We start from the raw sequence: 57,671 nt of genomic DNA on the forward strand, positions 1-57,671 counted from the left end.
ATACATTTGGAACTGGAAAAGTAAGTGAAGAATTACTTGTTGATTTAGTTAACAAGAACTTTGATTTAAGACCAGGAGCAATAATAAGAGATTTAGACTTAAGAAAGCCTATGTACAAAAATGTTGCAGCTTATGGACACTTTGGTAGAACTGACTTAGATTTACCATGGGAAAGAACTAATAAAGCTGAAGCTTTAAGAGAGCAAGCAAATATATAGTTAGATAGTATAGCTTAGGAATATATATAACATTTCGTCATGTTATATATATTCCCTTAGCTATTTCTTAAATCAAGTGACAGTTAGAGGATATAAATAGAAATAAGGCATTGCACTATGTGCAATGCTTTATTTTTGTTAAAGTTTTCCAGTTTTTAACCGTATATAAGTAGATGGTATCAAATTAGCTATATTTTAGAAGTTATTATACTTCTTTTTAAGAAAAGCTATCATAATCAACAGAGGACAGGGAGGAAAATATATGAAATTAAAAAACTTAAAAATAGGACAAAAGTTAGGGGTAGCATTTGTTATTTTATTAGTGTTTACTGCATTATCAAATTTATTTTTAATAAGCAACTTAAAAAAATCTACAGATAGAAGCAATCAATTATTTGATGGTCCTTTTCAAGTAACCAATGAATCTATGAGTATTAGAAGGGATTTAGCATCTATAGATCAAATTACTATGAACTCTATTGCAGGAAATAAGTCTGAAGAACTTGAAGCTTTGGTACAAAAAGATTTTGAAAATATTGATAAAAGCATGGATGTACTTAGAAAAAAAACTTTAGGTGACAAAAAATTAGTTGATAATCTTGGAACATCTTTAGAAACATTAAAAAGAGAAAATGGCAATCTATATTCACTTATACATCAAGGAAAAGCAAAAGAAGCAGAACACATTGCAGTAACATCTGGAAGTGTATATTATAATGCTTATGATACATGTATAAATACGGCAAAAGCTATATATGAAGATGAAAAAGCTCGTAGTGTAGAATTTAATAAAGAGATAGAAGAAAGATCATCAAAAGCTATTAAATCTTCTGTAGTAATAAGTGCAGTTGTTATATTATCAGGTCTTGGTATATGTATATTTATAACAAAAAAATTACAAACTCCAATCAAACAATTAGAATCTGCTGCAAATAAAATGGCAGATGGAGATTTTGATATAGATATTGAGTATGAATCAAAAGATGAATTAGGGTCATTATCAGATAGTATGCGTCAAATGAGTAGTAAAACAAAAGAAATTATAATGGATACTACACACGTATTAGAAGAAGTTGCATCTGGAAACTTTGATGTTGAAACTAGTACTGAGTACGTAGGAGTATTTAAAGTAATAGAAAGTTCTGTTTTAAAAATAACTAAAGATCTAAGTGAAATAATGTTACAAATAAACTTAGCATCAGAAGAAGTTGAAGGAGCATCAAATCAAGTATCAAGTGGATCACAACTTTTAGCACAAGGTGCTACAGAACAAGCAAGTGCAGTGGAAGAATTATCTGCAACTATAGCAGAAATATCAGATAAAATTAAAGAAAATGCTGATAATGCAAAAAAAGCAAATTCATTAATGTTAAATTCAAGTAAGCAAGTTAAAGAAGGAAATGACCAAATGACTCATATGATAAAAGCCATGGAAGAAATATCATTTACTTCTAATGAGATAGCTAGAATAATAAAAACAATTGATGACATAGCATTCCAAACTAATATATTAGCTTTAAATGCAGCTGTAGAAGCAGCTCGTGCAGGAGAAGCTGGTAAAGGATTTGCAGTTGTTGCAGATGAAGTTAGAAACCTAGCATCTAAATCAGCTGAGGCCGCTAAAAATACAGCTACACTTATTGAGAATTCAATAGAAGCTGTTGATAAAGGTAATGAAATAGTAGAAAATACAGCTGATTCATTCAAGAGAATAATAAACACAACAAATAGAACAACTGCAGTAGTTAATGATATAGCAAAAACATCTGAAGATGAAGCTAATGCAATAAACCAAGTTACACTAGGTGTAGACCAAATATCTGAAGTAGTTCAAACAAATTCAGCAACTTCAGAAGAAAGTGCAGCTGCTAGTGAAGAATTAAGTGGACAAGCACAAATGTTAAAATCACTTATAGAAAGATTTAAGTTAAAAAGTGTAAATAGTTCAAGTAAAAATATAAATTTTGAAGAAGAATTAGATGATTATTTTGGAGCTAAAAATGTTTAAATTTAGTTAGCTTTATATGCTAGTTATGATATATAGTCTTCCGGCACTAAAGCCTAAAAGCGTGGCTTTAACGTTTTGTCAGCCTATATATCATAACTTAGCTTGAAAAAAGTTAAACTAAATTTTATTGAAGGTGTCGTGGATGCGACACCTTTTATTTTTTTGTTTTTGAAATTACACTTGCATTACGAGGTATTTTGATTTACTATATTTATGTAACTACATCGTATAGTGAGGTACTTAATGAACGGAGGTGATTTTATGGAATTAAATAAAGAAGTTTTAAAAGGTCATATAGACACATTAATTTTAGCTATTTTAGATGAAAAAGATTCTTATGGATATGAAATAGCTAAAATTGTTAGGGATAAAACTACATTTGAGTTAAAAGATGGAACAATGTATGTTTCTCTTAAAAGATTAGAAACAAAAGGGTTGATAAAATCTTACTGGGGAAATGAACAAGGGGCAGGCAGTAGAAGAAAGTATTATAACATAACTGATGAAGGAAGAACCGCTTTAGATATAAAAATACAAGAGTGGGACTTTGTCCAAAACATAATGAATCAATTTTTAAAGGGGAGAAAATAAGTTATGAAAATTATTGATGAATATTTAAAGTCATTATATAAAAATGATAAAAGTAAGGAAGTAAAAGAGTTAAAAGAAGAATTAAGGGAGCATTTAATAACATCAACTAATGAATTTATTGATAATGGATATTCAGAAGAAGATGCACAAAGAGAAGCTATAAATCAATTTGATGGTGGAACTGAAATGCTAAAAGACTTACATAAATCGCTTAAGGAAAGTAAAAAGGATAATGAAAAATTAAATAAAAGAATGATAAATATATTCAAAAATACAGCTGTATTATCTTTAATTGTATGTTTAACAATGATGGTATTTATAGGAAATATTCGAGAAAAAATTAATTATATACATGATATGATGGGCGTTGAGGTAGATATCATAACAACGGAAAAAGACATACACAACCCAAAAACTTATGAAAAGGAATTAAAAGAATTACTTAATACTAAAGAATTTAAGCTTGTAAGAAATTTAAATATATAGATAAATCCAGGTGAAAAAGTTGTATATAGATACAGTGATAAAGTAAATCAAAAGGATAAGCTTGTTACATTAGGTGGGAATGGAAAAATTCTTAACTCAAAAGGAGAAAGAGGTGGATTTGAGGTTTATATAGATTATACTCCAGTATTGACAGCTAATATGATTTTTGGATGTTCATTATGTATAGGAATAGCTTCAGCTATTATTTATATAGCGTTACTTATAAGGTTTAAGTTTGCATTTAGGAAAAAATTAATCTATAGAGAAGTTTAATCTATAAAACTAATTGTAGGTGTCGAATGGTTGCGACACCTTTTTTGTTGAATTGTTAGAATATTAAGTTAAAAGGTAATTAAGAAAATATGGTGAATAATTAATAATATTGGTAAAAAATGACAAATAAGGGGTGCATTATGAATAAAAAAATATTTGGAGGATTATTAATAACAAGTATGTTATTAATATCAGGGTGTACATCTACTAAAACTACAGATGTAAATATATTAGCGACTACAGATTTACATGGAGTACTTCCAAATGAATTAAGTGAATATGTAGCAAATGAAAAAAAGAAAGATAAAAATATAACATTAGTCGATGCTGGTGATTTTTGTGATAGTGAATTTGGGGTATCTGGGGATATGGAAAAATTCTTTGAACAGACAGGTCAGGATAGATTAGCGAATAACTTACAATATAGGGATATGCCTTTAGCAAAAGAAATGAAGGATATCGGATATGAAACTGTAACCCTTGGAAATCATGAGTTTTTAGGAAGTAAAAAAGAACTAGATAATATGATAACTAGTTTTGAAAAACAAGGTGTAAGTGTCTTATCAGCAAACACGTATAAATCAAATGGAGAAAGTTATACAAAACCTTATGTAATAAAAGAAGTAGAAACTCCAGAGGGAACTGTAAAATTAGGAATATTGGGACTTACTATAAAAGAAGTTGGAGAAAGTAAATATTGGGATGGAGAAAAGTTAGTAGAAAATAAATCTTTGGAGCTTAAAGATCAAGATGGATTTAAGGGAGAATTATATATGACAGATTTAGTAGAAGATGCTAAAAAATGGGTCAAAGTCATGAAAGAAAAGGACAAAGCTGATATTGTAGTAGCTGTTGCTCATACTGGAGAAAAGCCTAAAAAACCAAGACACCCAGGAAATAGAATACAAGATTTAGCTACACAAGTTGATGGGATAGATGCAATTGTAGCAGGTCATAACCATGTTCAAATTAAACAAAATGATTATAAAAATAAATCAGGAGAGAATGTTATAGTAACAGAGCCTGGGAAACATGGAGAATGTATTTCTAAAATAAATTTAAAGCTAGAAAAAGATGGGGATAAATGGGAAGTTATTGATAAATCAAGTGATATAGTTCAATTTGAAAAAAGTAAAACAGCTCTAAATGAGATGTGTAATAACATAGGTATATTTGGGGCTTCAGTATTTGAGAAAAAAGATAAATTAGGTGAAGAAATAAGCTTTGGTAAAACTATGAAGTTTAAGTGGAATAAACTATATGTGTTTAGTCCAAAAACACAAAGAGAAAAAATTTACAATACAGTGGGATATAAGTTTTTAAATATTGCTGAAAGTAATGAACCCCAGCTAGTATTTATGAACGGAAATGAAGTTGTCTTATACATGAGTGGCGAGGAAAGGTGTGCACCATATAGCTTTGATTTTAAAAAATCAGATTTTAATGATGGAGTTTTAACTATTAGATCTGATAAAAATGACTGCTTTAGAATGGAAGAAGGAGAAGAAAATACATATACCAATAGTCCTACGATTAAGTTTGTTTATACATCTAAGTAGAGTTAAGATAAAGAAAGGGTTTTGAGATTTTATGAATAAAAAATTATTATATATAACTATAGGAATATTTACAATTTTTATAGGGGGATGTACATCTACGAAAACGACAAATATAAGTGTATTAGCTACTACAGATTTGCATGGAACCTTACCATATGAGTTAAGTGATTATGTTGCAAATGAAAAAAATAAGGATAAGAATATTACTTTGGTTGATGCAGGAGATTTCTTTGACTTAGGATTTGGGGCATCTGACGATATGAATAGATATTTTGATAAACGTAGAGAGAATAGAAATACTGAAAAGTACATAGAAGCACCTATAGCAAAGGAAATGAAAGATATAGGGTATGATGCCGTAGTTCTTGGAAATCATGAATTTGTATCTAATAATAAGTTTTATCTAGACAATTTAATATCTGATTTTGAAAAACAAAAAATAGATGTATTGTCAGCAAATGCATACAAAAAGAACGGGGATAATTATACAAAACCATATGTTATAAAAGAAATAAATACTCCACAAGGCACTGTAAAATTAGGAATTTTAGGACTTACAATAAAAGAAGTTGGAGAAGGAGATGTAGAATTGAAAGATTTACCAAATTACAATCAAGAACTGTATATGACAGACTTGGTGGAAGATGCTAAAAAATGGGTTAAAGTTATGAAAGAAAAAGATAAGGCTGATGTTATAGTAGCTGTTGCTCACACTGGAGAAAAGCCTAAAAAACCAAGACACCCAGGAAATAGAATACAAGAGTTAGCTACTCAAGTTGAGGGTATAGATGCAATTGTAGCAGGACATAACCACGTTCAAATTAAACAGCATGATTATAAAAATAAATCTGGTGAGAATGTTATAGTAACAGAACCTGGGAAACATGGGGAATGTATATCTAAGATAAATTTCAATATAGAAAAAACTAAAGATGGATGGGATATAGTTGATAAATCTAGCGAAATAATTCAGCTTGAAAAAAGTAAAAAAGAATTAGAAGATATATTTAACAATATAAGTAATTTATTTAGTAAAACTGGAGATCTAAATGAAAGTACTAAAGAAGTTAATTTAGGAAAATTAGCACCTTTTGAGTGGGATAAGGCATATGCATTTAAGATAGGTACTCCAAGGGAGGAAATCTATAAAACTATTGGGTATAAGTTTTTAAATATTGGAGAATCAGAAGTTGGAGAGTTTAATCAAGTTGCATTTATCAAAGACAACAAAGTAGTATGCTTCTTATATGGTAAAAAAGATATGACTGGATTTGGTATGAACTTTAATGATGATGATTTTAAAGAAAATACTTTAGAAATTATCCCTGGAAAAAATGATAAGTTTTTAATTGATATAAGTGAAAAAGAACCATTAAATGGGCTTCCTATAGTTAACTTAAATTATGTAGGACAAGTAGGATAGTTATAAAAAAGATATCACATATTACTTAGTGTGATATCTTTTTCTACGTTTAAGGAAATTAACCTTAATAAAAGACAGTTGATAGAATATGAAGCTTAGTTATATAAACATAATGTGAATATAATATTTAGCATATATTGCAATTTTAAAATAACTAGAATATAATGAATATATAGATATTTAACTAATTAGCTAAATATATAAAGGAAGGAATTTATTTATGGGAAAAGTGTTTAAAGCTTTAAGTGATGAAACTAGAAGAGAAATTTTAAAACTTTTGAATAAACAGGATTTAAGTGCAGGCGAGATATCTAATCACTTTGATATGTCAAAACCATCTATATCTAAACATTTGGATATTTTAAGAGATGCAGAACTTATAAGTTCTGAAAAGAAGGGGCAGTTTGTAATTTATTCTATAAACACTTCTGTAATTCAAGAAGTTTTAGGGAATTTTTTAGATATATTTCAAAAATAATAAAGGGGGAATGTATATATGAAAAAGATTGATATTACAGGGATAGTGCTTTCTATAGCATCGTTATTAATTATAATTTGGGGAACAATAGCACCAGAAAATAACTTAAGTTTTACTGTTGTTGTAGCACTCGCTATTATTTCAATGATAATTTTAGATATCAAAGCATCAAAGGTATCAAATTTATCAGAAGGAAATCCTAAAATTAAGACTATGAGATTTTTGAATAGACTTAGCATGTTAGTTTTTGTAGGATTTTACTTATTGACTATTATGCCATCAACTAAGAATTTATTAAATTTAGAAAATAATGATATAGTTATAGTTACTTTGGTATCTATTCTAATTATAGTATTTGGAAATTCTGCACCTAAAATACCATTCAATAGATATGTAGGCTTAAGACTTCCTTGGACTATAAGAGATGAAGATACTTGGAAATTAGCTCATAAAATTTTAGGATATATTTCTTTTCCAGTAGCAATTATTATGTTTATATCAGCATTTTTCTTTAAAATAGAAACATCTTCAACTATATGCATATTATTGTGGATCATAATTCCAGGGGCGTATTCATTTATATTCTATTATAAAAAAATGAGGAGATTAAAAGTATAAAAAATACCTATCAAATTTGATAGGTATTTTTTATACTTTTCATTTAAATAAACTATTAATTTAGGTTAATATATTAAGATGAGTACAAAATTTTGCATAAAAAATGTGCGTATATTTTGTCTTTTGTGCAAAAATAAAAAGTTATATAATGAACTTAAGAAAGGAAGAACATATGAAACTTAATAAAAGACTAGAAGATATATTAGATATACTTATGAATCATGAATATGTAAAAATTGAAAAAATAGTTAAGTTATTAAATATTTCTAGAAGAACAGTTTATTACGATATTTCAAAAATTAATGATTATATAAAAAAATATAATTTAGAAATATCGAATGTAAGAAACTTAGGTTATCATATAAGCTCAGAAGATAAAGATAAGATAAGAAAGGTGCTTAAGTACTCTAAAGATGACTATATATTATCTTCAGAAGAAAGATGCATAAGTATAATAATCGATTTATTTTTATCTTTAGAAAAATTAACGATAGAAAGATATTGTAACAAGCTTTTAGTAAGTAGAAATACTGTTTTAAACGATATCAAAAATATTAGAGAATATATAAGTAAATATAAATTAGAATTAGAAGCTAAAAATGGATATAAGTTAGTTGGAAGCAATAATTCTAAAAGATATCTATTTATAAATTTATACAATGAATACAATTATTTTTTCGATGAATACGGGTATATGCAAGTATTTGAAGATATAAAGACTTTAATGAAAGAAGAAAATCTAAATATTTTAAAAAATACCAACGCAAATTATATACTTATGTATTTAGCAATTTTTTATAAAAACTATTATGTAAAAAATAAAGATATTATAACTTTTAAAAATGAAGATAAGAATTTCCTAGATAGTTTAGACTCTCATCAAGAGGTTAAAAGATTATTAAATATAATTAGAAACGTCTTAAATAATGACATTGATGAAGACGAAGTGTATTATATACAAACGTTTTTTACAAAAGATGAAGATATAAGAACATATTTTTATCAAAATGAACTTAATAGTAAATATATTCTTCCTGTTAATATGATGGTAAAAGAGTTTGAAAAGATTTCTTGTATATCAATAGAAGATTATGATGTGTTATCTAAAAATATACTAAATCATCTTATACCTTCTATATTTAAAATAAGGTATGGAATTTACTACTTAAACTTAATAAAAAGCGAAGTAAAGCAAAAGTATAAATCAATTTATCAGTTTACAAAACAAGTTGTAAAAACTATTGAGAACAACTTGGATATATATTTAAATGATGATGAGATAGCATATATAGCTATGTACTTTGGAGGATATAGTTCCAAAATGGGAGTTGAAATTAAAATTCCTAAAATTGTTATAGTATGTAATTCAGGTATGGCAACTTCACAGCTTCTTAAAAATCAGATAGAGCAGTTATTTGATTTGATAGAAATTCAAGATATATTGCCTTTGAAAAATTTTGAAAATTATGAAAAGTACTATGATTTTGCTATAACTACTGTAGACTTAAACCAAAAACAAGCTATAAAGGTAAATCCTATACTTACAGATTTAGATAAGCAAAATTTACTATCTCAAATATCAAATACGCAATCTGTATTTAATTTTGAACAAGAATTTATAAATAAAATTATCAATGGAGTAGAAAAATACGCAACTATTTCAAATAAGGAAAAGCTAAGAGAAGAGATTAAAAATATTGTAATTTCTTCTAGAGAAAAAGGAAAAAGTTATAAAGCAACATTAAGAGAACTTCTAAATGAGGATACTATTTATCTAAATCAAGAAGCAGCAAATTGGGAAGACGCAATAAGAGTTAGTGCGAGACCACTAAAGAATTTAGGATATGTTAAAGATTCTTATATAGAGGCTATGATAGAAAATGTAAGAAAATTAGGCCCATATATAGTTATAGCTCCAAAGGTTGCGATGCCACATGCAAGACCAGAAGATGGAGTAAATAAAGTTAGCATGACCCTTACAACATTTAAAGAAGAAATTTATTTTTCTGGGAAAGAGCAACATAAAGTTAAGATTCTTATAAGCTTAGCTCCAAAAGATAATCAAACACATATAAAAGCACTTGCTTGTCTGACTAAAATGCTTAGTAAAAAAGAAAATATAGATAAAATTTTAAATAGTAAAGATAAAGATGAAGTTTTAGAAGTTATAAATAAATACTCAAGATAAGCAAGGGGGGGTAAGAGATGATAGTTAAAGTTTTAGACAATGTAAATGACTATAAAGAAGCTATCAAAATTACTTGTGATATTTTACAAAAAAGGGATTCGATAAATGATTCTTATTATGAAGCAATACTAAATAAAATTGATGAATTTGGATCATACTTTTGCATAGCACCTAAAATTGCAATGCCGCATGCAAGACCAGAAGATGGAGCATTAAAAACAGATTTATGTTTGTTGAAGTTAAATAAGCCAGTAGATTTCTTAGGCAAAGAAGTTAGTTTATTTTTCACTTTAAGTGCAGTTGATAGTAGCTCACATCTAGAAATTATGCAAAAGGTTGCTAAAGTATGTATGGATCAAAATAAATTAAATACAATATTAAATTTAAATAATGAAAAAGAGATAATGGAGGTAATGTAATATGAATAGAATAATGGCAGTTTGTGGATCAGGATTAGGATCAAGTTTTATGGTAGAGATGAATGTTAATGAAGTATTAAGTGAATTAGGATTAAGTGGATATGAAGTTTCTCACAGTTCTTTAGCAGATGCAACAGCTGATCAAGCAGATATATTTATAACAGCAAGAGACTTAGAAGATAGTGCATCTCACTTACCAAACTTAATAGTTTTAGATGCGTTATTTGACAAAGATGAATTAAAAGCTAAATTACAAGAAAAATTAGGTTGCTAAAACCTAAATAAAGAGGGGGCATCATAGATGAGTGGTTTTTTAAAAGTAACTATCGACTTTTTATCTGAGCCATCAGTGCTTGTAGGATTTATAGTTTTAGTAGGACTTTTATTACAAAAGAAGCCTATTGAAGATATAATAAAAGGAACTTTAAAGGCTATGGTTGGATTTGTTGTAATAGCAGCTTCAGCAGGTATAATAGCAGGTTCACTAGAACCGTTTGGTAAAATGTTTGAGTATGGATTTAATGTAAGTGGAGTTATACCTAACAATGAGGCAGTAGTTGCACTTGCTATGGATCAATTCGGTACAGCTACAGCGCTTATAATGACATTTGGTATGATAGTAAATATTCTTATAGCTAGATTTACGAAATTTAAATATATATTTTTAACAGGACATCATACATTATTTATGGCTTGTATGATAGCTGTTATATTAATATCAGGTGGAATGAGTGGAGCTCACTTAATATTTACGGGTTCACTTGCACTAGGACTTTTAATGGTAATTTCTCCTGCTATATGTCAACCTTTCATGAAAAAGATAACTAAGAATGACTCAGTAGCACTTGGTCACTTTTCATCAGTTGGATATGCGATATCTGCATCAATAGGAAAGGCTGTTGGAAAAAATTCAAAATCAACAGAGGAAATGAAAGTTCCTAAGTCTTTAAGTTTCTTAAGAGATTCAGCAGTTTCTATATCAATAACTATGTTAATTTTATATATAGTAGTTGCACTTGTTGCAGGACCTAAGTTTATTGAATCAGAGTTATCAGGTGGTAAAAACTTTATAGTATTTTCAATGATACAAGCATTAACTTTCGCAGCAGGATTTATATTAATCCAAAATGGAGTTAGATTAGTTTTAAATGAAATAGTTCCTGCATTTAAAGGAATAGCTAGCAAGTTAGTGCCTAATTCAAAGCCAGCACTTGATTGCCCTATAGTTTTCCCTTATGCACCAAATGCAGTATTAATAGGATTTTTAAGTTCATTCATCGGAGGTATAGTTTCGATGTTAGCTCTTGCAGCAACAGGACTTGTAATAATAATACCGGGGGTTGTGCCTCACTTCTTCACAGGAGCTACCGCAGGAGTATTTGGAAACTCCACAGGTGGTAGAAAAGGAGCTGTAATTGGAGCTTTTGTAAATGGAGTAATAATATCACTATTACCAGTAGCATTACTTCCTGTACTTGGTAGTTTAGGTGTTGCAAACTCTACTTTCTCAGATGGAGATTTTGGAGTAGCTGGAATATTCTTAGGTAAGGTACAAGCTTTAGTTGGAGGATATGGACTTACAGCAGTTCTTTTAGGAATACTTGCAATACTAATTATTTTAACAGTTAGTTCTAATAAAAATAAATCATCAAAAATAGAAAATTAATTAAAAAGCCTACTAAAAGAAAGTTTCTTTTAGTAGGCTTTTTTAAAAATGAAAATTATATTTAAATTTGTACTTGTTTTCTTTCATTAAAAAAGCTTTTATATGCAATATATGTAGCCATTATACTAGAAATTGATGTTGAAGCTAAAATCATAAATGTAACCATTATTTGAAACTTTATAGCTATAAGTGGAGATGCACCACCTAAAATTAGCCCGGTCATCATTCCAGGAAGCGAAACGATTCCTAATGTTTTAGCAGAATCTATAGATGGAAGCATTGAAGTTTTAACACTATCTCTTATTATTTCTTTGGAAGCTGAATAGATATCACTTCCTAGGGAAAGTTTTACTTCTACCTCATTAAGCCTAGTTTTAAAACTATTGCTAAGATTTCTATAACTAAGCCCTATAGCAACCATAGAGTTACTAATAACCATTCCTGCAACTGGAATTATTTGATTTGGCACGAACTTAATGGCTCCTGATAAAACTAGTATTGTTAATGTTATAGAGCTTCCAACAATTAAAGATATGAACGATACAAAGACTACATTCTTTATTTTTTTACCTCTTTTTTTAGTATTTAAAGCAGCTATAAACGTCATTATAAGTAATATAATAATTGTAAATGCAGAATTTTTTAAATTAAAAACATATTCTAATATGTAACCTACTAATATAAGTTGAATTATAGCTCTTACCATACTTATAATAATTTCTTTTTCAAGTTTTAAATCTTCTTTATATGAAATAAATATAGGAATTGCAATAAGTGCAGATGCTATAATAAGTGATATTGTATTCATTATTTTAAGTCCTCCTCAGCACAAATTTGGCCTTGATCCATTTGAATTCTTTTATTAAATATAGACTCACTTTGCTCTAAACTGTGAGTAACCCAAATAACAGTAATTCCATTATCGTTCATTTCCTTTATTAAAGACTCAACTATTTTAGCGTTCTCTTTATCTAATGCAGATGTAACTTCATCTAACAATAATATATCCGGAGTAAACATTAGGTTTCTTATAAGTGCAACTCTTTGTTTTTCTCCACCAGACAAAGCATTTATATCTTTATATAGATACTCTGAATCTAAATTTAATTTCTTCATAAATTGAAGAATTCTTTTTTTATCAATTTCTTTTTTTCTTATAATAAATGGATATGAAAGATTATCAAATACTGATTTACCAAATAGATAAGGAATTTGAACACAGTAGCTAATTTTTTTTCTAAGTTCTATTGGATCATAATCTATATAATTTTTTTCTTCAAAAAATATTTCGCCATTTGTAGGGCTTATTAAGTCTGAACAGATTTTAAGAAGTGTACTTTTACCACTTCCTGAAGAGCCTATTATAGATACACAATCGCCTTTTTCTATATTTAAATTTACACAATCTAGTATCTGTGTGTTATCTGAAATATATCTTATGTCTTTTAGTCTGAGTATACTCAACTCAACACCTCCTTAATTAGTTGCATTTTATATAATTAAAATGATAATATATATTATAATGTCTAAAATCGATATCGAAATACGATATTGACCAGGTATGATTATATAACATATGGAGGAAATAATGCAAGAACAAATACTGAGAAAAATATTTTTAGGATTTATACATATTCACATGCTTCATCATGCAAAAAAGGAACCTTTTTATGGATCGTGGATGATAGAAGAACTAAAATCACATGGATATGATATAAGTCCGGGAACTCTATACCCTATACTTAAGGCAATGGAACAATCAGATTTGATAAATAAAGAAGAGATAGTAGTAGGTGGCAAAGTAAGAAAATATTATAAAATTACACCTGATGGAGAGCTTGTACTAAAAGAATCTAAGATAAAAGCTAAAGAACTTTTTAAAGAACTTGAGTAATTAGATATAAATTTTATTGTAAATAGAGATTAGATTATATAGTATTTAAAATATATATTAAGTTAAGGGGGATGTTGGGGAATGAATAATGAAAATAAATATAGCATAGATAATATATCAAAAAACTTAATTGAAAATTATAGAGCAGTAGAAATTACGCTAGAGGATTTTTTAAATATGGATGAAAACAATGAAGAAAACAGTTTTGAAGACGTTTCAAAAATTTATAAAATAGATAATTTGGGTGTTATTGAAAAACTATTAAGTGAAGAAGAAAAAACACAAATAGAATTGACTATAGAACATCTAAATAATATAGATAATGATGATTCTTCATATTTAGATAAAATAAGTACTGGTCAGTTAATTATCATAGTTCTTGAGAGTAAAGATAAAGTTAATTTATCAGGATTTATAATGGAAGGAAATGGTCAAGTTTTATTTGATTATTTAACTAGTTTAATTGGAAATGATGTAAAAAAAGAATTTAATAAATTAGATGAAATTATTGAGGAATTAAAAGAATTTAAGCCGTATGGAAAATATTTTAAATAGTGTTGAAAATAAAAAGAGAGTTGTAGTTATTGAAGAAATACTTAAAGACTGAACTTAAAGTCTTTGTATGAATGAAATAACTACAACTCTCTTTTAAGTCCACACTCTAGTCTATGTACAACCCCATAGCTATAGTATTGTAATAAATACCATTTACACATATATCTTTCTTCAATAGTCCTTCTTTTTCAAATCCAAACTTTTCATAAAGTTTTACGCCTCTAATATTATCTTCTCTTACTAGAAGGTTAATTTTCTTTGTTATTTTATTAGATTTAGCCCAGTCGATAAGATAAGCCATAATCTCGCTTCCAAGACCTATACCCCAATATTTTTTTCGAAGGCTTATTCCTAATGTTCCGTTGTGCTTCATTCTTTCTTTTTGAACTGAAGTAATAGAAGCTATTCCAACAATTTCATTCTCTATAATAATCAGTACATTCTTAGAATTATTCATACTATTTACTCTTTCGATATAATCTTGCTCTGCTTCTACACTCATTGAAAATTCATTTTTTCCAAAGGTTATAAAATCACTTTCACCGCCTATTATATTTAGGTAGTCTATCATTGCTTGGGCATCTTCTTTGTTAGGTGATCTTAAAATTGCAGTTTTACCATTTTTCAACTTAATTTCTTTCATATAAAATCTCCTTTTAATTTCAAGATTAATAAATCTTATTTAAATAGATATGATTCTTTGTAAAACTTATGAATCCTTTAAAAAAAATTAAAAAGCATATAATAGTTTTGTAACATTAGTGTAAAAAATGGATGATAATATATAATATATTTATAAACTTTAAATACGAATGGATGTGAAAAGATGAATATATTAGTTGCTGATGATGAATTAAGTATGCTAAAAATCATAGAAGCTTATTTAAGAAAAGAAGGATTTAATGTTTTTACTGCTAGCAATGGAGAAGAAGCATTAGATGTATTCTATAAAAATAAAATTGATTTAGCTATACTAGATTGGATGATGCCTAAAATAGATGGGATAGAAGTTTGCAAGGAAATAAAAGAGAGTAGTAATATAAAGGTAATGATGTTAACAGCAAAGAGTCAGAGTGATGATGAGGTAGATGCTCTCAATTTTGGAGCTGATGACTATGTCAGAAAGCCATTTGATCCTAGAATTTTAATAATAAGGGCTAAAAAGCTTATGGGATACAGTGATATAGTTACAATTAAAAATTTAAAAATAGATTTTAAATTTACAAAAGCATTTAAGGATAACGAAGATATAGGCCTTACTAAAACAGAATTTGAGTTATTAAAATGCTTTATCAATAATAAAGGTGTAATACTTTCAAGAGAAAAATTACTTGATTTAGTTTGGGGGATGGATTATTTTGGTGATTTTAGAACAGTAGACACACATATAAGAAGGTTAAGAACAAAAATAGGTGAAAATTTTATAGTTACACATAGAGGATTAGGTTATAGTTTGGAGGAAAAGAATGACTAAACTTAATAAAAAGCTAGCTATTAGCATATCTTTAGTTGTAGTAATTGTATCTATATTATCACTAACTATAAATAATATTTTTATACATAAGTATTATTTACATGAAAAAAAGAAAATTATAAATACTGTTGGAGATGAAATTGAAAAATTAGACTCAGATACTATTATTAAAGGCATAGATAATATAGAGGATAAATATGGAATAAATATGATTTATACTCATTTAGATATGGCAAATGGTATAAATGAAGATGCTATAACTGAAGGATTGATAAAAGAGTTTGAAAAGAAAGATATAAAACTTAAGAAATTTTGGATTTCTCATTATTTAGTTGAGGACATGAAGGAAAAAAGTGTTAATAAAATATATAATCAGGGAAATCTAAAGTACAGCTTATTAGTCAAGTTTATATTGAAAGATAATTATATATTTGCAATATCAATGCCTATAGAACATTCTCAAGAAACTATTTCTATAATAAATAAATTTAATTTAATACTTAATAGTTTTTCAGTGTTAATAATAATATTATTGACGTTTATTTTATCTAAAAAGATAATTGATCCACTCGAAAAAATAAAACTATTATCTAAAGATATAGCAAAGTTAAATTTTAGGACAGAAAAAATAAAAACTAATGATGAAATAGAAGAATTAGCAGATAGTGTTAATCAAATGAGTATAAGTTTACAAAAAGCACAAAATGAATTAAATAAAAGAAATGAAAATTTAAAAATATTTATAGGAGGAGCATCTCATGAGCTAAAAACACCTATAGCACTTATAAAAGCTTATGCTATGGGAATTCAAGATGGAATAGATGATGGAACTTATTTAGACACAATAATAGAAGAAAGTGAAAAGATGAATGATATAATAAACAACTTAATTTATCTTTCAAAATATGAAAAAAGAGAAGTTAAAATAAATTCATTTGATTTGAAAGAAATATTATTGTTAATTATAGATGAATATAAATTGATTATAAATGAAAATGACGTAGAGGTTAATTTAAATATAGATGAAAATGAATTCATGATTGATGGAGATATAGAAGGAATAAAAATTGTATTAAGAAATTTAATAAGTAATTCCATAAAATATACTATTGATAACAAAATATGTATATCTTTAAATAAAAATGAAAAAGTATATGTGTCTGTATCCAATAGAGCTAGCGGAGTAATAGAATCTGAACTAGATAATATATGGAAGCCATTTTACGTATTAGAAAAATCAAGAAATAGACAATTATCTGGAACGGGATTAGGGCTTAGTTTAGTAAAGGAAATATTAGATGCACAAAACTTAACATATGGAACAAAATTAAAAAATGAATATATAGAATTTTTTATAGAGTTCTAAATAAGAAAGAAGGCTAAAACTTATATAGCCTTCTTTTTTTATGTTTAGGCAAATTTTTATTTTGTAACATTCATGAAACAAACTTTTTTTATAATAACCACATAACAAATAAACAAGGAGTGTGACATTATGAAAAACAAAGGTTTTTTGGCCATGATAGTTGTTTTAATAGGATTAATTTATATAATGATAAGTTTTTATTCTTTAAAAGATATAAATAAAGAAGATATAGATGTTTCTAAATTTATAAATGAAGTAGATGAAGTTAGTGATAATAAAGCTCAGATCAATTGGAAGTATGTTGCAGCTATAATTGGAGTTATGGAAAAGAATGATTTAAATAATGTTAAAGAAGAAGAAATGAAAAAAGTATCTAAATTATTTTTAAATGAAAATAATGAAGCAAAAACTTTAAATAGTGTTGATGAAGTTATAAGTAAACTTAAATTTAATAAATTTGAAAAAAATCTTACGCATAGGTATATAAATCAACTTAGTGATTTTGGGGTAATGCCACAAAGATTAAGTAAAAATAGTGATTACACAAAATTTATAAATTCAATAAAAGATGATGCAATACAAAATTATGAAAAATATAAAGTTTTACCATCCATAACTATAGCTCAAGCAATATTAGAATCCGGATGGGGCCAATCAAGATTAGCTAAGGATTATAATAACTTATTTGGAATAAAAGCAGATGCAAATTGGAAAGGAGAGTATGTAACCTTAGAAACTAGAGAATTTAAAAGCAATACTGTAAATGGAAAGTTTAGAAAATATAAAGATGCAGGACAATCAATTGATGACCATGCAAAGTTTTTATATGAAAATAAGAGATACCAAAACAACGGGGTATTTAGTGCTAAGACATATATATATCAGGCAAAAGCTTTGCAAAATGCAGGTTATAGCACAGATACAAATGAAAAAGGCCAAAAGGTTTATGCAAACAGATTAATTGAAATAATAAAGCAATATAATTTACAGCTTATAGATAGTGAAGTTCAGAGTAAATAAAACTGTAACATACGTGTAACAAAACTAAACTAAAATGACTTTGAGGTGATAAAGATGAATAAAAAAATATCGTTATTGTTAAGCTTTGTACTTATAGGAACAAGCTTAGCGGGGTGTAGTAATGGAATTATTAAAAGTGATGAAGATATATCAGCTAAGGTAGAAAAAGTTAATAACTTAGATTTTAAATATGACGTTAATCCTAAAAACTTTCAAGTATCTGTAGATGTTGATGGAAAAAAGGAAATTATATCAGAACCTATGAAGGATAGATCTGTTACTAATTTAAAAAAGAAAGATAATGAAATTTCGTGGACATACCCAGATGAACATATTAATGTAGACATAAAAAAGAAAGATAATTACTTAGATGTAGATATCAAATCAACATCTAAAGAAGCTAACACTTTTACTTGGCCTAGTGTCAGTGGTGAAAGTTATGTACTTCCTATAAATGAAGGGAAGTTTATACCAAGCAATGATAAATACTGGAAAGAGTATTTAAATGAGCAAATATTTAATACTATAGAGAGTTTTTCTATGCAATTTTTCTCAGTAAATAAAAGTAACTTTGCAGCTACTTATATAATGAAAAATAAATATAATGATGAAATAAAATTTGATACAAAAAATAATATAAAGTTTGATTTTACTCATGAATATCCAAGTATAAACAAAAATAAAGATTATGGATTTAGGGTATATATAACAGATAAAAATGTAAATGATGTAGCTAAAAATTATAAGAATTTTGTAATTGAAAACGGAGAATTTAAAACATTAGCACAAAAAGCAAAGGAAAATAAAAACATAGAAAAGTTATATGGGGCACCACAGATTTACTTCTGGGATAAATCTATAATTACTGTTGATGATATTAAGTGGAATTTATTAAGACAAAACATGGATGAAGAATTTATAAACTGGATGAAAGAGCTTCTAAACACAAAAGTAGAAGATGGCAAAGAGGTTTCAAATGTTTTAGATGCTATAAAAAGTCAAGATTATGTAGATAAATACCAAAAACAAACTATAGTAAGCGGATTTAATTCAGTTATGATGCTAAAGGAATTTTATAATCCTAATGTGTTTAAAGATTTAAATAAACAAACTCAAGACATTGTGAAAAAAGGTATAAATAATTTAAATAGAAATGAATTAATTTCATTAAATAAAGAGTTATTAAAATCAAAACTTAAAGATTCAACAACTCCAACAACTTATTGGTCAAGAAATAATACAATAGATGTATTAGATGATATGAAAAAATCAGGAATAGATAATGCTTGGATAGGATTTGATGACTTAGAGGCAGGATATGTTTCACCAGAGTTTGTAAAAAAAGCTAATGATTATGGATATTTAGTTGGACCTTATGATTCGTATCATTCAATTCATAAGCCAGGTGAGGAAAAATGGAGCACAGCTAAATTTGACGATAAGTCATTATATGATAATGCAACAATAGAAGATAAAGATGGAAAAAAATTAGAAGGATTCCAAGGAACCGGTAGAAAACTAAATCCTACATTATCTATGCCTAGTGTAAAATCAAGAGTAAACAAGATTCTTAATGAAGGATATAAATTTAACTCATGGTTTATAGACTGTGATGCAACTGGAGAAATTTACGATGATTATTCTAAAAATCATATTACAACTCAAGAACAAGATTTAAATGCGAGATTAAAAAGAATGAGTTATATAAGCGATGATAAAAATATGGTTGTAGGATCAGAAGGTGGAAATGATTTTGCGAGTACGACTATAGCATTTGCACATGGACTTGAAACACCTGCTTTTTCATGGATAGATCCAGATATGAATAAAAATAAAGATAGTGAGTATTATGTAGGTAGATATTATTCACCTACAGGAGGAGTTCCAGAAATTTTTGAAAAACAAGTTCCTGTTAAAGATTTATATAAAAAGATATTTATAGATCCAACATATTCACTTCCTTTATTTAGATTAGTTTATAATGATTCTGTTGTAACTTCAGATCAGTGGCTATGGGGTACATTTAAAATACAAGGTGAAGTGGAAAATAGAATGATGAAAGAAGTTTTATATAATACAGCTCCTATGTATCATATAGATAAAAGTGAATGGGAGAAACATAAAAAAGAAATTTTAAACCATGATAAAGTTTGGTCAGAGTTTGATAAAAAAGCTATAAATAAACCTATGACTGACTTCAAGTTTTTAAGTGGTGATAGATTAGTACAAACTACTTGTTATGGAGATGATTTGAGAGTTGTAGCAAACTTCTCTAATAAATACTTTAAATACAAAAATGACACTGTAAAGGCAAATTCTCTTATTATATATGATAAGGGTGAAAAAACTGCTTATAGTCCTCAATAAATTTTTAAATAGTTAAAGTAGAGTATCTAAATAAGATGCTCTATTTTAATGTGCTATAATTGTATAGTATAGCTATTAACTGATTATATTAAAAAAAGTGGGGTAAAAATAAATTACAAATTAAATACTTTTAAGTATACCAAAATGTTAAATAATAAATTATACTATATTAATGACAAAATAAATAGTAACGACTAATCGGAGATATACTAGGAGGTAAATTTAGTGAAGCTACAGAAAATGGGCATGAGAACCATAAAAACAGGAATAGCTGTAATGCTATGTATCTTATTGGGGCAATTTCTTGTTCAAAAAATTTTTTACTGCGCAATAGCATGTGTAATTTCTGTTCAAGATACAGTTAAAGGATCTATGAAAGCGGGTCTAAACAGAGTAAAAGGAACAATTGTAGGAGGTATAATAGGATTTTTATTTGCACTTATACAGCCAGGAGAACCTATTTTATGTGGAATAGGTATAATGCTAACTATATATGCGTGTAATTTATTAAAGGTGAACTCTGTAGTAGTATCATGTGTAACATTTTTAGCAATACACTTAGGAGTTGGAACATATAATCCAGCATACTACTCTATACATAGAGTTATAGATACATCTGTTGGGGTAGTAATAGGAGTAGTTACAAACTACTTAATAGCAAGACCTAATTACTTAGACAAGACTATAAATGAATTTAAAAATATAGAAAAATCAGCTATACAACTTATAGAGTCAAAAATTGTAAACGAACAAAGCCTAGACATAAACATATTTAAAAAGAACATACAACAATTAGATAAAATATACTCTAAATTGTCTGATGAATTAGATTATGGTGGTAAATACGAAGCTGATATAGAAAATTTAGAAAGATCTATAAGTATATGCAGAGAAATTTATTTCCACATGCAGTCTATAGAGCTATTAGAAAATAAGCTATATCTAAATAAAGAAAATTTTAATGCAATAAAAGAATTGTACAACACAGAGGAAATTTGTTTTGATGTTGAAGAAAATAAGAGTCCTGTGTTCAATTACCATTTAAGTAAGATAATAGACGAAATAAAAACTTTAAAAGATTTTAATGAATCTATTCAATAAATGTCCTGGGTCAAAATACCTAGGATATTTTTTACGCTTAAGAAATTTTGTATTATTTATAAAATTTAGTTAATCATTAATAATTAAAACATAGATAAATAAGGATGTGAATTTGTGAAACGCAATAAAAAAATGATCTTAATTTTATTAATAGTTATTATTTTGCCTATATCAGCATTGTACTTATTAATAAAAGATAGCAATGAAAAGCAAAAAATTGCTATGGAGCAAACAAAAAGTGAAAAAATTGAAAATCAAAAAGTTATTAATATAGCTTTATTTGGATTAGATAGAAGAAGTAAGGAAGAAAAAGCTAGAGCAGATTCTATAATGGTTGCTAGTGTAGATTTGGAAAATAAAACTGTTAACTTAGTATCTATACTAAGAGATACATTAGTAGATATCGAAGGGCATGGAAAGGAAAAACTAAATCATTCATATGCATATGGCGGAGCTAAGTTAGCGCTTGATACTTTAAACTCAAATTTTGATTTAAATTTGAAGAACTATGTAAGTGTAGATTTTTTCAGTTTAGCTAAATTAATTGATTTAGTAGGTGGAGTAGATATAGAACTTAAAGATTATGAAGCAAATCAAATAAATAAAAATTTAGATGAAATCAATAATATAGAAAAATTACCTCATGGAACTGACTATATTGATGAAATGGGAACTAAAAATTTAAATGGAAGACAAGCTGTTGCATATTGTAGAATAAGAAAAGAAGGAAATGGAGATTACGAAAGAACTCAAAGACAAAGAACTGTATTAAAATCTATAATAAATAAATACGAAAGCTTAGACTCTGATAAAAAGTTTAAAGTGAATATGGAAATGATGTCTCAAGTTAGTACAAATATACCAGTAAATGATATAAAATACATACAAGAAAAAATACAGAATGAAAAAAATTATAAAATAAATCAATATATGATTCCAGTTGAAGGTAGTTTTAAAACAAAAACAATTAATGGAATGTGGGTTATTGATGCTAACATGGAAGAAAATATAAAACAATTACATAAATATATAAAATAAAAAGACGGGTGTCAGTGGTAGCACCCGTCTTTTTAAAAGGAGAAATAAGTATAGTATGTTTAGTGATATAATTAAAAATTGCATTTGAAATTATATTAAAAGTATAAACAAAAAAATGAATTATATACAAAAAAATATTCAATTTTATAAATAAAACTGAAAAATAAGAAATCTAATTTAGATTAAATTTAACAAAATGGGAATTATACAAATATAAGCAAATAATATAGAAAGGAGTAACTAGGTTAGCTAGTTATATATAAATTTATGAAAGAATCATATTGGATATTAAGTTCTAAAGGTGAATGTTATGAAAAGCTAAAAGAAGATTTAGAAGTAGATACTCTTATAGTTGGTGGTGGGATAGTAGGCGTGACAACTGCTTACTTATTATCAAAAAAGGGAATAGAAACTGCAATTGTGGATGCTCACAAAATAGGATATGGAAGTTCAGGTAGAAATACAGGAAAAATAACTTCGCAGCATGGTATTGTATATTCAAAAATAAGAAATAAATATGGATTAGACAGTGCTAAACTATATCATGAAGGAAATGAAAGTGCTATAGATTTAATAGAGGAAATTGTAAAGAGTAATAATATTGATTGTAACTTTGAAAGATTATCTTCCTTTATATACTCAGATAATGAAAACTACATAGAAGAGCTTGAGGAAGAATATCAAACTTGTAAAAAGTTAGGAATTGATTGTAAGTATCATAAGAGCTTGGATATACCATTTGATGTAAAAGGAGCGATAGAATTTTTTAACCAAGCTCAATTTAATCCTAAAAAATACTTAGATGCACTAACTAAGGAATGTTTAAAGTTAGGCGTTAAAGTGTATGAAGAGACCCCTATAGTAGATCATGAAGAAGAAAATATATATAATTTAAAGACTAAAGATGGAAAAACAATAAAAGCATTAAATGTTATATTAGCTTCTCATGTTCCTTGGTATGATGGATTAAATCTTTATTTTGCTAAAGAAAAAGGCGAAAGATCCTATTTATTAGCTGGAGAGTATGAAAGAGATATACCAAAAGGAATGTATTTAAGTGTTGAAGATAGTGGATTTACATTTAAACCTTATTGCGGAGATGGTCAAAATCTAATTATTTTAGGTGGAGGAGATCATAAAGTTGGACAATGTAAAAATGAAGGTGAAATATATGAAGATTTAATACATGAACTAGGCGAAAAATTTAAAGTTAAGCAATTTAAATGTAAGTGGTCAGCACAAGATTATATAAGCTTTGATAATATACCATATATAGGTTATGTAAATAAAAAAGAAGATAACTTTTACGTTGCAACAGGATTTTGTAAGTGGGGAATGACGAACGGTACATTAGCATCTATGATAATTAGAGATTTAATATGTTATAGAGAGTCAAAGTTTGAAGATATATTTAATCCCTCTAGAAAAGGTAGCGTATTTACAACTGAATTTATAACTCAAAATATTAATGTAGCTTGGAAGTATGTAAGTGGAAAGTTAAAAATAGGAGATAATAATTTAATATTAGAAAAAGGCGAAAGCAAAGTTGTTAATGTAGATGGTAAAAGATGTGGCGCATACAAAGATTATGATGGAAAGCTATATATAGTAGATATTACTTGTACACATTTAGGATGCGAGTTAACTTTTAACTCAGCAGAAAAAACATGGGATTGTCCGTGTCATGCATCTAGATTTGATTATAGAGGAAATGTAATAGAGGGGCCTGCTTTAAGAAATTTAAATAGATATGATGAAGAAAAAAATGATATAGACCCTAAAATATTGTAAATAAGAAACCTATCATAAAAATCTTTTAATATAGATTTAATGGTAGGTTTTTTGTGCTTAATGAAAGAATTAATTTAAAACAAATTCAATATATATTAAAAAAATAAATTTAGAGGGAGGAAACTTAGGTAAATAGAATCATAGTATAAATGTAGCAGTAAATTAAAAGATATTTTAATTTAAATAATTTTATTAAGGTGGGGGGATAAGTATGAAACCTTTAATAGGTATATTGGCAAATTTAGCGACTATAGATAGCGGAGCGTTTACTGGAATAGAGAGAGTTCACTTGCCAAATTCGTATATACATGCAGTTGAAAAAGCTGGTGGGGTTCCAGTTGTAATTCCTGTAAATGGAGATAAAGAAAATATAAAAATACAAATTGAAGCTATGGATGGAATTATAATTTCAGGTGGAGATGATGTAAATCCTACATTATACAAAGAAGAACCAGTTAGAGAGTTAGGTTATATTTACCAAGATATAGATGAATTCGATATAGAAGCTATAAATGTAGCATTAGAAAAAGATAAGCCTATACTTGGAATTTGTAGAGGATTACAAATACTAAACGTAGCACTAGGTGGAAGCTTATATCAAGATTTAAAATATATAAGAAGTAGTCATATAAAACATAACCAACAAACAAAGCCATATTTAGGAACTCACTATATAGACATAAAAGAAGATTCTATATTAAAAGAGATTATTAATGAAAAAATTTTAGTAAATAGCTATCATCATCAGAGTGTAAAAACGTTAGGAAACAACTTAAAAGTAATAGCATATTCAAATGATGGTGTAATAGAAGCTGTTCAAAAAATAGGTGAAAAATTTGTTCTTGGAGTTCAATGGCATCCAGAACTAATGGTGGATCATAGTGAGCATATGTTAAATATATTTAAAAGATTTATAGAAGAGTCTAAAGAAGATTAAAGTTAAAATAAAAAGGAAAAACCAATAGAAATAAATTATTATCTATCGGTTTTTCCTTTTGTGATGTATTCAAATTAAGTGAATTATATCATAATTGTTAAGCGTTTGCAATATAAATTAAGATACTAATTAGTTCACTAAAGAAATATTAATATCATAGTATAAATTATAGATGATAGTAACATGGATATTAGTGCTTAAATTTTCTAAATTATTGCGATTAATGCTATGTTTATCTACAATATATTGATATTTAAAATAATATATACTAGAATTACGTATATATTATTTAGATGATGAAATTTTTAAGTAGAAAGAGGCGTATGGATATGAAAAAAGTAAACGTTGCTATAGTTGGAGCGACAGGTATGGTAGGAAGAACGTTCTTAAAGGTATTAGAAGAAAGAAACTTTCCAATAGATAACTTATACCTATTTTCTTCAGCTAGATCAGCAGGATCTAAAGTAGAATTTGCAGGAAAAGAATATACAGTAGAAGAACTAAATGAAAATTCATTTGATAGAAACATACAAATAGCACTTTTCTCAGCAGGAGGAAGTATAAGTGAAAAGTATGCACCAATAGCAGTATCAAAAGGTGTAGTAGTTGTAGATAACTCAAGTGCATGGAGAATGGATGAAAATGTTCCTTTAGTAGTACCGGAGGTTAATCCAGAAGCTGTTAAAGAACATAAAGGAATAATTGCAAATCCAAATTGTTCTACTATCCAAGCAATGGTTCCATTAAAACCTCTTCATGATAAATATAAAATAAAAAGAATAGTATACTCAACATATCAAGCTGTTTCAGGATCAGGAGTAAAGGGTACTAAAGATTTAGAAGATGGAGTAAATGGTATTCCTAATCAATTTTATCCACACCCTATAGCTTATAACTGCTTACCTCATATAGACGTATTTATTGAAAATGGATACACAAAAGAAGAGATGAAAATGATTAATGAAACTATGAAGATTTTAAATGACTATAACTTAAAGATTACTGCAACTACAGTAAGAGTTCCAGTAGTAAACGGACATAGTGAGTCAGTTAACGTTGAGTTTGAAAATGATTTTGAAATAGATGAATTAAAGGGTGTATTAGCTGCTTTTGAAGGATTAGAGCTAGTTGATGATATAGCCAACAATGTATACCCAACAGCATTTGAATTAAGTGGAAGAGATGAAGTATTTGTAGGAAGAATAAGAAGAGATTTCAGTGTAGACAGCGGAATAAATATGTGGGTAGTAGCTGACAATATAAGAAAAGGTGCTGCAACTAATACTGTTCAAATAGCTGAACTTCTTTTAAAATATGATTTAGTATAAAATTGGGAGGTATAAATTATGTTATTTAAGGGATCTGGAGTTGCGTTAGTTACTCCTTTTAATGAAACTGGTATAGATTTCAATAAACTTGGAGAATTAATAGAATACCATATAGAAAATAAAACGGATGCGTTAATAGTTTGTGGGACTACTGGAGAATCTACAACTATGTCAGATGAAGAGCAATTTGCAGTTATAGATTTTACTGTTAAAAAAGTAAATAAAAGAATACCAGTTATAGCTGGAACAGGCTCTAATAATACTATGCATTCAGTTTACTTAAGCAAAGAAGCTGAAAAATTAGGAGTAGATGGATTATTAGTAATAACTCCTTATTATAATAAAACAAATCAAAGAGGATTAGAGCTTCATTTTGAAACAATAGCAGCTAGTACTAAGCTACCAATAATATTATATAACGTTCCAGGAAGAACTGGAGTTAATATAAAGCCTAGTGTTATAGCAGAACTTGCTAAAATTGAAAATATAGTAGCTGTTAAAGAAGCTAGTGGGGATTTAGCTCAAGTGGCAGAAATAGCTAGATTAGTTCCAGAAGGATTTGCAATATACTCAGGAAATGATGATTCAATATTACCTCTTTTATCTCTTGGTGGAGTAGGAGTTATATCAGTAGTTGCTAATATATGTCCTAAAGAAACTCATGATTTGGTAGAAAAATTCTTAAATGGTGATATTGAAGGTTCAAGAAAATTACAATTGGGTATGAAATCATTAATAGATAAACTATTTATCGAAGTAAATCCAATACCTGTAAAAACTGCTATGAATTTATTAGGTTTTGAGGTTGGAGATTTAAGACTTCCTTTAGCTCCAATGGAAGAAAGTAATTTAAAAACATTAAGAGACGAACTTGTAAACTATGGGTTTGAGTTATAGGAGGAAAGACATGATAAAAGTTATAGTAAATGGCGCTCTTGGTAAGATGGGAAAAGTACTTACTAGATGCGTAAATGAAGATAAAGATTTAGAGTTAGTTTGCGGATGCTCAATGCCAACAGGTGAGACAACTGATTACAAACTATACACTAAAATGAGTGATATAAAAGAAAGTGCTGATGTTATAATAGATTTTTCACATTTCTCTGCACTTGATGATGTTTTAGATTATGCACTTAAAACAAAAACACCTTTAGTAATTGCTACAACAGGATTTACTAAAGAACAATTAGAAAAAATAAAAGAAGCTTCAAAGATAATACCAATATTCCATTCTTCTAATATGTCTTTAGGAGTAAATGTAATGTTAAAGCTTGTAAAAGAAGCTGCAAGAGCATTACAAGGATTTGATATAGAAATAATAGAAAAGCATCATAATAAGAAAGTAGATGCTCCAAGTGGAACTGCTATAATGGTAGCAAATGCTATGAAAGAAGTTTTACCTGAGTCTATATACAACTATGGAAGACATGGTAGAGATGCCAAAAGAAATGAAAATGAAATTGGTATACATGCTATAAGAGGTGGAACAATAGTTGGAGAACACGAAGCTATATTTGCAGGATTAGATGAAGAGGTTATGATATCTCATAGAGCTCAATCTAAAGATATATTTGCAAATGGAGCAATAACAGCAGCTAAATATTTAGCAAATAAAGAAGCTGGATATTATAATATGGATGACATGTTAAAGTAATTAGGAGGGTACAGATGATAAACTTAAATGACGCATATGAAATAGCAAGGTATATAAAAACAGTAGAAAAAAAGACACCAGTGAAGGTTTATGTTAATGGAGAGTTAGATGCTAAGTCAACTGAAAACTACAAAGTATTCGGAAGCAATGGATCATACACTATAATAGGAAACTATGATTCTATAAAATCAGTTTTAGATGCTCAAAAGGATAAATTAGTTGATATACACATGGAATATGACAGAAGAAACTCTGCTATACCAATGTATAACTACTTACATGAACATGCAAGAATAGAGCCAGGTGCTCATATAAGAGATATGGTTACTATAGGTAAAAATGCAGTAGTAATGATGGGTGCAGTTATAAACATAGGAGCTGTAGTTGGAGAAGGTTCTATGGTAGATATGAATGCAGTAATAGGAGCTAGAGGTACACTTGGTAAAAATGTACACCTTGGAGCTGGAGCAGTAGTAGCAGGTGTTTTAGAACCACCTTCAGCAGACCCTGTTATAATAGAAGATGATGCAATGATCGGTGCAAATACAGTTATACTTGAAGGCGTAAGAATAGGAGAAGGAGCAGTAGTAGCTGCTGGATCTGTAGTTACACAAGATGTTCCTGCTGGAGCAGTAGTAGCTGGTTCTCCTGCTAAAATAATAAAAATGAAAGATGAGAAAACTGCTGATAAAACAAAATTAATGGATGATTTAAGAAATCTAGATTAATAAAAAGATAAAAAAGCTGATGTTAAAATCAGCTTTTTTTTATGTATAAAAAATATATGATAGTAAAACTTTTAAATATATGAAAAAATTTGAAAAATATAGTTTAATTAGTTTTTTATAGGTTAATATATTTTTATATTTAAATGTTAAAAATAGTATATAACTATGGTACTAATAAATATTTAAAAATTATACGGAAAGGATGGTTTAGTCTATGAGTATAGAGTTTAATCAAGAGGGATTATCGACTAAAGAAGTCATAGATAGAATTGAACGTGGGGAAAGAAATGCTCCTATAAAGCCATTAACTAGAAGTTATAATAAAATATTTAAAGATAATATATGTACATTATTTAATTTTATAAATATTATAATTGCTACTTTAATTATATATACTGGAAGTTATAAAAATCTATTATTTTTAGGTGTTTTAATCTCAAATGTATCTATTGGTATATACCAAGAAGTAAGAGCTAAAAAAAGTATAGATAAGCTATCTTTATTAAATCAATCAAAAATAACGGTTATAAGGGATAATCAAAAGAGTAAAATTAATCAACATGATTTAGTAAAAGATGATTTAATGGTAATAAATAGAGGCTCTCAAATTTGTGCAGATGGAGTAGTAGTTAAGACTGATGGCATAGAAGTAGATGAATCTCAATTAACTGGAGAATCAGATCCAATTTTAAAAACAGTTGATTCTAACGTTATGTCAGGAAGCTATGTTATAAGTGGGATGGCATATGTAAAAGTTGTAAATGTTGGAGAAGAAAGCTATGCATCTAAAATCGCAATGGAAGCAAAGAAGGAAAAAGATATAAATAGCCAATTAATAAAAACTCTTAAACAAATTATAAAAGGGCTTGCTTTTTTCATAGTTCCAATTGGAATAGCGCTATTTTTATCAAAGTCAACTTCGGGTATAAATACAAATGATGTTATATTAGGCGTTTCAGCAGCTATGATTGGAATGATACCAGAAGGTCTAATATTAATAACTTCTATTGCATTAGCAGTTGAAGTTATTAATTTAAGCAAGAAAAAAGTTCTTGTAAAAACTATGGGGTCTATTGAAAACTTAGCCCGTGTAGATTTATTATGTTTAGATAAAACAGGGACTATAACTGATGGGAATATAAAATTAGTAGACATAATCACATGTGAAGATTTTGAAATAGACAAGCTTAAAGAAGGAATTTCAAATTTAGTAGAAAATTTAGAAGAAAACGCAACAAGTAAAGCATTAAAGGTAGAGCTTCCAAGTCCAAAATCTTGGAAACCTATTAATAGGGTACAATTTTCATCAGCTAGAAAGTGGAGTGGAGTTACTTTTGAAAAAGAAGGTAGTTATATAATGGGAGCTCCTGAATTTGTTTTTGAAAAAATATCACCAAGTATTCAAAGTATAATAGATGAATCTACTAATAAAGGAGAGAGAGTTTTAGTTTTTGCACATTCAAATGACTCTATAGTTGATAATGAACTTCCAAAAGATAGAAAACTAATAGGTATTTCTATTATGGAAGATACAATAAGACCACAGGCTGCAAATACATTGAATTATTTTAAAAAACAAGGAGTATCTATTAAAATTATATCAGGAGATAATCCAAAAACTGTTTCACAAATTGCAAAACGAGCTGGTGTTGATAATTCTGATAAATACATAGATATGAGTAGTATTTCAGATAATGATGACTTAAAAAACTATACAAGTAAATATGATATTTTTGGAAGAGTTAGCCCGCAACAGAAAAAAGAGCTTGTAAAAATATTTAAAGATGAAGGACATACTGTTGGAATGACAGGCGATGGTGTAAATGATATTTTAGCCCTTAAAGAGTCTGATTGTAGTATAGTAATGGCAGAAGGTAGTGATGCAGCAAAGGGAATTTCTGATTTTGTACTTTTAGATTCTAATTTTGATTCCATGATAGGTGTTGTTATGGGAGGTAGAAGAGTAGTAAATAATATACAGCAAGTAGCATCTCAGTATTTAATGAAAACAGTATATTCAATTATACTAGCTATAATTTTTATATTTATGAAGGGATCTTATCCATTTCATCCTATACAGTTGATGCCAATAACTTCACTTGGAGTTGGAATTCCATCGTTTTTTTTAGCATTTAGACCAAATTATTCACAGATAAAAGAAAATCTATTATTAAATATTTCAATACCAGCATTAACATCTGGAATTTGTGCAGTTTTTTATATAATGATAATCTCAGTAGTTGGTAATATGTTAAACTTTAATGAAGCAATTATATCAACTTTATGTGTATTACTAACAGGATCAGTTTGTTTTACATCCTTATGGCATATATCTAAGCCGATTGATAAAAAAGTAGGATTTATGATAATTACATTAGTTACTATATTTATTTTAACTATTATACTTTTTAGGAACATATTCTCATTTGTAAATATTATTAATTTAAAAATGATGGTAGTATATATACCGTTAATTTTATCAGTTATACCTATATATAAGTTTATTAGAAAAATGGTAACTTACATTGTAATGAAATATGTTAAATACAAACATAAAATGAAGCAAAACAAAAAAAGCTGACACCCGTGTGTCAGCCTTTTTTATTGGCAAGATTCACCTCTATTTCAAGGTAGCTATCTATCTATATATATACACTATAATTAGTTTTCTAAACATTTTTTTAGAAATTTATAGAAAAAAATTATTTAGCACCTTTATTATTGATTAATAAGAATAGTGTTTCGGCCTTTTTAGTTGTCATAAACTCTTTAGAATCTTTATGTTAATAATAAGTTTAAAAAAATAACTAATTTAATTAAATTTATATATTAAAATTAAGAAAGTTAAATAAATAGATTAATAAAAAAATTTGAAAAAAATAAAAAGTTAAAAATTATAATTTAATTTAAAGAAAATGAAAGAAGCAATAGAAAACGTATCAAAAAAAATTAATATAAAATCTAGCTACATATGTGAATAATACTAATTTTAAAAAATAATGAAAATTAATAAAATACATACGTTTAGATTTTGAAAAGATTGTGAATAGAAAAAGTTAATTGTCAAAAGATTGAGAAAAAGGCAGGAAAAAACAGGAAGAAAACGATTTACAATAGCGTATTGACAATAAATTATAACAATATATAATAGAAACCGTAATCATACAAATTTTGGGAGGTAAAAGATCAATGTCTGATCAAAATAGAAATTTAACTTGGCAAAATATTGCCTTAATGGGGTTTGTTATGGTATGGGGATTTGGAAATGTTGTCAATAACTTTGCAAATCAAGGACTTACTGTAGTATTCTCATGGATATTCATGATAGCTTTATACTTTGTACCATACACATTAATGGTTGGGGAACTAGGGTCTGCATTTAAAGATTCTCAAGGTGGAGTTTCAGCTTGGATAAGTTCAACTACAACACCGATGCTTGCATTTATGGCAGGGTGGACTTACTGGGTTGTTCATGTACCTTATTTAGCACAAAAGCCACAAGCATTATTAATAGCACTTTCTTGGGCAGTTAGTCCATCAGGAGAACTTGCTACAACATTAAAGGAATTAAACCCTTTAATATTACAAGGAATGGTACTTGTTGTATTTTTAATATTTTTATATATTTCAACAAAGGGAGTAAAAGTATTAAAGGTTATAGGTAACGTAGCAGGTATGTCAATGTTTGTTATGTCTTTATTATACATAGTATTAGGATTAGCAGCCCCAGCTATAACTGGACATGTTGCAACACCTGATATAACACCTAAGTCATTTATTCCTAAATTTGACTTTGCATATTTAACAACTTTATCAATGTTAGTATTTGCTGTTGGAGGATGTGAAAAAATAGCCCCATACGTAAACAATACTAAAAACCCATCTAAAAACTTCCCTAAAGGAATGTTAGTTTTAGCTGGAATGGTTGCTGTATGTGCACTTTTAGGATCAATAGCTATGGGTATGATGTTCAATGCTAACGCTATACCAGAAGACTTAATGATGAATGGTCAATACTATGCATTCCAACTATTAGGAGAGCATTATGGATTAGGTAGTTTATTTGTTATAGTTTATGCATTAGCAAATACTGCAGCACAATTATCGGCTTTAGTATTCTCAATAGATGCTCCACTTAGAGTATTATTAGGAGAAGCTGACTCTAGATTTATACCTAAGAAATTATCTAAAACAAATAAAAATGGTGTTTTAGTTAATGGATATATAATGACAGCTGTATTAGTTTCTATATTAATAGTAATTCCAGCATTAGGAATAGGTAACACTAATGAGTTATTTAACTGGTTATTAAAATTAAACTCAGTTGTAATGCCAATGAGATACTTATGGGTATTCCTAGCTTACATGGGTCTTAAGAAGATGAGTAGTAAATTTAAAACTGAATACAAGTTTATAAAGAGTGATAAATTAGGATTCATAGTTGGAGCTTGGTGTTTTGGATTTACAGCATTTGCTTGTATAATGGGTATGTTCCCAACAGATGTTCCTGCATTTAGTAAAGAATGGATATTTAGAGTTTCTTTAAATGTTATAACACCTATAGTATTAATGGGAATAGGATTATTATTACCTGTTATAGCTAAGATAACTAATGGAAGTGAAAATGCATCTAACTAATAAATTTAGTTAATAAATAGAGATAAAAAATGAGTGAAGGAAACTTCGCTCATTTTTTACGTTTAAGGAAAACATATTTAACTAATATTTGTGGATAATATCTGGATTATAGTCAATAAAATATGTTTTTCTATGTCTAAAAATAATTAATGGGAATATATGGAAAATATATGGTTTGCAAAAATTAAAAACAAAAAAATTAAAAATAAATTATTCATAAATTAAAAGATTTGTAATATTCAATCTAGTTTGAGATATATTAATACATATGAAAATACATAATGAACAGTAAAAAAGTATATACGAAATAATATTGAATTTATATATAAAAGCATATACAAAAAGCAAATATTGGAATATAAAGAAAATTTAGGTATTTAGGAAGTGAATTATTAATATATACTTTTGGAAATTTATAGTATTGTAATCTGAAATTCAGAGTAGTAATATATACATGTTACATACATTATACAAATTAAATGCATTAAATATTAAGAAATAAAATTTAGAGAGGTGGAGTACGTTTGGAAAAAAAAGTTTTAACTGTATGTCCATATTGTGGGGCAGGGTGTCAGCTTTATTTAGTTGTTAAAGACAATGAAATAGTGAGAGCAGAACCTGCAGATGGAAGAACTAATGAAGGAAACTTATGCCTAAAAGGATATTATGGATGGGATTTTCTAAATGACCCCAAAATTCTAACATCAAGATTAAAAAAGCCTATGATAAGAAAAAATGGGAAGTTAGAAGAAGTTGAATGGAAAGAAGCTATAGATTATACAGCATCTAGACTAAATGAAATAAGAGAAAAATATGGCCCAGATGCAATAATGGGAACTGGTTCTGCAAGAGGACCTGGAAATGAAGCAAACTATGTAATGCAAAAATTTATGAGAGCAGCAATAGGAACTAATAATATAGACCATTGCGCCCGTGTTTGACATGCACCATCAGTAGCCGGTCTGGCTTACTCATTAGGAAATGGCGCTATGTCTAACTCTATACCAGAGATAGAGAACTCAGATTTATTATTTATATTTGGATATAATGGAGCAGATTCACACCCTATAGTTGCTAGAAGAATTATTAGAGCAAAAGAAAAGGGTGCTAAGTTAATTGTTACAGATCCAAGGGTAACAGAATCTGTAAGAATTTCAGATATGTGGTTACCTATAAAAGGTGGAACTAATATGATTTTAGTCAATGCATTTGCTAATGTATTGATAGAAGAAAATCTTTATAATAAAGAATATGTTGAAAAATACACTGAAGGATTTGAAGAATACAAAGAAATGGTTAAAAAGTATACTCCAGAGTATGCTGAAAAAATGACAAACGTACCAGCAGAAGATATAAGAAAAGCAATGAGAGAATATGCAAATGCTAAAAATGCTACTATCTTATATGGAATGGGTGTATGTCAGTTTGGTCAAGCTGTTGATGTTGTAAAAGGGCTTGCATCATTAGCTCTTTTAACTGGAAACTTTGGAAGAGAAAGTGTTGGAATAGGACCTGTACGTGGACAAAATAATGTTCAGGGAACATGTGATATGGGAACTTTACCTAACTTATTCCCAGGGTATCAAAAGGTAACTGATGACAAAGTAAGAAAGAAATTTGAAAAAGCTTGGGGAGTTAAACTTTCTTCTAAACCAGGTATTATGTTAACTGAAGTACCTCATTTAACATTAAAAGATAATAAAGTAAAAGCTTATTATATATTTGGAGAAGATCCAGTACAAAGTGATCCACACGCAAGTGAGGTAAGAGAAACTTTAGATGCTATGGAATTTGTAGTAGTTCAAGATATATTTATGAATAAAACAGCTCTACATGCAGATGTAGTACTTCCTGCAACTTCATGGGGTGAGCATGATGGAGTATACTCATCTGCGGATAGAGGATTCCAAAGAATGAGAAAAGCAGTAGAACCTAAAGGTGATGTAAAACCGGACTGGCAAATTATGTGTGAAATATCTACAGCTATGGGATATCCTATGAGTTATAATAATACTAAGGAAATATGGGATGAAATGAGATCATTATCACCATTATTCGCTGGTGCATCGTATGAAAAAATAGAAAAACAAGGAAGTGTTTTATGGCCTTGTACAGATGAAGATCATAAAGGTACACCTTACTTATATGAAGGAAATAAATTTGAAACTGAAAGTGGAAAAGGAAAACTATTCGCATGTGAATGGAGACCTCCTAAAGAAATTCCTGATAAAGAGTATCCTCTTGTATTATGTACAGTTAGAGAGGTAGGACATTATTCAGTAAGAACAATGACAGGAAACTGCAGAGCACTTAGAGCTTTAGAGGATGAGCCAGGATACATACAATTAAGTATAGAAGATGCTTCAAAGCTAGGAATTAAGGACAAAGAATTAGTTAGAGTAAGTTCAAGAAGAGGAAGTATATTAACTAGAGCCTTAGTAACAGATAGAGTTATACAAGGTGCTACATATATGACTTACAGTTGGTGGATTGGATCTTGTAATGAGTTGACTATAGATAACTTAGATCCAATATCTAAAACTCCAGAATATAAATACTGTGCAATAAAAGTAGAAAGTATAAAAGACCAAGATTCAGCAGAGCAATATATAAAAGATGAATATGAAAAAATAAGAAAACAAATGTTAATTGAAAAATAGACTATATATCTGATTTTAAAGATCTATCTGATTAATTATAAAAATGATAGGTCTTTAATTGGGTTATAAAATAAAAATATATTGTTAAGTTAAAAATAAAACAAAGGGGAATGGGTATGATAGATATTTCTACGGCGATAGATAAAATTATTGAAGAATCTAAACTAATAGGGACATGTGAAAAAGATTTAATGGAATCGATAGGATATACATTAGCTGAAAATATATATTCTAATGATAATTTGCCCCCCTTTAATAAATCAGCTATGGATGGGTACGCAATAAAAAGCAAGGATTCTTTGATTTGTAATGAAAATGAAAAAATTTGTTTAGATATTGTAGGGTTAATAAAAGCAGGAGATTGCTTTGAAGGTAAAGTAGATGATAATCAAGCTATAAAAATAATGACAGGAGCTCCTGTTCCAGATGATACTGATGCAGTTATACAAATAGAAAATGTAGAATTAGATGAAAATAAGCTTATATTATCGGAAGTAGTTAAAAAAAATAGAAACATAATTAATATTGGTGAAGAGCTTAAAGTTGGAGATTTAGCATTAGAAGTCGGGCAAAAAATTAGGGCTAGTGAAATAGGACTTTTAGCATCTCTAGGATATTCAAAGATTAAGGTTTATAAAAAACCAATTTTATCAGTATTAACTACTGGGGATGAACTAGTTGATATAACTGATTCTATAGAAAATGGTAAAATAAGAAATAGCAATGAATACTCATTAAAGGCTTTAGCAAAAGATTTAGAAGTGAAATCATTTGGAATAATTGAGGACAAAAAGGATGTTATAAAAGGAAAATTAAAAGAAGCTATAGAAATTTCAAATATAATAATAACATCAGGTGGTTCTTCTACAGGTGATTATGATTTTATTGAAGATGTATTAATTGAGTTAGGTGCTGATATTAAATTTAATAAAATAGCAATAAAACCTGGCAAGCCAGTTATATTTGCTACTATTGGTGAAAAATTAGTTTTTGGATTACCAGGAAATCCTCTATCATTTATAACTACCTATGAAGAGTTTGTAAAGCCTGCTATATTAAAAATGAGTGGTGAAGATATAAAAGAAAATAAATTTCCTGTTATATTAAAGCATGATATAAAATGCAAAGTGGGAAGAACAAACTATGTTTATGTTGATATAAATAAAGAAGATGGTAAATTTTATGCATATGAGACGGGTTCTCAATGTTCTAATCAACTTTTAATGATTACAAAATCTAATGGAATAGTGATAGTTCCAAAGGATAAAGGATTTGTAAAAAAAGGAGAAATATTAGATGGGAAATTTATATTCCAATAATAAACATAAAATAATATCTATAGTTTCTACAAAGTCTGGAATGGGAAAAACGACTTTGGTGGAATCATTAATAAAAAAATTTAAGAAAAAAGGATATAAAGTTGGAGCATTAAAGCATGATGCTCATAAGTTTGATATAGATAAAGAAGGTAAGGACAGTTATAGGTTTACAAAGGCAGGAGCTAAAGATGTAGTTATAGCTTCAAGTGAAAAAATAGGGGTAGTAAAAATCCTAGAAGAAGACAAAAGCTTAAGTAAAGTATTAGAACTATTTGACGATGTAGATATTATCTTTACTGAAGGATTTAAACAAAATCCTTATCCTAAAATTGAAGTTCATAGAAAAGAAGTCGATAAAAATTTTCTTTTTAATAATTCAATAAATAAAGATACATTTATCGCTATAGCGACAAATGAACATATAGAGGGTATAACCAACTTAAATATAAACAATATAGACCAAATAGTTAATTTTATTGAATCTTATATAAAAACAGAGGAACTTAAGATTCCATTAATAAATTATGATTATGATAAAACTATAAAAATAGATGTGGTTAAAATAGATAATCAAAATGCTAAAGAAGAAAAAGAAACTATAATATCAGAATACCCATTAAGTTTAATTTTAAACGGAAAATATTTAAATACTTTCTTATGTACTCCAGATAAACTAGAGGAATTGATTGTTGGGTTTCTAGCTACAAAAGGCTATATATCTAATAAAAATGATATAGAAAGTATAATTATAGATGAAAAATTAAAGGTAGCACAGGTTATATCGAATAAATCTGATACTAATTTAAACTTAGAAAAAATATTTTTAAATGATTTAGATTTTATTGAGTGTAATCCAGTTAAAAATAGTTTTGAAATAAATATAAATACAATTTACAATTCAATGCACATGAACTTGACATCGTCTCAATTATTTAAAGATACTGGAGGAGTTCACAGTGTAGCACTGTTTGATGGCGCTGATCCTGTAGTGATATGTGAAGATGTTGCTAGACATAATGCTATGGATAAGGTAATTGGATATAGTGTATTAAATGATGTGAATTTTGAAGATAAATTTATAGTAGTTAGCGGAAGAATTTCTCTTGAAATGATGCAAAAGGCATGTAAGATGCAAATTCCTATAGTAGTTTCAAAGTCAGCTCCTACAAATCTTTCAGTAGAGCTTGCAAGAAAGTTAAATATAACTTTAGTTGGATTTGTAAGAGGAAGAAGAATGAATATATATGCTAATGGATATAGAGTTAAGTATTAAAAAGTAAAATTAAAAGGTGGGAAAATATGAAAAGTACATTAAATTCGTTTGTAATAGCAGACGCAAACAAATGCGTAGGATGTAGAGCTTGTGAGGTTGCATGTTTTGTTGAGCATAATAAGAATAATAATGTTGGATATACTGTTGGAACTGTAGAAATACCTGTTATACCAAGATTATATTTAGTTAAACAAGGTAATTTTTATATGCCTATACAATGTAAACATTGTGAAGATGCACCTTGCTTAAATACATGTCCAAATAAGGCAATAAAAAAAGAAAATAATACAATAATTGTAAAAGAAGAAGCATGTGTTGGGTGTAAAACATGTATATTAGCATGTCCTTTCGGAGCTATAGACCTATTACCTCAATATAAAGATGGAAAAAAAGTAGAACAAATAGAGTTAGAAGATGAAAAAGTAATAGCATATAAATGTGATTTATGTAAAGGTAGCGATAAACTAGCATGTATAAATGCCTGTCCAGAAAATGCATTAAAACTAGTGTCTCCTATAGAAGATAAAAAATTAAAAAATAAAAAAGCAGCGCTTGCTTTGCTTGGAATTTCAAATAATAAATAGGAGGATAAGTTATGATTGTAAATATAGATAAAGACTTATGTACGGGTTGTAAAAAATGTAGTGATGTTTGTCCAGTAGATGCAATACAAGGAGAAAAAGGAAAGGCTCAATTTATAGATGAAGATAGATGTGTAATTTGTGGTCAATGTGTACAGCAATGTAAATCATTTGCTCCTATATACGAATTAGGACAAGATACAATAGAAGAAAAGAAAGAAGAAAGAGGTATGCTAGAAAGCGTACAAGAACCTTTATTTGCAGCTTATAATACATGTGATGTAGAAAAAGTTAAAGAAGCTTTAGCTAACCCAAATTCATTTACAGTGGTTCAATGTGCTCCAGCAGTAAGAGTTGCATTAGGAGAAGAATTTGGTTGTGAGTTAGGAGAATTAACATATGGGAAGATGGTTGCAGCATTAAAACAACTAAAATTTGATAGGGTATATGATACAAACTTTGCAGCTGATTTAACTATAATGGAAGAAGGTAGTGAACTTATAAAAAGAATAGGGGAAAATAAAAATCTTCCTATGTTTACTTCTTGCTGTCCTGCATGGGTAAAGTTTATGGAAGATAATTATCCTGAACTTACGAATCATTTATCAAGTTGTAAATCTCCTCAACAAATGGGTGGAGTAGTATTTAAAACTTATGGTGCTCAAATGAATAATGTAGATCCTAAAGATGTATTTAGTGTAGCTGTAATGCCATGTACTTGCAAAAAATTTGAATGTGATAGAGAAGAAATGAAGTCAAGTGGATACAAAGATGTAGATGTTGTAATCACAACTAGAGAATTAGCCTATTTAATAAAAGATATGGGAATTGACTTTAACAGTTTAAACAATGAAGACTTTGACTCTCCTCTAGGAGATTATACTGGAGCAGGAACTATATTTGGTGTTACAGGTGGAGTTATGGAAGCTGCTATAAGAACCGGATATGAGCTTATAACTAACCAAGAAATTCCTAACGTAGAGGTAACTCAAGTTAGAGGTGGAGAGGGAATAAGAAAATCTGTTATAAAAGTAGGCGACTTAAGTCTAAAAGTTGCAGCGATAAGTGGTTTAAAAAATGTAGTTTCTATATTAGAAGATATTAAAAAGGGTAACTGTGACCTACACTTTATAGAAGTTATGACATGTCCAGAAGGATGTATTAGTGGTGGAGGGCAACCTAAACTTTTACTAGATGAATATAGAGAATTAGCTTATGCAAATAGAAGAAAATCAACTTATAATCACGATAGAGATATAGAGATAAGAAAATCTCATGAAAGTCCTGCTATAAAGAAAATATATGATGAATTTTTAAAAGAACCATTAGGAGAAAAATCACATCATTTATTACATACAAATTATTGTACTAGAAAGGAAGTGGCTAAATAATGAATTGTTTTGTTATATCAGACCCAAATAAATGTATAGGATGTAGAACATGTTCTATTGCATGCGTAGTAGCTCACTCTGAAGAAAATATATTTTTACAAGATCCAAATCATATAAACTTTAATCCAAGACTTACTGTTGTAAAAACTGCAGAAGTAAGTGCGCCTATTCAATGTAGACAATGTGAAGATGCACCTTGTGCAAATGTATGTCCTAATGAAGCTATAAAAAGAGAAAATGGGGCAATAGTAGTTAAGGAAGAAAAATGTGTTGGCTGTAAAACATGTATTATAGCCTGCCCTATAGGAGCTATAGAAATAGTAAGTAAAGAAATTAAATTAGATAATATAGATTCAGATAAATTATATTTCAAAGAACAAATGGTAGCAAATAAATGTGATTTATGTGCAGGGAAGGAAGACGGTCCTGCATGTGTAAATGTATGTCCTACTAAAGCATTTAAAATAGTAAAAGAAGAGGATGTAAAAGTAATCATAAATGATAAAAGAAAACAAGCAGCAGCATGCATTTCCAACTTATAATAAGGAGTACAACTAATGAGAAAAACAAATAAGATTTTACTTATTGTAAGTGCTATATTGGTATTAGGTTTAAGTGGGTGTAGTAAAGATTCTAAAGAAAAACAAAATATAACTATATCAGCCGCGGCAAGTTTAAAAGAACCTCTAGAAGAAATAAAAGGTATATATGAAAAAGAAAATGATGTGAATATTACACTTAATTTAGGGGCATCTGGAACTCTTCAAAAGCAAATAGAACAAGGTGCAGATTGTGATATATATATATCTGCTTCACCTAAGCAAATTAATGTATTAGAAAAGAAAAACCTTATAAAAAAAGATTCTAAAATAGATTTATTACAAAATAAACTTGTGATAATATCAAATAAAGAATCAAATAAAAATTTAGATCCAAATGACAGCGATTTGAAGTTCTCTATAGGAACACCTAAAGTAGTTCCAGCTGGAGACTATGCTAAAGAATCATTAGAGAATATGGGAATGTATGATAAATTAAAAGATAAAATAATATATGCAAAAGATGTAAAGCAAGTACTATCTTATGTTGAAACAAACAATGTAGACTTTGGAATGGTATATAAGTCAGATGCATTAAGTTCTGATAAGTGTAAAATCTATGAAGTAGTGGATGACAATATGCATAAGCCAATAATATACCCAGCAGCTATTGTAGCAAGTACAAAGAATGAATCTCAATCGGATAAATTTATTAAATACTTAAATAGTCCAAAGTCTAAAGAAATATTTAAAAAATATGGATTTGAATGTGTAAATAATTAACATGAAAGATGCCATAATCTTATCCATAAAAATTTCTGTAGTAGCTACAATGATAACTTTAGTAGTAGGTATTTTTTTGGCTAGAATATTTACAAAATATAATTTTAAATTTAAAACAATTATAGAATCTTTTATAATTATTCCTATGGTATTACCACCATCTGTTGTTGGTTATGGACTTTTAGTAGTTCTTGGGAAAAATGGTCCAGTAGGAGAGTTTGTATATAATTTATTTGAAAAATCATTGATTTTTACTCCACAGGCGGCATGTATAGCATGTATAGTAGTTGCGCTTCCGATGATGTATCAAAGCTGTAAAACTGCTTTTTTAGAAATAGATACCACATATGAAGATGTAGCTAAAGATCTTGGAGCTACTGATAGTAAGGTTTTTTGGAAAATAATAATACCATTATCTAAAAAAGGTATTATAGGCGGAACTATATTATCATTTGCGAGGGCTTTTGGAGAATTTGGAGCAACTTTAATGGTAGCAGGCAATATACCAGGTAAGACTCAAACGGTACCTTTAGCCATATATTTTTTCGTAGAAAGTGGTGATATAAGGGAAGCAAATATATTAATAATAATAACTATAATAATAAGTTTTACTACTATATTTATATTAAATAAATTAAAATAAAATATAAGATTATGTTTTAATTAAAAAATAAAAGCACAAAGCTTAAATATAACATTAGATTTTAAATTGTTTAAGTTTTGTGCTTTAAACATTTTTACGCTTAAGGAATTTATGATTAACGAATATTTGTGGATAACTTATGAAGTATAGTCATATCAAAATATTGGTGAAAGTAAAAAATGACATTTTGAGCAACGGACGAAGTCGTTGGCGACATGAGCGAAGCGAATTTTTTATTTACATAACAGTTTGCATTTTAGCTGCAGTTAAATTAAATAATTTGACAAAAAAGATGACATTATTTATATAGGTGATTAATATGATAGATTCTCACAACAGAAATATAAATTATTTAAGAATATCTATTACTGATAGCTGTAACTTGAGGTGCAAGTATTGTATGCCAGCTATTGAAAATAATTTTAGAAATGAAGAGTCACTATCTTGTGATGAAATATACAATATAGCTAAGGATTTAGTTGACTTAGGAATAGATAAAATAAGAATAACTGGTGGAGAGCCATTAGCAAGAAAAGATAGCTTAGATATAATTAGAAAAATAGGAAGATTAGATTTAAAAGATTTTGCAATAACAACAAATGGAATTTTATTAAAAAAATATGCTAAAAAGTTAAAAGAATATGGAGTTAAAAGAGTTAATATAAGTATAGATTCTTTTAATCCAATAAAATATAAATCTATAACTAGAGGTGGAAATTTACAGGCTGTTTTAGAAGGTATAAATGAGTGCAAAAAAGTAGGATTAGTACCTATAAAGTTAAATGTAGTTTTAATAGGTGGATTCAATGATGATGAGATAAATAAATTTATAAATTTAACTATAGATGAAGATATAGAGGTTAGATTTATAGAACTTATGCCTATTGGACAAGTTAGGGAGTGGAGCTTAGATAAGTTTATATCTAATCATAAAATTATAGAAGCAAACCAAGAGCTTATAAATATAGAAGCTGAGGATATATCATCTCCAGCTATTTATTACAAAATTCCAAATGGAAAGGGTAAAGTAGGTATAATAAATCCAATATCTTGTAAATTCTGTGAAAACTGTAATAGATTAAGGCTAACATATGATGGAAAACTTAAACTATGTCTTCACTCTAACGAAGAAATAGATTTAAGATATGCAATGGACAATAATATAGATATTAAAAAGATAGTACTAAAGTCTATAAAAGATAAGCCAAAAGAACACAATTTAGAAAATGGAGAATATGTAGAAAGAGACATGGTTCGAATAGGAGGTTAAGATGGAGTTTACTCATTTTAATGAACATGGAAAAGCCAAAATGGTAGATGTAAGTGAAAAAAATGAAACAAAAAGAACTGCTACAGCTAAAGGTAGCATATCTATGAAATCAGGAACTATAGAGGTAATAAAGCAAGGGAAAATAAAAAAAGGCGATGTACTTTCTGTAGCACAAGTCGGAGGAATAACAGGCGCAAAGAAAACATGGGATTTAATACCTATGTGCCACAATATATTTTTAACAGGAGCGGATATTAAATTTAATATATTAGAAACAGAAATAGAAATAGAAGCTACTGTATCTACTGTAGGTAAGACTGGAGTAGAGATGGAGGCTTTAACAGCTGTCTCTATGGCAGCACTTACTATATATGATATGTGCAAAGCTATAGATAAGGATATGGTTATAAACAATATAAGACTTGTAAAAAAAGTAGGTGGAAAAAGTGGGGAGTACATTAGAAATGAATAATATAGGAAAAGTAGTATCTATAAATATAAGTGAGAAAAAAGGAACTATAAAAAAACCAATAGAAAAAGGAATGTTTAAACAAAATCATGGTCTTGTTGGAGATGCCCATGCAGGTGAGTGGCATAGACAAATAAGTTTACTTGGAATTGAAAGTATAGAAAAAACAAGAAAACAAGGAATAGATGGTTTAACTCCTGGAGTTTTTGCCGAAAACCTAACAACTGAAGGTATAGTTCTGTATGAGCTGCCTGTAGGAACCAAGTTGAAAATAGGTGATACAATTCAAGAAGTTACGCAGATAGGGAAGAAGTGCCATAAAGGCTGTGAAATAAAAACTAAAGTTGGAGACTGTGTAATGCCTAGAGAAGGAATATTCACTAAAATAATAAAAGATGGTGAAGTTAAATGTGGAGATAAAATAGAAATTATTGAAGCATAATATAAAAGAAAATAAGTAATAAATATATCCATGTCAAGTGGACACATATAAAAAGCAATTTTAAGTGGCATGAGTACGGTATTCAACTGGACTCATGCCACTTTTAAATATAGTCAATTTAAGCAATGTTATAGATAACGTAGAAAAAAACATGGAAACTATAAGATTACCTAAGACTATTAAATAGATAATTCAAAAATGATTATTTATTTAATATTTCTAGAGTCTGAGCTATAAAGTCTTCTTTATCTTTTGCTGTTATTAATTCCGTATCTACATAAGCTGTAAATTCTGATCCACATTCACATATACAATCTTCTTTTATATCAACTTCTAATAAAGCTCTTTTTAATTCATCCTCGCTAATACCAGAACACATTGAACAAAAACTTATCATACTTAATACCTCCATATTAATATATAGATATTTATACACTTATAGGTAGGGGGATGAAACGTTAAATTGTTACTAAATTTGTAACTAATTTGTAACCCTTTTTCTGGTAATTATAGAAAATGTGTTTACAAAGGTTCAAAAATATATTATCATTAATTAAAAGTTACAGAAAAGTAACAAAATCATAAAATATGAATTTTACAAGACATAATGGTCAATAATATATAATTTTTATTTATTTAAATTAACTGGAGGGATACTATGAGTATGAATAAAAGAGCGAGGAAATCATCATTAATATTAGCATTAGGATTAGTTGTAGGAGGGCTTTATACATCTACAAGTAACATATATGCAGCTGAGAGAGAAGTAGTTAAAGCAGAGAAGTTAAATGTAAGAAAAGGTCCATCAATAGAGGACCAAAGAGTAGGATCATTAGACAGAGGTATGGTAGTTGAAATCTTAGAAACAAATAATGGATGGAATAAGATTAAGCTTACTGATGGAAATGAAGGATGGGTAAGTGGAGATTATACTGATAAAGAGAATGCAACTGTAACTGCTAGCAAATTAAATGTAAGAAAAGGGCCAGCTACAGAACATGATAAATTAGATACATTAGACAAAAATACAGAAATTAAACTTTTAGAAGAACAAGATAATTGGTATAGAATTAAATTAGATGATAAAAAAGAAGGATGGGTTTGTGGTGATTATGTTTTAACAGAATCTCAAGCTAAAGAACAAGCGCAAACTCAAGCTAAACAACAAAACAATGATGCAGCTAAAGAAGTTAAGAGCGCATCTACAGTATCTGATGCAACAACAAATGAATCTTCTAACGAACAAGCAGAAAGTTCATCTAATAACAATAATGGAACATCAATATCTATAGAAGCAACAGCATATGCTGGAGATACTATAACTTCAACAGGAACTACTCCTAAATGGGGAACTATAGCAGTTGACCCAACTGTAATACCATATGGAACAAAAGTATATATACCTAAGTTTGACATGGTATTTACAGCAGAAGACTGTGGAAGTGCTATAAAAGGTAAAAGAATAGATATATTTATGAACAGTGAAGCAGAATGTGTTAAGTTCGGAAGACAAAACATGGAAATAAAAATATTAAAATAGTTAACATAAAAAAGACGGTACGTTAAGTAAAGTTACTTACGTACCGTCTTTTTTTATTGAAAATATAAAGAATAATCGTATATGTATGAATGAAAATAAGTTAAAAAATGTAATAGTTTGAAAATTAAGTTTTTTAAGCTGATTTTAGAATATATATAAAGTTATATCCAAGATAGACAAAATATAGTAAAGTCAAAGCTATATGTACCTAATTATATTAAGTTAAAATGTGATTTAATACGGTTAAACTTTAAAAAATTACAAAAAAGCCGGTTTTTAGTGTATAATATTAATATGATAAAGAGATGGAGGAAACACATATGAGGAAACTTGGATTAACGAGTAAAATATTAATTGGATTATTTTTAGGAATGTTATTTGGTGTAATACTTAGCAAAATGCCAGGTAGTTATATTAAAGATACAGTTTTATTAGGTGGAATTATAAATGTAATAGGTAATGGGTTCACAAAGGCTATAAAAATGATGGTAGTGCCACTAGTATTTGTTTCATTAGTATGCGGTGTATCTGCTATGGAAGATATAAAGAAATTAGGTAGAATTGGATTTAAAACTATGGGATTCTATTTAATGACAACAGCTGTAGCTATTTGTATATCATTAGCTTTAGGAGTTTTATTAAAGCCAGGTGCAGGACTTGATTTAGGAACTGTAGCTAGTCAATCTACTACGATAGCAAAAAATCAGTCACTATCAGAAATAATATTAAACATGATACCATCAAACCCTATAGAGGCTTTTGCAAAAGGTGAAATGCTACAAATAATATTTTTTGCAATGCTTACTGGAGTATCAATAAGTTTAGTAGGCGAAAAGGCAAAACCTTTAAAAAAATTATTTGAGTGTGCAAATGAAGTTTGTATGAAAATGGTTAGTGTAATAATGATGTTTGCACCTTTTGGAGTATTTGCACTTATTACAAATACTTTCTCTACAGTAGGAGCAGATGCAATAGGATCATTAGTTAAATATATATTAGTTGTGTTATTAGGACTATTACTACATGTAGTAGTGGTTTATGGAGGATCGTTAAAAGTATTTACAAAAGTTAGTTTTATCGGATTTGTACGTAAATTTTCAAAAGTAGCTGCAGTTACTTTTTCAACTGCATCAAGTAATGCTTCTGTTCCAGTAAGTTTAGAGCTTATGGAAGAAATGGGAGTTAGTAAAAGTATACGTTCATTTACAATACCTATGGGAGCTACTATAAATATGGATGGAACAGCTATAATGCAAGGTGTAGCAGCTTTATTTATAGCACAAGTTTATGGAGTTCATTTAGGTATAAATGATATGTTAACAATAGTTTTAACAGCGACTTTAGCATCAGTTGGAACGGCAGGAGTTCCAGGTGTTGGTATGATAATGCTATCAATGGTGCTTCAATCAGTAGGACTTCCACTTGAAGGTATCGGACTTATAATGGGAGTAGAAAGAATTATAGATATGTTTAGAACTACAGTAAATGTTATGGGAGACAACACTTGTACACTTGTAGTTGCAAGTAGTGAAAAAGAGTTAGAAGTAACTAATATAGATGCTATAGAAGTAGCGTAATAAATTTTTATTGACATATAAATTTAGTGAGCTATAATTAAACTGTAATCTAAAATGAATAGCTAGGGGTGCCCCAACGGCTGAGAGATGAATTTATTCATTAACCCTCAAACCTGATCTGGATAATACCAGCGTAGGAAAGCTTTACTAAATATACAAATGAAATTTATTTGCATAGTAAATTAAAAGCTATATTCCTACAGGAATATAGCTTTTTTTAATATATAAATCAAGGGGGAAACATCTAATGGAAAAGTATAAAGTGCCAACACTTACAATAGCAGGTTCAGATTCATCAGGAGGTGCAGGTATACAAGCAGACCTAAAGACATTTAGTGCTATAGGAACTTATGGAATGAGTGTAATAACAGCTATAACAGCTCAAAACACTCATGGAGTATTTTTAGTGGAAGATTTAAGTAAAGAAATAATACAAAAACAAATAGAGGTAGTATTTGATGACATACCACCTAAAGCAGTAAAAATAGGAATGGTATCTAGCCCAGAAATAATAAAGGCAATTGTTGAATCTTTAGATAAGTATAATCCAAAGTACTTAGTAGTAGATCCAGTAATGATATCTAAAAGTGGATATTCACTTTTAAAACCTGAGGCTAAAGACAATTTAATAAAATATCTTATACCTAAAGCATACATAATAACGCCAAATACATTAGAGGCTGAGGAAATAACAGGGATTAAAATTGACAATGTAGACGACATGAAATTAGTTGGGAAAAAAATATTAGAACTAGGGCCTAAATACGTGTTAATGAAAGGTGGACACTTAGACGGGGATGCAGTAGACGTTTTAATAGGCCAGGATACATTTGAAATTTATAAAAGTGAAAGATTAGATAGAAAAAATACTCATGGAACAGGATGCACTTTATCATCTGCAATAACTGCAAATTTAGCACTAGGATTTGATATAGTACAATCTGTTTCTAATGCAAAAGACTATATAACTAATGCTATAAGACATAGCTTTGATATAGGTGGAGGAGTAGGACCAGTACACCATTTTTATAAATTTGACTCAAATAAATAGATATAAGCATTTAAAAGGGAGAGATGAAATTATGTTTGAATTATTAAATAAAGTTAAAGAAATTAACCCATTAGTACTTCATTATACTAACGAAGTTACAATTAATGATTGTGCAAATATAACGTTAGCTATAGGTGCAAGTCCACTGATGAGTTATTCTTATGAAGAAGCAGAAGAAATAATACCTATTGCAAGTTCTGTAGTAATAAATATTGGAACAATGAATTCCTCTCATAGAGAATTGTTTATAAAGGCTGGGAAAATAGCAAATAAGCATAAAAAGCCAGTTATATTAGATCCAGTAGGGGTATTTGCCACGCCTTCAAGATCTTTGTTAGTGGAAACTTTATTAAATGAAGTAAAGTTTGACGTAATTAAAGGGAATGCAGCTGAAATTAAGTACATAGGCGGATTTAATGTAAAAGGAAAAGGTGTAGATTCATTTGACGATGATGAAAACATAGACGATATTATTAAGAAAGTTGCTAAAAAACTAGAATGTGTGGTAGTAGCTACTGGAAAAGTGGATGTAGTAACTGATGGCGATAAAATTATAAAAATACACAATGGAACTCCTAAACTAAAAGGAATAACAGGAACTGGATGTATGAGTGCTAGTTTAATAGGGAGTTATTTAGGCGCGAGTAATGAAATTTTAAATTCTGCAGCAATGGGTGTTCTTACAATGAGCTTATGTGGAGAATTAGCAGATATAGATAATATAGGAATAGGAAGCTTTAAAGTAAATTTAATGGACAATATATACAAATTAAATGAAGATAAGTTAAAAGAGTCTTCAAGGGTGGAGGTATTTTAATGAAATTTACAGATTGCTTATTTGAAGAAGTTAAAGACATATGGGAAAGTTATTTAAATCATCCATTTGTAAGAGAAATAGGAGAAGGAACTTTACCAAAAGATAAATTTAAAAGATATCTTATACAAGATTACTTATATTTAAAAGAATTTGCTAAAGTTTTTGCAATGGGAGTAATAAAAGCAGATACAGTTAAAGAAATGAAGTTTTTCAATAAAGCAGCTAAGGGGTCTATGGAAGATGAAACTGCTATACATGTTGAATATATGAAAAAATTAGGAGTACCTCCGATTGAGGCTGAAAAATGTAAATATGAACTAGTTTCAAGTAGCTATACAAGTTACATGCAAGCTGTTTCATTAACAGGAGGAGTTAAAGAAATTGTAATGGCTACATTACCTTGTAACTGGAGTTACAATTATATAGGTCATTATTTATATGAAAATTATAAAGATAGTTTAGATAATAATTATTATAAAGAATGGATAGAGATGTATGCAGATCAAGAATTTGATGATGTATTAATAGATTGGTTAGAATACACAAACGAGTTATGCAAAGATTTAACTGAAGATGAGACAAAGAAGCTTAAAGAAATATTTGTTAAATCAAGTTTATATGAATTAGATTTTTGGAATATGGCATATGAAGAGGCGAAGAAAAAATGTCAAGCGTAGTAATTATAATAATAAGTTTAGTAATGTTATTTATGTATGCAAAAGATATAAATAAAAAGAAGTTTTCTACTAAAGAGATAGTAATGATCGCTATGTTTAGTGCTATATCATTTATACTGTATATGATACAATTCATAAGATATCCGCAAGGTGGAGGTATAACGTTATTTTCGATGCTACCTACGATGTTACTAGCTATATTATATGGTCGTGAGGCAGGGCTAACAGGTGGATTGATATTTGGATTACTAAAACTATTAAATGGAGCTTATGTAGTGCATCCAGCACAATTTTTATTAGATTATATATTATCAAATATGGCACTTGGATTAGCAGGATCATTCGGAAGAGAGAAAAAAAGCGATATGTTCAAAGGATGCTTATTTGCAAGTAGTTTAAGTGTATTGATAAGTATAATATCAGGAGTAGTATATTTTGGACAGTATGCGCCAGAGGGAATGAATATAGTACTTTATTCTTGTATATATAATATATCAAGTGCAGGAGTTGAAGGATTACTTTCTAGTATAATACTAGTTTTATTACCTATAAAAAGATTTCAAAAAGTGTTGAAATTATCAACTAATTAAAGGGAGAACAAAATGGAAGAAAAATTAAAATTATATTTAGTGACTGACTCAGAAATACTAAATGGAAGAGATTTTTATAAATGTATAGAAGATGCATTAAAAGGTGGGGTAACAACTTTACAATTAAGAGAAAAAAATGCAAATGGAAAAGAGTTTTTAGAAAAAGCATATAAATTAAGAGCTCTTACTAAGAAATATGATGCTTTATTTATAATAAATGACAGAGTAGACATTGCTATGCTTTGTGATGCAGATGGTGTTCATGTTGGACAAAGTGATATACCTTTAGAAGAAGTGAGAAGATTAATAGGAAAAGATAAAATTATAGGAATTTCAGCTCATAACATAGAAGAAGCCACTGCTGCAAAAAATGGTGGAGCAGATTATATAGGGGTAGGAGCTATGTTTAATACAACTACTAAAAATGATGCTACCATAGTTACAGTAGATCAACTAAAAGAAATTGATGAAAATCTTGATATACCTAAAGTTTTAATCGGTGGTATAAATTTAGATAACATAGATACATTTAAGGGTATAAACATAGATGGATATGCAATAGTATCAGCTATATTAAAGTGCGATGATATATATAATGAATGTTTAAAATGGACAAAGTCTTTGCAAAAATAGATATAGGAGGTGAATTATGATAAATGCAATCATAATATTAGGTAGTATAGGATTTTTTATATACTATCTAAAAGGTTTAAAAAATACTAAATTCACTACCAAAACAGTTGTTATGATAGGTATGTTTAGTGCAATATCATATATACTTAGTATGATAGAGTTTATAAAATATCCACAAGGTGGAGGAATATCTTTATTTTCAATGTTACCAACAATGTTACTTTCAGTTTTATTTGGAAACACGGTAGGTATAACTGGTGGACTTATTTATGGAGTATTAAAATTATTAAAGGGCGTGTATATAATACATCCAGCACAATTTTTACTAGATTATATATTACCAACAATGTTACTTGGATTAGCAGGATCATTTGGAAAAGAGAAAAAATCAAAGGTTATACTAGGATGCTTATTTGCTGTAGTTCTTAGTGTATCTATGAATATAATATCAGGATGTGTATTCTTTGGAGATTATGCTCCAGAAGGAATGAATGTATTTGTATACTCATTCTTGTATAATGTATCAAGTCAAGGCGTAGAGGGGTTATTGTCTGCACTTATAATTGGGATACTTCCACTTGAACGATTAAATAAAGCAATAAATGTAAGTGGTAATTAAAAAAGAAAGATAAATAAAGTTTTAAAATAAGAGGTTATTATATAAGTTTTGCTTCTAAAGCTGGAAAGATGCTTTAAAAGGCGCTAAAACTTATATAATAACCTCATTTTAGTTAACTTATATTTATCTTTCTTCTTAAGCGGTGGGATGTGGATGTGGGGAGCAAGGGTGTACATAATCCTACAAAAATATTAAAATAGAGGAGTATGTAAATATAAGTTTGGAGGGGTTCATAACACAGCTTGGAAGATGTTAGATGGAAACGTAGGAAGAGCTATAGATAGAGATGAATATGAGATAAATAGATTAAAAGGAAAGTATTATAAATAAAATATGTATATATAGTTGACAATATATAAAAACTGATTGTAGACTGTATTTTATAGATATATAGAAAGAAGGTAAATAAATGGAAGAAATATATAAATTAATAGAAGATAAAATAAAAGCTGCAGGCTATAATGGCTATGTAAGTGGAGAAGAAATATACGAAGAAATATGTGATGAAATAGAAGAAAAAGAAAATGGAAGCTACATATTTATGTCTAAGAAAGAAGACGATCTATTCTTTGAATATAAGATAGATGTTATGGATGAAAACTTTAACTTATCTTACATAGATATAAATACTCCGATAGGAAAAGTTCATGTAGACTTTGATGCATAGTAATTAATAAAAAAGTTCTAAGACTAAAAAGTCTTAGAACTTTTTTATTTTTTGGAAAAGTAAAGATCGACATTTGGTAAATATTTGATAGAAAAAATATAATGAAACATTCAAAAATATAAACATCCTAAGTAATAGGAAAAATAAAATTTTATATAGTAAAAAATGGTTCAAATCATTGGATAAAGATGATAAAATTATAAAGCTGTAAGTCAAATTTTAAAAATATACATTTGAAAATTATAGAACAGAGTATAAATCTATGGATATGGAATTAGGGGGCATGTATGGATAATAAAGAACTAGAAGCGGTAATAAAGCTATCGGCACAAAAAAGATATGAATATTTTATAAAGAAAATTGCAGACTTTGAAGAGTTATGGGGATTATACAATGACGGCTGGGCTATGACAGAAGATGATAACAAAAATATGATGATTTCGTTTTGGCCTAAAAAAGAATATGCTGATTTCTGTGCAATTGGGGAATGGAGAGGCTATACTTCAGAAAGCATTGATTTGTACGAATTTATTAATAAATGGTTACCAGATATGAAAGTAGATAATATAAAACCATCTATATTTTTTAACAATGAGAGTTCTGCAGTAATAGAGGTTGAAAAACTTATAGGTGATATAGAAGAAGAGCTAGAAAATTATTAATAATATAAGATTAACAAATTACACTTATTTAATAGATTAAAAAGCGTGAATTACAAGAAAAATTTATTTAAAATTATATTAAGTTAAAAATGAAATTCAACAAATTAGTAGTAGTGATGAATACAGTGTATTTGAAAGTGAAATTTCATTTGAGGAAATAAACATATTTTGGGAATAAAGCAATAAACATAAATTATATAATTAATTTTGATTCAAAAAATATAATTTTAGAGTTGACAATTTTAAAAGTTCTGAATATAATGAAAGGGAAGTAAGATATAACTAAATAGTTTCGGTAGGTGAGGTTACCTTAGGGATACGGGTTGCTGCCGCGAAATAGTGGAGACACTATTAGATGGTTAGCAGTATACGTCGGAGAAGGCGTATTCTAATGCAATTACATTGCCCTAAGAAGCTAAAGCTTGGACGAAGATTATTAAGTATATGTAAAAGATACTTTTTAATTACGCTTTCATTATCCTCGTTTACCAAAAGAAACGAGGATTTTTTAATGCTAAAAAATCAAAAAACATTAAAAATGAATTAAATTAAAATATGGAGGTGAAAATAAAGTGGACTTAGAAAGTAGGTTGTGTATGAGAACAGATGGCATAGAATTTGAAGAAGACTCAGATTGGCTCTATTTTTATTATAAAATTGAAAACAAAACAGTTAGTAAAAGTAATATGCTATTTACTTGTATACTAACTATGTAAGTTCATTTTGTTTTCACTTTAAAAATAAAGTACAAGAGTTTTATTTATGCTGCCTGTTTACTAAAAATATAGTAACAGGCATTTATTTTGTCATTTATTCTCATGCACTTGCAAAATAGTGAGGAGGGAATAATATGAAAATCATGAACATGAAAACAAAAAAAATAGAAGTGAAAAAAGAGGAAAGAAAAAATTTAACAGAAACTAAATTAAAAAAAGCTGCGGTATTATCACAAATAGAATTATTTGATTTTTTACAAACTGATTCAAATGGACTAAGTGATAAAATTGCTAAAGATAGAATAGAAGAATATGGATTAAATGAAATAACAGATAAAAACAATGATACATGGTATAAGAGATTATTTAATTCATTTGTAAACCCATTTACAATAATACTTGTAGTGCTTGCACTAATATCATTTATAACAGACTTTGTTATAGCTGCTCCAGAGGATAGAAGTTTAACAGCTGTAATTATAATAGGTAGTATGGTCACATTAAGTGGGGTATTAAAGTTTGTTCAAGAAGGAAAATCAAGTAATGCAGGTAAAAAGCTAAGAGAAATGATAATAACTACAGCTACAGTATTACGTGGTGGGGAAGAAGTAGAAGTTCCAATAAATGAACTAGTTCCAGGCGATATGATAAAATTAGCTGCAGGAGATATGATTCCAGCAGATATAAGAATATTATCATCTAAGGATTTATTTATAAGCCAGGCATCAATGACTGGAGAATCTGAACCTGTTGAAAAGTTTGGAAAAGAACTAGAAACAGTTTCTGTGATGAGCCAATCTATACTAGAACTTGAAAACTTAGCTTTTATGGGAACTAACGTAATAAGTGGATCAGCAACAGCAGTTGTAGTAGTTACAGGAGATGACACTTTTATAGGTAATATAGCTGATATAGTTACAGAAAAAAGAGAAGAAACAAGTTTTGATAAAGGTGTAAATTCAGTAAGTATGATTCTAATCAAGTTTATGGCAATCATGGCCCCAACAATTTTCATAATAAATGGATTAACTGATGGGGATTGGTTAGAAGCATTCTTATTTGGTATATCAATTGCAGTAGGATTAACTCCTGAAATGTTACCGATGATAGTTACTACAAACCTTGCAAAAGGTGCAGTAGCAATGTCTAAGAAAAAAGCTATAGTTAAAAATTTAAACTCTATTCAAAATTTCGGAGCTATAGATGTATTATGTACTGATAAAACAGGAACTTTGACAGAAGATAAAATAATATTAGAGCGTCATTTAGATGTTGAAGGTAATGAAAATTTAAGTGTTTTAAAACATGGATATTTAATAAGTAAATTCCAAACAGGACTTAGAAATTTACTAGATGTAGCTATACTTGAATATGGAGAGAAAAAGAATTTAGCTGATATTGTAAGTTCATATGAAAAAGTTGATGAAATTCCATTTGACTTCACTCGCCGTAAAATGTCAGTAGTATTAAATGATGAAAATAATAATAATCAGTTACTAACAAAAGGTGCGGTAGAAGAGATGTTAGACATTTCAAGTAAAGTGGAGTATAGAGGAGAAATAGTTGATTTAACTGAGGACTTAAAAGAAAAAGTTTTAAAAACAGTAGAAGATCTAAACAGCAAAGGTATGAGAGTTATAGGTGTAGCTAGAAAAGCTAACGTATCAAAAAATACAGAATTCTCAACAGCTGATGAAAAAGATATGATTTTAGTTGGATATATAGCATTTTTAGATCCTCCAAAAGAGTCTTCATATGAAGCTATAAAAACTTTAAATGAATATGGAGTAGATGTAAAAGTATTAACTGGAGATAATGAACAAGTAACTAAATATGTATGCAAACAAGTTGGAATAGATGTAAGTAATATAATACTTGGACATCAAGTTGAAGTAATGTCAGATGAAGAATTAAAAGAAGTAGTAGAAAGTACAAATGTATTTGCAAAACTTTCACCAGAGCAAAAATCTAGAGTAGTATCAATGTTAAGAAGCAATGGTCATGTAGTTGGATTCATGGGAGATGGAATAAACGATGCACCAGCTATGAGAAAATCAGATGTTGGTATATCAGTTGATACAGGTGTAGATATAGCAAAAGAGTCAGCAGATATAATATTACTTGAAAAAGATTTAATGGTTCTTGAAAATGGAATAAAAGAAGGTCGTAAAACTTATGCAAATATAATTAAATATATAAAAATGACTGCAAGTTCAAACTTTGGTAATATGTTTAGTGTATTAGCATCAAGTATATTCTTACCATTTTTACCAATGCTTCCAGTTCAATTATTAATGTTAAACCTTATATATGATATATCTTGTATGTCAATACCATGGGATAATGTAGATGAAGATTACTTAAAAGTACCACGTAAGTGGGAAGCAGCATCAATTGGTAACTTTATGAGATGGATAGGACCTACAAGTTCAGTATTTGATATAACAACATATCTATTAATGTACTTTGTTATATGTCCTGCTGTATTAGGTGGCGGATATAATGATCCAGGAGTAGACAAAACTTTATTCATGATGTTATTTAATGCAGGATGGTTTGTTGAATCATTATGGTCTCAAACATTGGTAATTCACATGATAAGAACACCAAAATTACCATTTATTCAAAGTAGAGCATCACTTCCACTACTAATATTAACAACTATGGGTATAGCTGTCGGAACAATAATACCATATACTCCATTTGGAAGCGCATTAAATCTTTATCCTATGCCAATGATATACTTTGCATGGTTAATAGCTACAATAATAGCATATATGGTTTTAGTTACTATAGTTAAAAAGATATATATAAGAAAATATGGAGAATTATTATAAATGACTGAATAAAAAAGAAGGATATATTGATCTGATAAAAGGCAATATATCCTTCTTTTTCTATAGTAAATATAGTTAATATATCTATAATTTCAAA

55 protein-coding genes and 2 riboswitches are annotated in these 57,671 nt (G+C 28.3%); of the genes, 51 read left to right on the forward strand and 4 right to left on the reverse strand.

Annotated elements, in window-relative coordinates; genetic code table 11:
* The 12 genes from ACRDDE_RS06200 to ACRDDE_RS06255 form a co-directional block, all read left to right on the forward strand.
* Window positions 1-218 (forward strand): methionine adenosyltransferase domain-containing protein (locus ACRDDE_RS06200; protein ID WP_438626303.1); only part of this gene is annotated, 218 nt, incomplete at its 5' end.
* 262 nt (window positions 219-480) lie between these two features.
* Complete coding sequence (locus ACRDDE_RS06205) at window positions 481-2,226, forward strand: methyl-accepting chemotaxis protein (RefSeq protein WP_438626305.1); 1,746 nt, start codon at window positions 481-483, stop codon at window positions 2,224-2,226.
* A 261-nt stretch (window positions 2,227-2,487) separates the two neighbouring features.
* On the forward strand, window positions 2,488-2,817 hold the full coding sequence (locus ACRDDE_RS06210; protein WP_021430747.1) for a PadR family transcriptional regulator: 330 nt from the start codon (window positions 2,488-2,490) through the stop codon (window positions 2,815-2,817).
* Window positions 2,818-2,820: 3 nt separating this feature from the next.
* Complete coding sequence (locus ACRDDE_RS06215) at window positions 2,821-3,303, forward strand: permease prefix domain 1-containing protein (protein WP_438626307.1); 483 nt, start codon at window positions 2,821-2,823, stop codon at window positions 3,301-3,303.
* Between the two features lie 413 nt (window positions 3,304-3,716).
* On the forward strand, window positions 3,717-5,135 hold the full coding sequence (locus ACRDDE_RS06220) for a metallophosphoesterase (protein ID WP_438626309.1): 1,419 nt from the start codon (window positions 3,717-3,719) through the stop codon (window positions 5,133-5,135).
* A gap of 31 nt (window positions 5,136-5,166) precedes the next feature.
* Window positions 5,167-6,558: a metallophosphoesterase gene (locus tag ACRDDE_RS06225; RefSeq protein WP_438626311.1), complete on the forward strand. Its 1,392-nt coding sequence runs from the start codon at window positions 5,167-5,169 to the stop codon at window positions 6,556-6,558.
* A gap of 220 nt (window positions 6,559-6,778) precedes the next feature.
* Window positions 6,779-7,036: an autorepressor SdpR family transcription factor gene (locus ACRDDE_RS06230; RefSeq protein ID WP_021430750.1), complete on the forward strand. Its 258-nt coding sequence runs from the start codon at window positions 6,779-6,781 to the stop codon at window positions 7,034-7,036.
* Between the two features lie 18 nt (window positions 7,037-7,054).
* Window positions 7,055-7,654, forward strand: coding sequence for an SdpI family protein (locus ACRDDE_RS06235; RefSeq protein ID WP_438626313.1), 600 nt, complete (start codon window positions 7,055-7,057; stop codon window positions 7,652-7,654).
* 172 nt (window positions 7,655-7,826) lie between these two features.
* The gene (locus tag ACRDDE_RS06240) at window positions 7,827-9,842 is read left to right on the forward strand and encodes a BglG family transcription antiterminator (RefSeq protein ID WP_438626314.1); all 2,016 of its coding nucleotides are present in this window, start codon (window positions 7,827-7,829) and stop codon (window positions 9,840-9,842) included.
* Between the two features lie 17 nt (window positions 9,843-9,859).
* On the forward strand, window positions 9,860-10,261 hold the full coding sequence (locus ACRDDE_RS06245; protein WP_021430753.1) for a PTS sugar transporter subunit IIA: 402 nt from the start codon (window positions 9,860-9,862) through the stop codon (window positions 10,259-10,261).
* Window position 10,262: 1 nt separating this feature from the next.
* Window positions 10,263-10,535, forward strand: coding sequence for a PTS sugar transporter subunit IIB (locus tag ACRDDE_RS06250; protein ID WP_021430754.1), 273 nt, complete (start codon window positions 10,263-10,265; stop codon window positions 10,533-10,535).
* A gap of 27 nt (window positions 10,536-10,562) precedes the next feature.
* Complete coding sequence (locus ACRDDE_RS06255; protein ID WP_438626316.1) at window positions 10,563-11,927, forward strand: PTS ascorbate transporter subunit IIC; 1,365 nt, start codon at window positions 10,563-10,565, stop codon at window positions 11,925-11,927.
* Between the two features lie 61 nt (window positions 11,928-11,988).
* Here the strand turns inward: ACRDDE_RS06255 and ACRDDE_RS06260 are convergent, their stop codons facing one another.
* A complete protein-coding gene (locus ACRDDE_RS06260; protein WP_438626318.1) occupies window positions 11,989-12,735 on the reverse strand; it encodes an ABC transporter permease in 747 nt (248 codons plus the stop codon).
* Window positions 12,735-13,391 carry an ABC transporter ATP-binding protein gene (locus ACRDDE_RS06265; RefSeq protein ID WP_438626320.1) on the reverse strand — a complete coding sequence of 219 codons (657 nt, stop codon included), beginning with the start codon at window positions 13,389-13,391 and terminating at the stop codon, window positions 12,735-12,737. Before ACRDDE_RS06265 ends, ACRDDE_RS06260 begins: the two co-directional genes overlap by 1 nt.
* Before the next feature lie 124 nt (window positions 13,392-13,515).
* Here ACRDDE_RS06265 and ACRDDE_RS06270 point away from each other — a divergent pair, with 124 nt between their 5' ends.
* Both ACRDDE_RS06270 and ACRDDE_RS06275 read left to right on the forward strand, forming a co-directional pair.
* Entirely contained in the window at window positions 13,516-13,821 is a 306-nt protein-coding gene (locus ACRDDE_RS06270; protein WP_438626321.1) for a PadR family transcriptional regulator, read from the forward strand.
* 81 nt (window positions 13,822-13,902) lie between these two features.
* A complete protein-coding gene (locus ACRDDE_RS06275) occupies window positions 13,903-14,376 on the forward strand; it encodes a hypothetical protein (protein WP_438626322.1) in 474 nt (157 codons plus the stop codon).
* A 106-nt stretch (window positions 14,377-14,482) separates the two neighbouring features.
* On the opposite strand, the gene ACRDDE_RS06280 is transcribed toward ACRDDE_RS06275, so the two are convergent.
* Window positions 14,483-15,019 carry a GNAT family N-acetyltransferase gene (locus ACRDDE_RS06280; protein ID WP_438626323.1) on the reverse strand — a complete coding sequence of 179 codons (537 nt, stop codon included), beginning with the start codon at window positions 15,017-15,019 and terminating at the stop codon, window positions 14,483-14,485.
* A 183-nt stretch (window positions 15,020-15,202) separates the two neighbouring features.
* On the opposite strand from ACRDDE_RS06280, the gene ACRDDE_RS06285 reads away from it, so the two are divergent.
* The 25 genes from ACRDDE_RS06285 (at window position 15,203) to ACRDDE_RS06405 (ending at window position 45,188) form a co-directional block, all read left to right on the forward strand.
* Window positions 15,203-15,850, forward strand: a complete 648-nt coding sequence (locus ACRDDE_RS06285) for a response regulator transcription factor (protein ID WP_438626325.1) — start codon at window positions 15,203-15,205, stop codon at window positions 15,848-15,850.
* The gene (locus ACRDDE_RS06290) at window positions 15,843-17,216 is read left to right on the forward strand and encodes a sensor histidine kinase (protein ID WP_438626327.1); all 1,374 of its coding nucleotides are present in this window, start codon (window positions 15,843-15,845) and stop codon (window positions 17,214-17,216) included. The genes ACRDDE_RS06285 and ACRDDE_RS06290 overlap by 8 nt, the downstream gene beginning before the upstream one ends.
* Before the next feature lie 129 nt (window positions 17,217-17,345).
* Entirely contained in the window at window positions 17,346-18,236 is an 891-nt protein-coding gene (locus ACRDDE_RS06295) for a glycoside hydrolase family 73 protein (RefSeq protein WP_438626329.1), read from the forward strand.
* A 54-nt stretch (window positions 18,237-18,290) separates the two neighbouring features.
* Window positions 18,291-20,603 (forward strand): glycoside hydrolase, encoded by a 2,313-nt coding sequence (locus tag ACRDDE_RS06300; RefSeq protein WP_438626331.1) that lies wholly within the window; start codon window positions 18,291-18,293, stop codon window positions 20,601-20,603.
* Between the two features lie 225 nt (window positions 20,604-20,828).
* Window positions 20,829-21,704: an FUSC family protein gene (locus ACRDDE_RS06305; protein WP_438626333.1), complete on the forward strand. Its 876-nt coding sequence runs from the start codon at window positions 20,829-20,831 to the stop codon at window positions 21,702-21,704.
* A 114-nt stretch (window positions 21,705-21,818) separates the two neighbouring features.
* Entirely contained in the window at window positions 21,819-22,742 is a 924-nt protein-coding gene (locus tag ACRDDE_RS06310) for an LCP family protein (protein ID WP_438626335.1), read from the forward strand.
* Window positions 22,743-23,009: 267 nt separating this feature from the next.
* A complete protein-coding gene (locus ACRDDE_RS06315) occupies window positions 23,010-24,533 on the forward strand; it encodes an FAD-dependent oxidoreductase (protein ID WP_438626337.1) in 1,524 nt (507 codons plus the stop codon).
* Between the two features lie 211 nt (window positions 24,534-24,744).
* On the forward strand, window positions 24,745-25,470 hold the full coding sequence (locus tag ACRDDE_RS06320; protein ID WP_438626339.1) for a gamma-glutamyl-gamma-aminobutyrate hydrolase family protein: 726 nt from the start codon (window positions 24,745-24,747) through the stop codon (window positions 25,468-25,470).
* A gap of 329 nt (window positions 25,471-25,799) precedes the next feature.
* Window positions 25,800-26,798 carry an aspartate-semialdehyde dehydrogenase gene (locus ACRDDE_RS06325; protein WP_438626340.1) on the forward strand — a complete coding sequence of 333 codons (999 nt, stop codon included), beginning with the start codon at window positions 25,800-25,802 and terminating at the stop codon, window positions 26,796-26,798.
* A gap of 18 nt (window positions 26,799-26,816) precedes the next feature.
* The gene (dapA, locus tag ACRDDE_RS06330; RefSeq protein ID WP_438626342.1) at window positions 26,817-27,695 is read left to right on the forward strand and encodes a 4-hydroxy-tetrahydrodipicolinate synthase; all 879 of its coding nucleotides are present in this window, start codon (window positions 26,817-26,819) and stop codon (window positions 27,693-27,695) included.
* Window positions 27,696-27,705: 10 nt separating this feature from the next.
* Window positions 27,706-28,452: a 4-hydroxy-tetrahydrodipicolinate reductase gene (gene dapB / locus ACRDDE_RS06335; protein ID WP_438626344.1), complete on the forward strand. Its 747-nt coding sequence runs from the start codon at window positions 27,706-27,708 to the stop codon at window positions 28,450-28,452.
* 14 nt (window positions 28,453-28,466) lie between these two features.
* A complete protein-coding gene (gene dapD / locus ACRDDE_RS06340) occupies window positions 28,467-29,180 on the forward strand; it encodes a 2,3,4,5-tetrahydropyridine-2,6-dicarboxylate N-acetyltransferase (protein ID WP_438626345.1) in 714 nt (237 codons plus the stop codon).
* A 214-nt stretch (window positions 29,181-29,394) separates the two neighbouring features.
* The gene (locus ACRDDE_RS06345; protein ID WP_438626347.1) at window positions 29,395-31,761 is read left to right on the forward strand and encodes an HAD-IC family P-type ATPase; all 2,367 of its coding nucleotides are present in this window, start codon (window positions 29,395-29,397) and stop codon (window positions 31,759-31,761) included.
* A gap of 608 nt (window positions 31,762-32,369) precedes the next feature.
* On the forward strand, window positions 32,370-33,818 hold the full coding sequence (locus ACRDDE_RS06350; protein ID WP_438626348.1) for an amino acid permease: 1,449 nt from the start codon (window positions 32,370-32,372) through the stop codon (window positions 33,816-33,818).
* A gap of 524 nt (window positions 33,819-34,342) precedes the next feature.
* Window positions 34,343-36,478 (forward strand): formate dehydrogenase subunit alpha, encoded by a 2,136-nt coding sequence (gene fdhF, locus ACRDDE_RS06355; RefSeq protein ID WP_438626350.1) that lies wholly within the window; start codon window positions 34,343-34,345, stop codon window positions 36,476-36,478.
* Between the two features lie 116 nt (window positions 36,479-36,594).
* Window positions 36,595-37,797 carry a molybdopterin molybdotransferase MoeA gene (locus tag ACRDDE_RS06360; RefSeq protein ID WP_438626352.1) on the forward strand — a complete coding sequence of 401 codons (1,203 nt, stop codon included), beginning with the start codon at window positions 36,595-36,597 and terminating at the stop codon, window positions 37,795-37,797.
* Window positions 37,775-39,070 carry a formate dehydrogenase accessory sulfurtransferase FdhD gene (gene fdhD, locus ACRDDE_RS06365; RefSeq protein WP_438626354.1) on the forward strand — a complete coding sequence of 432 codons (1,296 nt, stop codon included), beginning with the start codon at window positions 37,775-37,777 and terminating at the stop codon, window positions 39,068-39,070. Before ACRDDE_RS06360 ends, fdhD begins: the two co-directional genes overlap by 23 nt.
* 26 nt (window positions 39,071-39,096) lie before the next feature.
* A complete protein-coding gene (locus ACRDDE_RS06370; protein WP_438626356.1) occupies window positions 39,097-39,654 on the forward strand; it encodes a 4Fe-4S dicluster domain-containing protein in 558 nt (185 codons plus the stop codon).
* A gap of 11 nt (window positions 39,655-39,665) precedes the next feature.
* The gene (locus tag ACRDDE_RS06375) at window positions 39,666-41,042 is read left to right on the forward strand and encodes a [FeFe] hydrogenase, group A (protein WP_438626357.1); all 1,377 of its coding nucleotides are present in this window, start codon (window positions 39,666-39,668) and stop codon (window positions 41,040-41,042) included.
* Window positions 41,042-41,584, forward strand: a complete 543-nt coding sequence (locus tag ACRDDE_RS06380; protein WP_114543075.1) for a 4Fe-4S dicluster domain-containing protein — start codon at window positions 41,042-41,044, stop codon at window positions 41,582-41,584. Before ACRDDE_RS06375 ends, ACRDDE_RS06380 begins: the two co-directional genes overlap by 1 nt.
* A 15-nt stretch (window positions 41,585-41,599) precedes the next feature.
* Window positions 41,600-42,364 carry a molybdate ABC transporter substrate-binding protein gene (gene modA, locus ACRDDE_RS06385; protein ID WP_438626358.1) on the forward strand — a complete coding sequence of 255 codons (765 nt, stop codon included), beginning with the start codon at window positions 41,600-41,602 and terminating at the stop codon, window positions 42,362-42,364.
* A 1-nt stretch (window position 42,365) separates the two neighbouring features.
* Window positions 42,366-43,007: a molybdate ABC transporter permease subunit gene (gene modB, locus ACRDDE_RS06390; RefSeq protein ID WP_021432328.1), complete on the forward strand. Its 642-nt coding sequence runs from the start codon at window positions 42,366-42,368 to the stop codon at window positions 43,005-43,007.
* Window positions 43,008-43,326: 319 nt separating this feature from the next.
* Window positions 43,327-44,277 carry a GTP 3',8-cyclase MoaA gene (gene moaA / locus ACRDDE_RS06395; RefSeq protein WP_438626359.1) on the forward strand — a complete coding sequence of 317 codons (951 nt, stop codon included), beginning with the start codon at window positions 43,327-43,329 and terminating at the stop codon, window positions 44,275-44,277.
* 1 nt (window position 44,278) lies between these two features.
* Window positions 44,279-44,749 (forward strand): cyclic pyranopterin monophosphate synthase MoaC, encoded by a 471-nt coding sequence (gene moaC / locus ACRDDE_RS06400; RefSeq protein WP_438626360.1) that lies wholly within the window; start codon window positions 44,279-44,281, stop codon window positions 44,747-44,749.
* Window position 44,750: 1 nt separating this feature from the next.
* Window positions 44,751-45,188 (forward strand): MOSC domain-containing protein, encoded by a 438-nt coding sequence (locus tag ACRDDE_RS06405; RefSeq protein ID WP_419743289.1) that lies wholly within the window; start codon window positions 44,751-44,753, stop codon window positions 45,186-45,188.
* 202 nt (window positions 45,189-45,390) lie between these two features.
* On the opposite strand, the gene ACRDDE_RS06410 is transcribed toward ACRDDE_RS06405, so the two are convergent.
* Complete coding sequence (locus tag ACRDDE_RS06410) at window positions 45,391-45,585, reverse strand: hypothetical protein (protein WP_419742789.1); 195 nt, start codon at window positions 45,583-45,585, stop codon at window positions 45,391-45,393.
* Window positions 45,586-45,846: 261 nt separating this feature from the next.
* Here ACRDDE_RS06410 and ACRDDE_RS06415 point away from each other — a divergent pair, with 261 nt between their 5' ends.
* The 12 genes from ACRDDE_RS06415 (at window position 45,847) to mgtA (ending at window position 57,574) form a co-directional block, all read left to right on the forward strand.
* Window positions 45,847-46,728, forward strand: a complete 882-nt coding sequence (locus ACRDDE_RS06415) for an SH3 domain-containing protein (protein ID WP_438626361.1) — start codon at window positions 45,847-45,849, stop codon at window positions 46,726-46,728.
* A gap of 320 nt (window positions 46,729-47,048) precedes the next feature.
* Window positions 47,049-48,305 carry a dicarboxylate/amino acid:cation symporter gene (locus tag ACRDDE_RS06420; RefSeq protein ID WP_438626362.1) on the forward strand — a complete coding sequence of 419 codons (1,257 nt, stop codon included), beginning with the start codon at window positions 47,049-47,051 and terminating at the stop codon, window positions 48,303-48,305.
* A gap of 54 nt (window positions 48,306-48,359) precedes the next feature.
* Window positions 48,360-48,462, forward strand: a riboswitch (TPP riboswitch).
* A gap of 90 nt (window positions 48,463-48,552) precedes the next feature.
* Complete coding sequence (gene thiD, locus ACRDDE_RS06425; protein ID WP_195336009.1) at window positions 48,553-49,356, forward strand: bifunctional hydroxymethylpyrimidine kinase/phosphomethylpyrimidine kinase; 804 nt, start codon at window positions 48,553-48,555, stop codon at window positions 49,354-49,356.
* A 31-nt stretch (window positions 49,357-49,387) separates the two neighbouring features.
* Window positions 49,388-50,173 (forward strand): hydroxyethylthiazole kinase, encoded by a 786-nt coding sequence (thiM, locus tag ACRDDE_RS06430; protein WP_438626364.1) that lies wholly within the window; start codon window positions 49,388-49,390, stop codon window positions 50,171-50,173.
* Complete coding sequence (gene tenA / locus ACRDDE_RS06435; protein ID WP_195947570.1) at window positions 50,173-50,850, forward strand: thiaminase II; 678 nt, start codon at window positions 50,173-50,175, stop codon at window positions 50,848-50,850. Before thiM ends, tenA begins: the two co-directional genes overlap by 1 nt.
* Complete coding sequence (gene thiT / locus ACRDDE_RS06440) at window positions 50,838-51,440, forward strand: energy-coupled thiamine transporter ThiT (protein WP_438626366.1); 603 nt, start codon at window positions 50,838-50,840, stop codon at window positions 51,438-51,440. The genes tenA and thiT (ACRDDE_RS06440) overlap by 13 nt, the downstream gene beginning before the upstream one ends.
* 12 nt (window positions 51,441-51,452) lie before the next feature.
* A complete protein-coding gene (gene thiE / locus ACRDDE_RS06445; RefSeq protein WP_085281523.1) occupies window positions 51,453-52,073 on the forward strand; it encodes a thiamine phosphate synthase in 621 nt (206 codons plus the stop codon).
* A gap of 16 nt (window positions 52,074-52,089) precedes the next feature.
* On the forward strand, window positions 52,090-52,692 hold the full coding sequence (gene thiT, locus ACRDDE_RS06450) for an energy-coupled thiamine transporter ThiT (RefSeq protein WP_438626368.1): 603 nt from the start codon (window positions 52,090-52,092) through the stop codon (window positions 52,690-52,692).
* A 409-nt stretch (window positions 52,693-53,101) separates the two neighbouring features.
* Window positions 53,102-53,359 carry a hypothetical protein gene (locus ACRDDE_RS06455; protein ID WP_021430879.1) on the forward strand — a complete coding sequence of 86 codons (258 nt, stop codon included), beginning with the start codon at window positions 53,102-53,104 and terminating at the stop codon, window positions 53,357-53,359.
* Window positions 53,360-53,646: 287 nt separating this feature from the next.
* Window positions 53,647-54,021 carry a DUF2750 domain-containing protein gene (locus tag ACRDDE_RS06460; RefSeq protein WP_438626370.1) on the forward strand — a complete coding sequence of 125 codons (375 nt, stop codon included), beginning with the start codon at window positions 53,647-53,649 and terminating at the stop codon, window positions 54,019-54,021.
* Window positions 54,022-54,305: 284 nt separating this feature from the next.
* Window positions 54,306-54,462: riboswitch (M-box (ykoK) riboswitch) on the forward strand.
* A gap of 131 nt (window positions 54,463-54,593) precedes the next feature.
* Window positions 54,594-54,737 (forward strand): hypothetical protein, encoded by a 144-nt coding sequence (locus tag ACRDDE_RS06465; protein WP_160165091.1) that lies wholly within the window; start codon window positions 54,594-54,596, stop codon window positions 54,735-54,737.
* A 143-nt stretch (window positions 54,738-54,880) separates the two neighbouring features.
* Window positions 54,881-57,574: a magnesium-translocating P-type ATPase gene (mgtA, locus tag ACRDDE_RS06470; protein ID WP_438626379.1), complete on the forward strand. Its 2,694-nt coding sequence runs from the start codon at window positions 54,881-54,883 to the stop codon at window positions 57,572-57,574.
* Window positions 57,575-57,671: the final 97 nt, after the last annotated feature.

It is taken from the genome of Paraclostridium sp., assembly GCF_051656405.1.
In the GTDB taxonomy this organism is placed as follows: domain Bacteria; phylum Bacillota; class Clostridia; order Peptostreptococcales; family Peptostreptococcaceae; genus Paraclostridium.

What these genes read in the sequence shown, in the direction of transcription:
- ACRDDE_RS06350 (WP_438626348.1), top strand. Translation starts at nt 32,370, where the DNA reads ATGTCTGATCAAAATAGAAATTTAACTTGGCAAAATATTGCCTTAATG.
- thiE (WP_085281523.1), top strand. Translation starts at nt 51,453, where the DNA reads ATGGAAGAAAAATTAAAATTATATTTAGTGACTGACTCAGAAATACTA.
- ACRDDE_RS06225 (WP_438626311.1), top strand. Translation starts at nt 5,167, where the DNA reads ATGAATAAAAAATTATTATATATAACTATAGGAATATTTACAATTTTT.
- dapA (WP_438626342.1), top strand. Translation starts at nt 26,817, where the DNA reads ATGTTATTTAAGGGATCTGGAGTTGCGTTAGTTACTCCTTTTAATGAA.
- ACRDDE_RS06455 (WP_021430879.1), top strand. Translation starts at nt 53,102, where the DNA reads ATGGAAGAAATATATAAATTAATAGAAGATAAAATAAAAGCTGCAGGC.
- ACRDDE_RS06285 (WP_438626325.1), top strand. Translation starts at nt 15,203, where the DNA reads ATGAATATATTAGTTGCTGATGATGAATTAAGTATGCTAAAAATCATA.
- ACRDDE_RS06415 (WP_438626361.1), top strand. Translation starts at nt 45,847, where the DNA reads ATGAGTATGAATAAAAGAGCGAGGAAATCATCATTAATATTAGCATTA.
- ACRDDE_RS06420 (WP_438626362.1), top strand. Translation starts at nt 47,049, where the DNA reads ATGAGGAAACTTGGATTAACGAGTAAAATATTAATTGGATTATTTTTA.
- ACRDDE_RS06320 (WP_438626339.1), top strand. Translation starts at nt 24,745, where the DNA reads ATGAAACCTTTAATAGGTATATTGGCAAATTTAGCGACTATAGATAGC.
- ACRDDE_RS06290 (WP_438626327.1), top strand. Translation starts at nt 15,843, where the DNA reads ATGACTAAACTTAATAAAAAGCTAGCTATTAGCATATCTTTAGTTGTA.
- ACRDDE_RS06250 (WP_021430754.1), top strand. Translation starts at nt 10,263, where the DNA reads ATGAATAGAATAATGGCAGTTTGTGGATCAGGATTAGGATCAAGTTTT.
- thiT (WP_438626366.1), top strand. Translation starts at nt 50,838, where the DNA reads ATGTCAAGCGTAGTAATTATAATAATAAGTTTAGTAATGTTATTTATG.
- ACRDDE_RS06205 (WP_438626305.1), top strand. Translation starts at nt 481, where the DNA reads ATGAAATTAAAAAACTTAAAAATAGGACAAAAGTTAGGGGTAGCATTT.
- moaC (WP_438626360.1), top strand. Translation starts at nt 44,279, where the DNA reads ATGGAGTTTACTCATTTTAATGAACATGGAAAAGCCAAAATGGTAGAT.
- ACRDDE_RS06235 (WP_438626313.1), top strand. Translation starts at nt 7,055, where the DNA reads ATGAAAAAGATTGATATTACAGGGATAGTGCTTTCTATAGCATCGTTA.
- ACRDDE_RS06360 (WP_438626352.1), top strand. Translation starts at nt 36,595, where the DNA reads ATGATAGATATTTCTACGGCGATAGATAAAATTATTGAAGAATCTAAA.
- dapB (WP_438626344.1), top strand. Translation starts at nt 27,706, where the DNA reads ATGATAAAAGTTATAGTAAATGGCGCTCTTGGTAAGATGGGAAAAGTA.
- modA (WP_438626358.1), top strand. Translation starts at nt 41,600, where the DNA reads ATGAGAAAAACAAATAAGATTTTACTTATTGTAAGTGCTATATTGGTA.
- ACRDDE_RS06255 (WP_438626316.1), top strand. Translation starts at nt 10,563, where the DNA reads ATGAGTGGTTTTTTAAAAGTAACTATCGACTTTTTATCTGAGCCATCA.
- ACRDDE_RS06220 (WP_438626309.1), top strand. Translation starts at nt 3,717, where the DNA reads ATGAATAAAAAAATATTTGGAGGATTATTAATAACAAGTATGTTATTA.
- thiM (WP_438626364.1), top strand. Translation starts at nt 49,388, where the DNA reads ATGTTTGAATTATTAAATAAAGTTAAAGAAATTAACCCATTAGTACTT.
- mgtA (WP_438626379.1), top strand. Translation starts at nt 54,881, where the DNA reads ATGAACATGAAAACAAAAAAAATAGAAGTGAAAAAAGAGGAAAGAAAA.
- ACRDDE_RS06460 (WP_438626370.1), top strand. Translation starts at nt 53,647, where the DNA reads ATGGATAATAAAGAACTAGAAGCGGTAATAAAGCTATCGGCACAAAAA.
- ACRDDE_RS06380 (WP_114543075.1), top strand. Translation starts at nt 41,042, where the DNA reads ATGAATTGTTTTGTTATATCAGACCCAAATAAATGTATAGGATGTAGA.
- ACRDDE_RS06260 (WP_438626318.1), bottom strand. Translation starts at nt 12,735, where the DNA reads ATGAATACAATATCACTTATTATAGCATCTGCACTTATTGCAATTCCT.
- ACRDDE_RS06295 (WP_438626329.1), top strand. Translation starts at nt 17,346, where the DNA reads ATGAAAAACAAAGGTTTTTTGGCCATGATAGTTGTTTTAATAGGATTA.
- ACRDDE_RS06275 (WP_438626322.1), top strand. Translation starts at nt 13,903, where the DNA reads ATGAATAATGAAAATAAATATAGCATAGATAATATATCAAAAAACTTA.
- tenA (WP_195947570.1), top strand. Translation starts at nt 50,173, where the DNA reads ATGAAATTTACAGATTGCTTATTTGAAGAAGTTAAAGACATATGGGAA.
- ACRDDE_RS06370 (WP_438626356.1), top strand. Translation starts at nt 39,097, where the DNA reads ATGAAAAGTACATTAAATTCGTTTGTAATAGCAGACGCAAACAAATGC.
- thiT (WP_438626368.1), top strand. Translation starts at nt 52,090, where the DNA reads ATGATAAATGCAATCATAATATTAGGTAGTATAGGATTTTTTATATAC.
- ACRDDE_RS06230 (WP_021430750.1), top strand. Translation starts at nt 6,779, where the DNA reads ATGGGAAAAGTGTTTAAAGCTTTAAGTGATGAAACTAGAAGAGAAATT.
- ACRDDE_RS06325 (WP_438626340.1), top strand. Translation starts at nt 25,800, where the DNA reads ATGAAAAAAGTAAACGTTGCTATAGTTGGAGCGACAGGTATGGTAGGA.
- ACRDDE_RS06375 (WP_438626357.1), top strand. Translation starts at nt 39,666, where the DNA reads ATGATTGTAAATATAGATAAAGACTTATGTACGGGTTGTAAAAAATGT.
- ACRDDE_RS06270 (WP_438626321.1), top strand. Translation starts at nt 13,516, where the DNA reads ATGCAAGAACAAATACTGAGAAAAATATTTTTAGGATTTATACATATT.
- ACRDDE_RS06210 (WP_021430747.1), top strand. Translation starts at nt 2,488, where the DNA reads ATGGAATTAAATAAAGAAGTTTTAAAAGGTCATATAGACACATTAATT.
- moaA (WP_438626359.1), top strand. Translation starts at nt 43,327, where the DNA reads ATGATAGATTCTCACAACAGAAATATAAATTATTTAAGAATATCTATT.
- modB (WP_021432328.1), top strand. Translation starts at nt 42,366, where the DNA reads ATGAAAGATGCCATAATCTTATCCATAAAAATTTCTGTAGTAGCTACA.
- ACRDDE_RS06345 (WP_438626347.1), top strand. Translation starts at nt 29,395, where the DNA reads ATGAGTATAGAGTTTAATCAAGAGGGATTATCGACTAAAGAAGTCATA.
- dapD (WP_438626345.1), top strand. Translation starts at nt 28,467, where the DNA reads ATGATAAACTTAAATGACGCATATGAAATAGCAAGGTATATAAAAACA.
- fdhD (WP_438626354.1), top strand. Translation starts at nt 37,775, where the DNA reads ATGGGAAATTTATATTCCAATAATAAACATAAAATAATATCTATAGTT.
- ACRDDE_RS06410 (WP_419742789.1), bottom strand. Translation starts at nt 45,585, where the DNA reads ATGATAAGTTTTTGTTCAATGTGTTCTGGTATTAGCGAGGATGAATTA.
- ACRDDE_RS06300 (WP_438626331.1), top strand. Translation starts at nt 18,291, where the DNA reads ATGAATAAAAAAATATCGTTATTGTTAAGCTTTGTACTTATAGGAACA.
- ACRDDE_RS06240 (WP_438626314.1), top strand. Translation starts at nt 7,827, where the DNA reads ATGAAACTTAATAAAAGACTAGAAGATATATTAGATATACTTATGAAT.
- ACRDDE_RS06280 (WP_438626323.1), bottom strand. Translation starts at nt 15,019, where the DNA reads ATGAAAGAAATTAAGTTGAAAAATGGTAAAACTGCAATTTTAAGATCA.
- ACRDDE_RS06215 (WP_438626307.1), top strand. Translation starts at nt 2,821, where the DNA reads ATGAAAATTATTGATGAATATTTAAAGTCATTATATAAAAATGATAAA.
- ACRDDE_RS06315 (WP_438626337.1), top strand. Translation starts at nt 23,010, where the DNA reads ATGAAAGAATCATATTGGATATTAAGTTCTAAAGGTGAATGTTATGAA.
- ACRDDE_RS06245 (WP_021430753.1), top strand. Translation starts at nt 9,860, where the DNA reads ATGATAGTTAAAGTTTTAGACAATGTAAATGACTATAAAGAAGCTATC.
- thiD (WP_195336009.1), top strand. Translation starts at nt 48,553, where the DNA reads ATGGAAAAGTATAAAGTGCCAACACTTACAATAGCAGGTTCAGATTCA.